The organism is Enterococcus sp. DIV0008 (assembly GCF_050542615.1).
GTDB lineage: Bacteria > Bacillota > Bacilli > Lactobacillales > Enterococcaceae > Enterococcus_D > Enterococcus_D innesii.
In genome coordinates this window covers 2229195-2286865 of sequence record NZ_CP172937.1, presented here as the reverse complement: position 1 = coordinate 2286865, position 57671 = coordinate 2229195, and the positions used below count along the sequence as shown (strand labels likewise).

Below are 57671 nucleotides of genomic sequence, written 5' to 3'. Positions count from 1 at the left end.
GGTAAAAAGAGGGCGATCTGTTCCACAGAGGGAAATAATGCTAGCTCGTTCGTTACACATTCTTGAAAGCGATGGGGGGCAACATCAGGAAACGGCTGGTCGTGTTTTGCCAAAACCTTCCCCTTGCGGTCGATCAGCATGGACCAAAGAGCCAAGGAACCATCGTGATCGATAAAGCTAAGCAAAAGAGAATGACCTCGGTCTTGGTTTAGCTGATAGGTCACAGCAGGCCGCCCTAGCTCTTTTTGCTCCAGTGGACCTTTCGTGATTTCCCCCTCTGTTAACAATTCTTTTAATAATGAGTTAGTGGTGACCATGCTGATGCCGGTTTTCTTCACTAAATCGGAGGCGAATAATGCCCCGTTTTGAAACAAAGTTTTTAAAACCAGCTGTTTGTTTTGCTGGCGAATGGTATGGGTGGTAGAAGCCATAAGTGTTCTCCTTAATGAAGTGATTTAATTAAGTATACCGACGGGATGAAACGATGTAAAGTTTTTAAAAGACTGACTTGACGGAAAATTTGAAAATAAGTATACTTAATTAATAACATTAATTAAGTGATTTGGAATAAAGAGGACACGAGGTAGAGGGGAAGAGAAACGTATGATCAAATTAGTCATCACAGATTTAGACGGCACATTTTTGAACAGCCAAGGCAGTTTTGATCGGCCTTATTATCAACAAGTCAGCCAACAAATGAAAGAAGCGGGGGTTGCTTTTGCGGCGTGTACCGGCAAACAGTGTGAACGAGTGGAAGAACTGTTTGGTGAAGCAGCAGCGGATGTTTGGATTCTTGGGGATAGCGCGACCCGCATCAAACATCAAGGCGAATACATCTTTGAATCACTGCTGCCAAACGAATTAGGACGGCGGATCATTGCGAAGCTCGCTGCGATTGCGCAAGATCATGTGATCATCGCCTGTACACCGACTGCGGCGTACATTGCGGAAACGACCAATGAAGCAGATGCCCAGAAAGTGCGTGGCTCTTATCGGGTGGTCAAAACGGTGGCGGATTATCAAACCATCACAGAAGATTTTGTGAAGCTCACTATTTTTGATCCAAAACTACGTTGCTTTGAGCATGTCCAACAGTTAAGCGAATTTACAAACGACGCCTACATCGTGGCTTCGGAAGCCGCTTGGATCGATATCACCAATCAAGGCGTCCACAAAGGAACGACTGTGGCACACTTGCAAGAATTGCTGCACGTCACACCAGAGGAGACAATGGTTTTCGGTGATGGCTTGAACGATTTGGAGTTGATGGCAGCTGGCACGTTTAGTTTCGCCATGAGCAATGCCTTTGAGGAAGTCAAGGCAGCGGCAGCGTTTGTGACCAAGTCAAACGATGAAAATGGCGTGCTGAAAACCATCGAACGTCTGTTACCGCTACAAATGAACCAATAAAAAAACCGCTCCCTAGCAGGGACAGCGCGTCCTTTCATTTGACTGAAAGTAGACTGCTGCCTGTTGCTAAGGAGCGGTTTTTTCGTTATGCATGTGGTTGACTGACGCTATAAGGATAAGCATCGGCTGACCACTCTTTGCTGCGAGGGACGATACCTAGCTGGAAGTTCAATGTACCACCGGCAGTCAATTCTTGGTGGGTGAAAAACAATCGCTCGAAGGGTTCTTCGTTCAATTTAATTTTATCCACGAAGAGCTGTTGCGGCGCATTGGGCGTGCTCTTGATCACTAAGTCTTTGCCTGAAGCAAGATGCAGGGTTGCTTGATCAAATAATGGCATGCCGATGACATATTCCCCCGTCCCTGGTGTGACTGGATAAAAGCCCAAGGAGTTGAAGATGTACCAACCAGCCATGCTACCGTTGTCTTCATCGCCAGGAAAGCCTTTGGGCGAGTCATTGAAGCATTGTGTCAATAGCTGCTTGATCAAGGGCTGTGCCATTTCTGGTTTGCCCAAATAGCTGAATAGATACGGATAGTGGAAGCTTGGCTGATTGGAGATCGCCAGCTGACCAAAATCGAGTGCGGCCATCTCACTCATTTCATGGATCTCAAAGCCGTAGCCTTCTGTCGTATAGCGAGGTTCTTGATTGCACAAGTCGATCAGTTTTGCTTCAAAGGCCGCTTTGCCGCCATGTTCGGCGATCAAACCAGCGAAATCATGGTAAACAGCAAAACTGCTTTGCCACGCACTGCCTTCTGCATAATCCAAGCCCCAGCGTGTGTCACTGAATTCTGGACGAAAGGCACCATCGGGATCTTTTGCCCGCATAAAGCCAGTTTCCTGATCGAAAATGTTGCGGTAGTTTTGCGATTGCTGCTGATAATAGTCTGCTTGCTCGTCACCCAGCTGTTGCGCGACTTGTGAAATACAAAAATCACTGTAACAATAATCAAGGGTGTGATTGACCGATTCATGATGCGTCAATGGCACATACCCGTAAGTCAAATAGTCCGTTGTGCCACGCCGACCATAATTGGGATTTTCACTTTGGACGGTGGCGCCTTTTTTCATCGCTGCTAAAAATTCGGGCATCAAATCGGGACGAATGCCTTTTACTGCGGCATCAGCGATCACGGCATCGATCAGCGTCCCTGGCATCAATCCACGCTCATCGGGTGATAGCCATTTCGGTAAAAAGCCGCTTTCGCGATAACTGTTCAAAAAGCCTTCCAGCATGTCTTCCAATTGTTCGACGGCCAAGAGTGAAAAGAGCGGGTAGACAGTTTTATACGTATCCCAAAAGCCGTTGTTTGTATACAGTGGTCCTGGTTTGATCGCTTTTGCCAAGGTATCCCAATGCATTTTGCGGCCCTCTTGATCGATTTCGAAGAAGGTTTGAGGAAACAAGAATAAGCGATAAAAATTATGATAAAAAGTAGAAACTTGTGTTTGATCGTGATGCTCGATCTCGATTTTTTGCAAAAAATGATTCCATTGCTGTTGGACAGAAGCCAGATAATCGGCAGGAGCCCATTGCTGTTCCCGCTGCAAGTTCAAGCAAGCTTGTTCGCGACTGAGAAACGAGGTCGCAAAACGGATCGTCTGTGTTTGGCAATCATCAAAGCGGAGAACAACGAAGGCTTCTTTGCCTGTCAAGGCACCTTCGATCGCCGTGATGGGTGTTTCAAAACGGTAGACGAAATGGAAGTTGAAGCGTTCATCTTCGCACCCGGAAAATACGATCAGTTGACCAGCCACGGTCTGTTCGTCCAACTGTTCTAAGACATAGTCACCCGGCAGTGACAAGCCAAGACCCGGCTGATCCCCACAGTTTTCAATAGTCAGCACACCGCCATACATACTGGGGATCAAAGTCGTTGTTGTTAAATACCGCTGTGTCTTGATTTTAAGAAAGGCTGGATTAAAGGTGCTTTCTTCGGGACGATACGAGCTTTGCGCATGGAAAAGGGTATTTTCAGAAAGCGTGCCGTTTATCGGCAGCATCGTCAGATGGCTGAAATCCCCCATCCAAGGGCTAGGCTGATGGGTGATGCGAAAGCCCTGAAAGGTTCGATCTTCTGGATGAAACCACCAACTGCCGCGTTGATCACTGGTTTGCGGGGCAAAGTAGTTCATGCCAAAAGGAACCCCTGTATAAGGCAGGCAGTTGCCATGGGAAAAACTATATTGGTTGTCTGTTCCGTGTCGTGTGTCGATCATTGATACGTTCACTTGGTTCACTCCTTTAATTGGGTTGATTCTCTTTTGATCAAAGAAACAGCCACTAAATGGGTGGTCGTCTCCGTTGGTACTGGGGTTGCTGCCTTCGCAGCGTTGATTTTCTCAATCACTTGCTTTCCTGCCAAGCGCCCCATCTCCGCAAAATTCTGCCCGATGGTCGTTAGGGCTGGATCAACGAGGGCAGCGGCTTGGATATTATCGAAACCAACCAGGGAAATGTTGGTAGGGACATGCAGATCTGTTTGGCGCAATGCCCGCATCAATTCGATGGCGATCAAATCATTTTCACAGACGGCTGCCGTGACCTGATGTTCTTCCAGGTAGTCAAGCGCATTTGCGATGCTGGCAGTCGCGTCGTCTAACTTGGTGCGAAAGGTTCTTTGGGCTTTTTTCAGTGCATCGATGTAGCCTAGATAACGCTGACGGACGGATTGTGGATGATGGGTATCACCAAAAATATAAGCGATCCGTTGATGCCCCAACGCAAGTAAATGCTCCGTAGCTAGCTGTCCACCTTGAAAGTTATCTGGCATGACCGCTGGAAATTCAAACTCATGCAACTTTTTATCTAAGGTCACGATAGGAAAGTGTTTTTCAGCACATTCGAACAGCAAGTCATAGTAAGAAAACGTATTGCTGGCGTAATAGATCAGGCCGTCGAATTCTTGCATCAGCTCAGCTGCCGTCGTTTTTTCCAAATAATCCACTGGTGTCATCAAAAGTTCAAAGCCGTGTTCTTGCATCACTGGATAAATGCCTTCGGTAAAGTTTCCTAAAGAAAGATCATTGGCAAAGGGCAAGACAAACAAAATTCGTCCAGTCGCTTTTTTTTCCTTCAATTCCCGGACAAAGCTGCCGCTGCCTTGCACGCGATAGATCAGCTGATTTTGTTCCAGTTCCGTCAAGGCTCTTTTAGAGGTGATCCGACTGACTTGGTATTGTTCAGATAGTTCTTTTTCAGTAGGAACACGACTGCCCGGAGCCAAACGGCCTTCAATGATGGCTTCGTGAAGTTCCGCGTAAATTTTTTTATATAATGGTTGTTTCATAAGAAAACCCCTTTTGATATATCATATTTGTTAGCATACCATAAACCAACAAAAATGAAAACCCTTTAATTATTTTGAAAAAGCGCTAGACATTCACATGATTCATGATATACTAGGTTCGTAAATTGATATATCAAATCAGGGAAGGTGATGGAATGGTTTATAAAGAAATACCAACTTCAGTAGCAACATTTATGGAAACGATTACGGATCTATGCGGAGAAACGCATGCCGATTGGGCGAAAAATTTTAACGCAGCTTTTGCCAATACACTATTAACGACGGTCAAGCGTCATGAGGATGGCACGACCTTTTTACTGACGGGGGATATTCCAGCGATGTGGCTGCGAGATTCCACTGCGCAAGTTCGTCCCTATTTAGTGATCGCCAAAGAAGACAAAGACTTAGCAAGCATGATCAGCGGGTTAGTCAAGAAGCAATTCTACTATATTACGATCGATCCTTATGCAAATGCCTTTAACGAATCAGCCAATGGTGCTGGCCACCAAACAGACGATACAAAAATGAACGATTGGATCTGGGAACGCAAATATGAGATCGACTCTTTGTGTTATCCGATCCAACTGGCCTATCTGCTATATAAAAACACAGGCAGAACCGATCAGTTCAATGATGATTTTGTAACAGGCATCAAAAAAGCCTTGGAGGTGTTTGTGACAGAACAAAACCATGCGGAATCCCCGTATCGCTTTGAACGGGATACCTGGCGAAAAGAAGATACCTTGACTCATGACGGCAAAGGAGCACCGGTGAAACCCGTTGGCTTGACTTGGTCAGGCTTTCGACCAAGTGATGATGCCTGCAAATACGGCTATTTGATTCCCTCCAATATGTTTGCGGTGGTGGTCTTAGGCTATATCCAAGAAATCTTTACGACGGTTTTAGAAGATGCAGCGATCGTGGCACAAGCAAAAAAATTACAAGCAGACATCGAAGCGGGCATCAAAGAGCATGGGTTGACCAAAAACCAAGCTGGCGAAGAAGTTTACGCCTATGAAGTGGATGGATTCGGCAATAGCACCCTGATGGATGACAGCAATGTGCCGAATTTGATCGCCGCTCCTTACTTGGGGTATGGCAGTATGGAAGATCCCCTTTATCTTCAGACCCGTAAAACGTTGTTAAGCAGTGAAAATCCGTATTTCTATGAAGGCAAATACGCCAAAGGCATTGGCAGCTCTCATACGCCAGAAAATTATGTGTGGCCGATCGCCATGGCAATGGAAGGTATGACCACCACTGACAAAGAAGAAAAGAAACGAATTTTGGATCAGTTAGTGGCGACAGATGCGGGTACCAATTTGATGCATGAAGGGTTCGATGTCGATGATCCTTCGCAATACACGAGAGAATGGTTCTCGTGGGCGAACATGATGTTTTGTGAATTGGTCATGGATTATTTCGATATCCGAGTGGAAAAATAAGCAGCACTACTCACCACCATTCGAGTGACACAAAAGCAGTCCAACGACGCAAACAGCGAGGAGTAAAAATCAATGAAGAAACAAGTTTATATCATCTCACACAGCCACTGGGATCGGGAGTGGTACATGCCTTACGAACAGCATCACATGCGGCTAGTTGAATTGATGGATGATCTTTTAGAATTAATTGAAAATGACCCTGAGTTCCACAGCTTCCATCTAGATGGACAGACGATCATCTTGGATGACTATTTAGAAGTGCGACCTGAAAAACGCGAAGCGGTCAAAGCGGCCATCCAACAAGGAAAATTACAGATCGGTCCGTTTTATATTTTGCAAGATGACTTTTTGATCAGTGCTGAATCAAACACCCGTAACATGCTGATTGGAATGGCAGAAAGCAAAAAGTGGGGCACCCCCGTTATGTTGGGGTATTTCCCAGATACTTTTGGTAATATGGGGCAAACCCCGCAAATGATGCTGCAAGCCAATCTTGAAAGTGCTGCATTTGGTCGTGGCGTCAAACCGATCGGCTTTGACAACGAAGTTTTACCCGATGATCAATTTACTTCCCAATATTCTGAAATGCATTGGGAAGGTCCAGATGGCAGTCAAATCTTTGGTCTACTCTTTGCCAACTGGTACTCCAATGGCAATGAGATTCCAGTGGATAAAGCAGAAGCCAAAGCCTTTTGGACGCAAAAACTGCAAGATGTAGAAAAATTTGGTGCCACCAATCATTATTTAATGATGAATGGGGTCGATCATCAACCCGTCCAAAAAGACATTTCGGCAGCGATTCGTACAGCCAACGAGCTTTTCCCAGAGTATGAATTCAAGCACGCCAGCTTTACCGAATACCTTGAAGCAGTGCAAGCAGATCTGCCAGATGACCTAGGAACTGTTACAGGTGAATTGACCAGTCAAGAAACCGATGGTTGGTATACTTTAGCCAATACCGCCTCTTCCCGAGTCTATTTAAAACAATGGAATACAAAGGTTTCCCGCCAATTAGAAAATGTTGCGGAGCCATTAGCAACTATGGCTTATGAAGCAAGCGGCAGCTATCCTCACGATATGTTGGATCATGCGTGGAAAACTCTGATGCAAAATCATCCTCACGACAGCATCTGCGGCTGCTCAGTGGACGAGGTACACCGAGAAATGATGCCGCGATTTGAAAAAGCCAATGAAATCGGCAAGTTTGTGGCAGATGAAGCGTTACGCAATTTAGTAGCCGCCATCGACACGAGCCAGTTTCCTGAGGAGAGTCGCCCCTTCGTGGTCTTCAACACCACTGGCAGCACTCGTTCTGGTTTAGTGGAAGTGGTGATCGAACTTGAGCGTAAAACATTCCGTGAAGGATTGCCAAGCAAGCTTTACCACGAATTGTTGGCGAAGCCAAAAGGTTCTTATTCGGTGATTGATGAACAGGGGAACCCTGTTGCTGCGATCATCAGTGAAGAAGAGGTCCTTTTTGACTATGAATTGCCTAAAGATGCCTTTCGGATTCCTTTCATGAAACGCTTTGTCACGGTCCAAGTAGAAGCAAACCAGTTGCCGGAATTTTCATGGCAGACCTTTGCCCTAGTGGAAAAAGCCGCTACGCCAGTAGAGAGCGCACCGATCGTTTCAGAAGGAGGGCGTAAACTTGCCAACGCACATTTGGAAGCCGTCATTACTGAAAACGGCAGCTTGACGATTACAGACAAAGCAACCCAAAAAACCTATCGCAATTTACTGGTTTTCGAGGATGTGGGGGATATCGCCAATGAGTACATCTTCAAACAACCAGAAGGGGATCAAGCAATCTTATCGACGCAATTTCCGCATCACGTGACGATCGAACAAAACGATCCGCTGGTGGGAGTCGTGCGACTGACGCAAGAATTACAGATTCCTGTTTCAGCAGATGACCGTTTGTTAGAAGAACAAAAAGCTGTCGTCGATTTCCGTTTCCGTAAGGCACAGCGGAGTCAAGAATTGGTTGCTTTCAAGATCGAGACGGAGATTCGCTTAGAACGAACCAGCAACCGCCTGGCATTTAAAACCACCGTCAACAACCAAAGCAAAGATCACCGACTGCGGGTGTTATTCCCAACAGGGATCACCACGGATTTCCATGAAGCTGACAGCATTTATGAAGTCGTAAAACGGCCAAATCAGGTTTCCAGTCATTGGGAAAACCCAACAAATCCGCAGCATCAGCACGCCTTTGTCAACTTGCATGATGAAACTAGCGGCATGACGGTTTCTAATTTTGGTTTGAACGAATATGAAATCGTGAAGGATCAGATCTGCTTGACCATGTTGCGCTGTACGGGAGAACTAGGTGATTGGGGCTACTTCCCAACACCAGAAGCGCAATGCTTAGGCAACCACACCTTTGAATACGGCGTAGCCTGTCATGGGGCTCCTGAAGAACGTTATGAAACGTATCGCCAAGCACAAGCTGCCCAAGTTCCTTGGACGGCAAGCCAGACCGACAAGCACCAAGGCAAGCTAGCCAGCAGCAACCAATACATGGAAGCTCATGGATCGACGGTAGCTATCACCGCCTTAAAACGCAATCGTCAAGACCAGCAGATCGTTTTGCGGGGCTATAATTTGGCGGATCAAGCCACTGCTTTTCACGTGCAAAAAGAGCAGGCAACGCTCTGTCTGTTGAACCTTTTAGAGGAAGAACAAGCATCGAGCGTCAATCAGCAATTACACCCATATGAAATTCGAACCATTGGAGTAAAGGAGTGAGAAATGATGGTTTACGGAGGAATTGAAGCCGGCGGCACAAAAATGATTTGTGCCGTTGCCGATGAACAGCTGACGATCATCGCCCAAGAGTCGATCCCAACGACAACACCAGAGGAAACGTTAGCGGCGATCTTTGCCTTTTTCGATCCCTACGATCTCGTGTCATTAGGGGTCGGTTCCTTTGGTCCGATCGGGATCGATCCAACCCAAGCGACCTATGGCCACATACTAGCCACGCCGAAAAAGGGCTGGCAGCAGTTCGATTTTCTCGGTGCGTTAAAGAAGCGCTATCCAGAGACAGCATTTGCTTGGACAACAGATGTCAATGCTGCCGCTTATGGAGAATTACGCCAAGGGGCGGCGCAAGGCAAAGACAGCTGTGTCTATTTGACGGTAGGAACCGGCATTGGCGCCGGGGTCGTTCGTGAAGGAAAGATTTTCGAAGGGATCGGTCATCCAGAAATCGGTCATACCTATGTCAAACGCCACAGTGAAGATACGTATGCGGGTACTTGCCCCTATCACGGCGACTGTCTGGAAGGATTAGCCGCAGGGCCTTCTTTGGAAGGACGCACGGGGATCAAAGGACAAGACTTGCCACAAGACCACGAGATTTGGGAGTTGCAGGCCTTTTATCTAGGGCAAGCGCTGGTCAATATCACGTTGACTTTAGCACCTGAGATAATCATTTTAGGCGGTGGGGTCATGAATCAGCCGCATTTACTCGCTCAAATCCAACAAGCCTTCCTGAAACAAATGGCAGGCTATATGGAGACACCACCAGTGGAAGACTACATCGTCACTTGGGGCTTGCCGAACAAAAGCGGCATCATCGGCTGTCTCTTGTTAGGCAAAGAGCAGGTGACTGCCCATGACTAACCTGTATTTTCCTAAAGATTTTTGGTGGGGGGCCGCCGCCAGCGGTCCACAAACTGAAGGACGAACGGCCGATGATGGCAAAGGCGATTCGATTTGGGACTATTGGTACGCAACGGAGCCAGAACGTTTTTATCAAAAACGGGGACCAAAAGATACTGTCCAACTGCTGCAGCGTTACCCAGAAGATGTGGCGTTGATGAAAGAGATCGGCTTTAATTCTTTTCGAACCTCGATCCAGTGGAGTCGCTTGCTGCCAGAAGGAAGAGGGGCGGTCAATCAACAAGCAGTGGCATTTTATCGCGAGTACTTCGCCACTTTGATCGAAAATGGCATCGAGCCCTTCATCAATTTGTATCATTTTGATATGCCGATGGCACTGCAAAAAGAAGGCGGCTGGCTCAATCGCGAGACTGTCACAGCATTTGCAGATTATGCTGCTTTGTGTTTTGAGTTGTTCGGTGATCAAGTCCGTCATTGGTTCACGCAAAATGAACCGATCGTGCCAGTGGAGATGGGGTATTTGTATCAACAGCATTACCCAGCAGAAATCAACTTGGCACATGCGGTGCAAGTCGGCTACCATGAAGCACTCGCCAGCGCCTTAGCCATCCAACGCTTCCGTCAATCTCAGCAATCAGGCGAAATCGGCATCATCTTGAATTTGACACCGACTTATCCGAAAGATCCGAACGATGAAAAAGATGGCCAAGCGGCGCAACTGGCAGATGCCTTTTTCAACCGTTCCTTCTTAGATCCTGCCGTCAAGGGCACCTTTCCGGAAGAATTGATCGCTGTCTTAAACGAGTTGGCGATCATGCCAGAAACCAGAGCAGAAGATTTGCAGATCATTAAAGAAAACACGGTCGATCTCTTGGGGGTCAACTATTATCAGCCACGGCGGGTGCAGCAAAAGCGTTCTGCCAAAACAGCGGACACACCAATGCCAGAAGATTACTTCGATGTTTATGATTGGCCAGAAAAGAAAATCAATCCCCATCGAGGCTGGGAGATCTATGAACGAGGCATCTATGATACCTTGATCAACCTACGAGACAACTACGGCAATATCCCTTGTTATATTTCAGAAAACGGCATGGGGGTCGAAGATGAAACACGCTTTATCGATGCCAGTGGTCAGATCCAAGATGACTACCGCATCACCTTTATCAAAGATCATTTGCGGTATGTACACCAAGCGATCCAAGAAGGCAGCCAGTGCCGCGGGTATCACATGTGGACCTGCATGGACAATTGGTCTTGGCTGAATGAATTCAAAAATCGTTACGGGTTTATTGCCGTCGATTTGGCTACCCAAAAACGCACCATCAAAAAGTCCGGTGAGTGGTTCCACGAAGTGATTCAGCAAAACGGCTTTGTCGACTGATCATTCATAAAAAACAAATCAATGAAGCGTCCTATCTTGCAAAAGGTAGGACGTTTTTCAGGTTTTTAGAGAATAAAAACAAAATATAAACAAAGACCTTTAATTTGTTTCATTTTATCTTTAGTTTGTTCCTTATTTTTTAGGGATGAAAGCGTTATTCTAGTAGCATGAAGGAGATGATGAGATGTGAAGAAAAAGGGGTTTTGGAGGAATGTCTGGCAATACAAAGCATTGATATTGATGGCTTTGCCAGGTGTTGTCTGGTTTATCTTTTTTTTCTATATACCTGTATTCGCAAATGTGGTGGCGTTCAAAGATTTCCACATTTCACCAGACGGCTTTTTTGCCAGTTTGAAACAAAGCCCATGGGTCGGCTTTGATAACTTTAAATTTTTATTTGCATCCAATGATGCTTGGCTGATCACTAGAAATACCCTACTCTACAATATCGTATTTTTAGCATTCAACCTATTCTTTGCGATTGCCTTTGCCATTATAATGAGTGAGCTACGCAATAAGCGTTTGGTAAAAGTTTATCACACGATGTCACTGTTGCCGTACTTCCTTTCTTGGGTGGTTATTTCGTACTTTGTCTATGCCTTTTTGAGTCCAGACAAAGGGATCATCAACCAATGGATCACGGGTATGGGCGGTGAAGGAATCAACTGGTATGCTGACCCGAAATGGTGGCCGTTTATTTTCGTCTTTATGAATGTCTGGAAGAGCTTAGGCTACAACAGCATCATCTATTATGCGTCAGTGGTCGGGATCGATCAAACGTATTACGAAGCCGCGATGGTCGATGGCGCCAGCAAATGGCAGCAGATCAAGAATGTGACGTTGCCACAACTGATTCCAATGATTTCCGTCTTGTTGATTTTGAACATCGGTGGGATCTTCCGTGCCGACTTCGGACTTTTCTATCAAGTCCCACGAAACTCTGGGGCATTGTACCAAGTCACCTCCGTTTTAGATACGTACATTTATAATGGACTGACTGCCACAGGCGACTTCGGGATGACCGCAGCTGCCGGCCTTTATCAATCAGTGGTTGGGGCATTATTATTACTAACAGCGAATTTGGTTGTTCGTAAACTAGAACCAGATTCAGCATTATTCTAAGGAGGATGGATAAATGAAGAAAAAAGTAACGAAAGTCGAGATCCGCTCCTTTAACCCAACGGTCAACCTGATTTTTAATATCGTGATTGGTTTGTTCGCGATTTCCTGTGTCTTGCCGTTTCTCTTTGTGATCGCGATCTCATTGACCAGTGAAACCTCTTTGGCAGAAAACGGCTATCGCTTTTGGCCACAAGAATTTTCCTTCGCAGCGTATACCTATTTGTTTAGCGGACAAATGAGCAGCAAAATTTTCCAAGCATTTGGCGTATCTATTTTTATCACTGTTTTTGGTACCTTCGTCAATGCAACGATGACTTCGCTCTATGCCTATGTCATCTCTCGCTCAAATTTTCCATTCCGTCGGTTCTTTACGATCTTCGCTTTGATCACCATGTTGTTTGCGCCAGGGATGGTTGCCAATTACTTAGTGATGGTCAACTTGATCCAATTGAAAGATACGATTTGGGCATTGATTTTACCCCTTGCCTTAGGGCCTTTTAATATCCTTGTTATGCGGACCTTCTTTAAAAAGACGGTACCAGATAGTATTATAGAATCTGCGCGCATCGACGGTGCCAGCGAAATGAAGATTTTTCTATCCATCGTGTTGCCCTTAGCGGTTCCAGGGATCGCAACGATCAGTCTATTTGCCGCTCTTGGCTATTGGAACGACTGGTTCAATGCATTGTTGTATATTCAAAAAGACTCTTTAGTGCCGTTACAAGCACTTTTGATGCGGATTCAAAGCAACTTGGACTATCTAGCCAAAAGCTCCGGCATGGCTGCCCAGATCCAAGGCGGTTTGGCCGCTTTGCCAAGCGAAACTGCTCGCATGGCAATCGTTGTTGTTGCAACCTTACCGATTGCGATCACCTATCCATTCTTCCAACGGTATTTTGTCGGTGGTCTGACAATTGGTGGCGTCAAAGAATAATCAAATAAGTATAGGGAGGAAACAAAAATGAATTTGTGGAAAAAAACAGCTTTTGCTGGGATGGCCGCAGCGGCAACTTTGGGAATGGCTGCCTGTGGGTCGAACGGCGCAACATCCGATTCAGAAAACAATGCAGATGGCGTAACGACTTTATTGATGTATCAAGTCGGGGACAAGCCAGAAAACTTTGATCAATTGATGGAGATCGCCAATAAACGCATTGAAGAAAAAACCAACGCTCGCATCGATCTGCAGTACATCGGCTGGGGAGACTGGGATCAAAAAATGAGCACCATCATTTCATCGGGTGAAAACTACGATATTTCCTTTGCCTCAAATTACGTTGCGAATGCGCAAAAAGGCGCGTATGCAGATTTGACGGAGTTAGCACCAAAATATGCCAAAGAAGCGTATGATCAATTAGACGAATCTTATATCAAAGGCAATACGATCGACGGAAAATTATATGCCTTTCCAGTCAATGGCAATATTTATGCCCAACAAGTCTTGACCTTCAATAAACAATATTTAGACAAATATGATTTGGATATCAGCGGGATCGAATCTTATGCAGATGCCGAAGACGTGTTGAAGAAGTTTAAAGAAGAAGAACCAAACATCGCACCGTTTGCGATCGGACAAACCTTTAATGTTTCTGGAAACTATGATTATGTGATTGGGAAAGATTACCCATTTGCTGTCAAATTGGATGGTGATACAACGAAGATCATCAATCAATACGAAGATGATGAACAAATGGAAAACTTGAAATTGATGCACAAATGGTACAACGAAGGCTTGATCCCAACCGATGCAGCCACCAATACAACTGGTTACCCATTAGAAGGCAACACATGGTTCATGCGTGAAGAAACCCAAGGACCAATGGATTACGGCGATACGATCTTAAGCAATGCCGCAGGTCATGAATTGGTTTCACGTCCAATCACGAAACAATTAAAATCAACCGGACAAGCGCAAATGGCAAACTTTGTCGTAGCGAATGTTTCGAAAAACAAAGAAAAAGCAGTGGAAGTGTTGGGCTTGTTGAACAGCGATCCTGAATTGTTGAATGGATTGGTTTGGGGTGTCGAAGGTGAAGCCTGGGAAAAAATCGAAGGCCAAGACAACAAAATCCGTCTCCTTGATGGCTACTTGCCAAATACCCGGATGGCTGCTTGGAACACTGGGAACAACATGATCCTTTACACACAAGAATCCATCACTGACGATATGATCAAAGAGCGTGATGAAAACATTGCTAACGCGGAAGCATCACCAATCTTAGGGTTCAACTTCAAGACTGATAATGTGAAAACAGAAATCACGAATATCGCCAATGTCATGAACCGTTACAAAGCAAGTTTAGCAACCGGAACGATCGATCCAGAAGAAAATGTTCCGAAACTAAACGAAGAATTAAAAACCGCTGGCTGGGAGAAGGTCCGCGATGAAATGCAAAAACAATTTGATGAGTACCGCGCAAGCCAAGAATAAGCAACAGGTGGTTCTCACAAATCAATAGATCAAGCAAGCCGGAGGCTAAACGCATCAGGACCAATGGTTCCCACGTCTAGCTTCTGGCTGCTTTTTCTTTTAAGTGAATAGAGGAATTTTATTCAAAAAACGCAACTTTTATTTTTTCGCTTGTAAATCTCAAGCATGTTGCATCTAAAACGTACATAGCATTAAAAGATTCTCAGGTAGCTTGAGTAGGAAGCTGGAATCATGCTACATTTTCGGTAGGGAACAAATAAGGGAGGAATTTTAAATGGAAGAAACAGCAAATAGCGGGTTGGTCAAGGGCTTTCGCTTGATTTGGGCGATCGTGAAGTTGAATTTGTTTTTTGTCGTATTGACGCTTGCCGGTGGTGGAATCTTAGGGATCGGTCCAGCGTTTCATACCATCAGTGCTTTGATCCACGAAGATGGACTAAATTATGAGAATCAAAGCTTTCGCAGCGCATGGCGCATTTGGCGCAGCGTCTTTGTCAAAGCCAATAAGCAGTTTTATCTGTTTTTCCTACTGACAGGGTTCTTAGTGTATAACTTGTATTTAGCTACCCAGATCCAAGGCTTGATTTGGCTGATGATCTCTTTTGTTTTAGTTGTGGTTAGTGGATTGAGTGTTTTACTGTACCTGTTAAGTGTGGTTTTTGACACGTCCTATGAGATTTCCTTGTGGAATAACCTGAAATTATCCTTTGTGTGTCTGTTTCTTCATATGGCGACCTTTCTAAAATTGCTGGTTGGGATCGCTAGTATTCTAGTTTTTACTTGGATGATGAAAGGGCTCTTGCTCTTTGGAACATTCAGCTTACTGATTTTATGGTGCCATGTGGCGATCAGCCAGGAAAAAAACGTCATTGATCGGGATTTGGCACATGACTAAGTGGCGTTTTCGTTTGTTCAAACATGATTTTTTGATCAATCAGTTGATGCAGCTGTACAGCGTGCTTTTGGTGATCATCTCCATCATTATTATGCTGGTCCTGACCGCTTATACCGGAGCGGATCGTTTTACTACGAGTGAACGTTTAGTGGAGAGCACAAGCATGCAGCTGGATGCTTATGTGCAAGATCAAAATACCGTTGTTTCAACGGTACTTGGCGAATTTACTAGTTCAGATACCGCCTTTGAATCATTACGCAACTATTTGCAGCTTTCATTGCCAGATTATTTTTCCTATAGTAATGATATTTTTCGCCAGACGGGACAAAGTGTTTACTTACCAAATATTCTCTATCGTTTGATTCGTAATCATCCTAGTATCGAAGAGATCATCATTCAGTTGGATGAAAGCAATGAGACACTAGTGGCAACGCCGGATACACCTTACGGAGAAAAACACAGCGGCAAACAGATTGATTTAAAAAATCGTCTGTTTTTTGTTCGTTCGATCGCCCAACCAAGTAATTATGCCCAGCCCTTAGGCCAAGTCTACGTGATCTTTCGTTCAGACGATGTTTTAGCCAATCGACAAGAAGACAACCAAGTTCATGGAATCAACAGTTTTTTGTATACCTCAAATGGTCAGCGCCTTTACAAGGATGCCACGAACCTCAGCAAGGAAACTTTAGCTAAAATTGATCAGGCGGTTGCTCACGGAACTATTCACGACACTCTTTCGAAAGACTTTTATATCAAAAAACAAACCACTGTCAGCGGAGAAGTGTCCCTGGTTTTGTTGTCAAAAAGGGTGATTTGGCAGGATATTTTTTCCAGCGCCATTTGGATCTTTAGTTTTGGGATCGGGATTCTCTTGTTGGTCCTATGGGTGCTTCATCGCACCTTTAAGCGCTATACATCGCAAGTAGAGCAGATCGTCTATGCGACGAAAGAAGTCAGCCAAGGGAATTTTGACAAACGGATCGATACCGCCAATGTCCAACAAGAACTGAAAGAAATCGCAGAAGCCATCAATCAAATGACTTACAGTATCAACGAGTACATCAAAGATATTTACACACTGGAGATCAAACAAAGAGATGCCGACATGCGGGCATTGCAAGCCCAGATCAATCCGCATTTTCTCTATAACACCTTAGAATACATTCGAATGTATGCCTTGAGCCGCAACCAAGAAGAGCTGGCAGATGTCGTCTATGCCTTTTCGGCACTGCTGCGGAACAATACGACGCAAGAAAAGACGAAGACCTTAAAAGAAGAAATCGATTTTTGTGAAAAATATGTCTACTTGTTTCAGATGCGCTACCCAGATAAGATCGCCTATCATGTAACTATCGATCCGGCATTCGAACAGTTGGAATTGCCGAAGTTCACGCTGCAGCCGCTTGTCGAAAACTATTTTGTTCACGGTATCGATTATCAGCGCAATGATAACGCCATCAGTATCAAAGCTTATAAAGAAGCCGATCAGATCGTGATTGAAGTCAAAGACAATGGCAAAGGCGCAGATCCGCAGCAGTTAGCGATGATTCATGAAGAACTGCAAAATCAGGAGATCGGAGCCCAAACCTCGATCGGGATCAAAAATGTTCACGAACGGTTGCGGGGGATGTTCAACGGCGCCTATCAAATGGATGTTACGTCTCAAGCAGCTGCTGGTTTTACGGTCAAGATCCGCTTAGATGAGAAAAGTTTGCAAAGGGGGCATGAGGCAGATGTATAAAGCAATGTTCGTTGACGATGAATACATGATCTTGCAAGGGCTGCAGATGATCTTGCCTTGGCAAGAGCTGGGCTTTGAGGTGGTGCATACAGCGAAAAGTGCTAGTGAGGCTCTCGAGTATCTACAAGAACATTCTGTTGATTTGCTGATCACAGATATTCGGATGCCAGAAATGAACGGCATCGATATGATCCGCCAAGCACAAGCGTTTGGGAATCGATTTTTCTCGATCATTCTCTCAGGTTATCAGGAGTTTGCCTTTGTCAAACAAGGTATGGCGTTAGGTGTGCGTAATTATCTGGTCAAACCTGTTAACAAAGAAGAACTACGTAGCAGTGTTCAAGCGATTGCAGCTGAATTAGAGGAGCAGCAAAAACTGTTGGCAGAAAAAGAACTGTACCAAGAATCAAGCCTCCTACTTTGGTTGAATGATGAATTGAACGAAAGCGAGTACCTCCATTTGCTGGCGCAACAGCGGGTACCGCTTGCAGCACCCTTTACCGTTTTGCAGTTCAATGGGACTGCCGAGATCTTACAAAAAATCACGGCGTTTTTTCAGCAACACGATCAGCCTTTGATCTTACCAGGGCGATTAGATGAAAACCAAGTGATCATTACCGCAGCCGGACCAAGACAACAAATCAACGCTGACCTAAAAGCACTGGCCCAGCAGCTTGATAGTAAAGACTGGCAGTTGATCATGAGCGAAACCATCAACGAGTGGGAGAATTTGTATAAAGCCTATGAAAAAATCAAACAGGTTCAATCGCTGCAAGCCTTCTATCCAGATCTATTTTTACAAGAACAGACGATCCACGTGGATATATTAGAGCGAAACGAAGAACTCCCGTTTCTATCTTTTAACAAAGCACTGACCATCGGGGATGTTAAAACGATCCAACATGAGTTGGATAAAATGTTCGCTATTTTGGAACAAACCCAAGCAGACCCTGAGCATGTTCGTTATGTTTCTTTTTTATTGTTCAATGATATTTATCGGCAACTGCCGGTGCTTTCCCAAGAAAACCATGAGCAGATTTTAGCACGAATCCGCGAGTCCAATACATTGGCAGATTTGCGGCAACTCTTTGATGATGTGCTGGAATTGGCGAAATCACAGCCGCCGCAAAAACGTTATTCAGAGATCGTTCAAAAGACGATTCAGCTGATCGAAGAAGGTTATACCCATGATTTGACGGTCAAATCAGCGGCAGAAGAACTGCACGTCAGCGTCGTTTATTTAGGACAGCTCTTCAAGAAAGAAACGGAAATGAGTTTTAATCAGTACGTCAATCTGGTGCGAATCAAGCAAGCCCAGCAGCTGCTGCTTCATTCGAAAGCCACGATCAGTGAGATCGGGGATCGCATTGGTTACAACAATACCAACTATTTTTCCAAAATGTTTAAGAAATTGAATGGTCTGACCCCCAAAGAGTTTCGCGATACCTATGAACAGCATTATGAATCCCTTGATTGAATTTAGATTTCTTCAAAAAAAATCCGGTTTTTGTGATTAAATGATAGTAATTGTGACGCTTTCACGGTAAACTAAGAGAGGAAAAATAAAGAAGAGAGCGTGATGTTGTGAAAGAAACCAAAAAATTTGCACAAGTTTTGATAGGTACCGGGCTGATTGCGTTAGCCATATCCTTATTGATCACCGCCCATCAAGGATATGATACGATCAGTACGTTTTTACTAGGAATTTTGAATTTTGTCGATGTCCCCTTTTGGATTGCCAGTTTGTGTTTTAATATTGTTGTTTTGTTGATCGTTGCAGTCTTTGATCGTGCTGAATTAGGCATTGGCAGTTTTATCAATGGGATCGGCTTAGGCCTGCTGATTGGGGTCTTTGAACCAGTGATGGACAAAGTATCGATTCATTTGCCTTTCTACCCGTGGATCGCTATTTTCGCGGCACCGATCTTATTCGGGATCGGCGCCGGTATCTACGTTTCTTCCAACAAAGGTTCAGCCGCACTTGAAGCCTTGACGGCCTTGATCTACAAACGAAGCAAATTGACGCAAAAAACGATCCGTATCGGCTTGGATGCAGCCATGGTCTTGATTGGTTTTGCGTTAGGCGCCAGTGTGGGGTTAGGTACTCTCTTGTGTATCGTCTTTATTGGCCCAATCTTTGAAGCCACCATGAAAACCATCGCTGCTCGGAAGAAAAACGCCTAGCCTTGAGAATAAGTCGGAAAAAGCTGTCTGTGAGGGCAGCTTTTTTGCTGCTTCCATTTAAAGGAATTATCTGAAGGGAGAGGAATCCTGATTTCTTTAAGATTCTCTGGGTAAAAAAAGTGTTTTCTCCATGGTTACTGTCTTATTGGACTTGGTATACTGATAAGACGAGTAAAGGAGAAATGAAAATGAAAAGTTATCGTTCGACGATTGCAGCTTGCTTTGTAGGGTACATCGTTCAAGCCGTGATTAATAATTTTGCCCCCTTATTATTTTTGACCTTTCAAAGCCAATACCAGCTGCCGATCAGTCAGATCACCTTGTTGGTCAGTTTTAACTTTTTGACCCAGTTAGCCGTCGATTTTGCAGCGATCTTTTTTGTAGACCGCATCGGCTATCGTATTTCGATCGTAGCGGCGCATTTTTTTGCAGCGATCGGCTTGATTGGTTTAGCTGTTTTTCCCTTATGGTTTCCGACTCCGTTTAGCGGGCTGTTAGCAGCGGTTTTGTTGTATGCCATTGGCGGTGGCTTGTTGGAAGTCTTAGTCAGTCCCATCGTCGAAGCCTGTCCGACGGAACATAAAGAAAAAACCATGAGCTTGTTGCACTCGTTTTATTGCTGGGGGTATGTTGGAGTCGTTTTGCTCTCGACGGCGTTCTTCATGGTGTTCGGTATTCAACAGTGGCCGATTTTGGCGATCATCTGGGCGCTGATCCCGTTGGTCAATTTGTTTTTCTTTACCAAAGTCCCGTTGGCGCCAATCGTTGCCGAAGGAGAACGAGGGTTGACCACTCGGCAGCTCTTTTCCTTGAAAAGCTTTTGGCTGTTTCTGGTGATGATGGTCTGTGCTGGAGCCAGCGAACAAGCAGTCAGCCAATGGGCATCGACCTTTGCCGAACAGGGCTTAGGCGTTAGTAAGACGCTAGGCGATTTAGCAGGGCCAATGGTTTTTGCCTTGATGATGGGGATCTCGCGCTTGCTTTACGGCAAGTTCGGGGAACGGATCGATTTGAAACGCTTTATGTTTTTGAGTGTTTTGCTTTGTCTACTGGCGTATATGATGATCGGCTTTGCTTCATTGCCGTTGATCGGGTTCATCGGCTGCGGCTTAAGCGGTTTTGCCGTAGGGATCATGTGGCCAGGGGTCTTTAGTCTTTCTGCGCAATACATTCGCAACGGCGGGACGGCGCTATTTGCATATTTGGCATTAGCGGGAGACCTAGGGTGTTCAATCGGCCCTGCTGTCGTTGGTAGCATCGTTGAATGGACGGGACAGCAGCTACAGGTCGGGATTCTAGGGGCGATCGTTTTCCCAATCATCTTGCTGGTAGGAATTTTTTTAGTTCAACAAATGCACAAAAAGCGGCAGCTTCCGTTGTTCGTTTTTCAGGAATCCACAAAAGAATAAAAAAATTTTAGAGCAAATGCCGTCTTTTCATGGTATTTGCTTTTTGTTTTCTGAAATTCCCCTAGTCAAGACAGTTTCAATCCGCTATACTTTGACTTATTCATTTAAAAGGAAGTGATGTTGTGAAAAGTCAATTGAAAAAAGAAATCAGTTTTTTTGGGGCATTATCGACAGTAATGGGAACGGTGATCGGCGCCGGCGTGTTTTTCAAAGCAGCGGCTGTGGTTCAGCAGACGCAATCGACTGGATTGACCTTGTTGGTCTGGCTGCTTGCCGGCTTTCTAACGATTTGCGGCGGTTTGACCGTGGCAGAATTAGCGACGGCGATTCCTGAAACTGGCGGACCCATTCGATATATTGAAAGAATTTATGGAAAATTACCCTCCTTTTTATTAGGCTGGGCACAAAGTATCATTTACTTTCCAGCGAATGTTGCGGCTCTAAGTATTATTTTTGCGACCCAGTGCTTGAACTTATTTCATCTACCTAGCAATTATTTGATTCCTCTGTCGATTTTGACCGGAACGAGTGTGACTTTGATTAATCTTTTGGGAACAAAAGCCGCTGCTCAAGTCCAGTCGGTCACATTAGCAGTCAAGCTGATCCCGATTGCGGTGATTATCGTGGCTGGCCTATTGACACCCGGGCAAGTCTCGGTGTCATTGGTGGATTTTTCTTCCAATACTCAAGGTTCGCTTGCGGCTGGTATCAGTAGTGCTCTCTTAGCAACCCTTTTTGCTTATGATGGTTGGATGGGCGTCGGCAATGTCGCTGGAGAAATGAAGCGACCCGAAAAAGATCTACCTAAAGCCATCATCTTTGGATTGAGTTTTGTCACCTTGGTGTACGTGTTGATCAATGTTGCCTTTTTAAAAACATTGCCGATCGATCAAATCGCTGGTAATTTGAACAGTGCCTCAGAAACTGCGATGGCCTTGTTTGGCAGCTTTGGCGGAAAACTGGTCACGATCGGTATCCTGATCTCTGTGTATGGCGCATTGAACGGCTATACAATGACTGGCTTGCGAGTCCCTTATGCCATGGCGTTGGAAGATGAGATTCCTTTCAGCAAGACCTTTGCCACTTTAAGTAAAACCACCAATGCACCTTATGCGGCGGCCTTTTTACAATTAGGAATCGCTTGTATCATGATGCTTTTAGGCACCTTTGATCTTTTGACCGATATGCTGGTTTTTGTTATGTGGTTCTTTAGTGTATTATTGTTTGTAGGAGTTTTTCGTTTGCGAAAAACAGAACCGCAGATGAAGCGTCCGTATAAAGTTCCCTGCTATCCAATCATTCCCTTGATTGCGATCTTAGGCGGCTGTTTTATCTTGATCATGACCTTGATCACTGACACGTGGTTAGCAGTCGTGGGAATCGGCGTGACGTTACTAGGAATTCCCGTTTTTTATGGAAAAGCAAAAGGAAAAGCGAGAGGAGCGAAAGAATGAAGATCGTTGTACTTGATGGCTATGCGTTGAATCCAGGAGATTTGTCTTGGCAAGGGTTTGAAGAATTAGGAGAGGTGACGGTGTATGATCGTACCTCGTATACAGATAAACAAGAAATTATTGAGCGAATCGGCGATGCCGAAGCAATTTTGACAAATAAAACGCCGATCACCGCAGATGTGCTCAAAGCATGTCCGCAATTGACCTACATTGGGGTCTTGGCAACTGGATACAATGTCGTTGATTTGGCAGCAGCGAAGGAACAGGGAATCACCGTGACCAATATTCCTAGCTACAGTACCAATGCAGTGGCACAAGCGACCTTTGCTTTGCTGCTGGAAGTGACGAATCAAGTGGGACACCATAATCGTTCCGTGCATCAGGGCGACTGGCAAACCAGCAAAGATTTTTCTTATTGGCAGACACCATTGATGGAATTGGCAGGCAAAACGATTGGGCTGATTGGATATGGTGCGATCGCTCAAGCAGTTGCCACGATCGCACATGCGTTTCAATTGAAAGTAATCTACTTTAATCATCGACCAAAACCAGCACAAGCTGCTTGGGCAAAACAAGTTTCGCTGGCGGAACTGTATCAAGAAGCAGATATCATTAGCCTTCATGTTCCACAGTTTCCTAAGACAGAAAAAATGATCGATCGCACAGCATTGGCACAAATGAAACCTTCTGCGATCCTGATCAATACCGCCCGTGGCGGCTTGATCGATGAAGCGGCAGTTGCTGAAGCGCTGCAAACTGGGCAGATCGCAGCCTTGGCGGCAGATGTCGTCTCGAAAGAACCGATTGCAGCGGACAATCCCTTGTTGCAAGCACCAAATTGCTATTTGACGCCGCATATCGCTTGGGCGCCCGTCGAAACCCGACGTCGTTTGATGGGGATCGCTGTGGCGAACTTAAGCGGCTTTAAAGCAGGGACGCCACAAAACGTCGTGTAAGCAAAACGAGCAAAAGGACTTTGACAAAGCAGGCGACTAGCAAAGCAGTTAGTCTCGCCAACACAGTAACCATTTCGACCAGTCAGCCAGCTTCACAAGGTGATTGGTCGTAGGACTGGTGGTTTGTCTAAGTTCTTTTTTTGCTGAAAAAGAAAGGAGACGGTCTTGAAAAAGTATTATTATCTAGCGGCCTTTGTTAGCTTGGTTGTCTTGAGCTGGCTGATCCAAACCCAAAGCAGCCGCTTTTATGTACAGCCGATCATAGAAGTACAAACGGTTCAAGTCACCGCCGACCAGCAGCAGATTCAAGGGATCCTTCGTAACGGAGAAGAAGCTGGGGTACTGCGGACAGTCATTACAGAATACACGCCCAACGGTGCGATTCATCCGTTGTATCAGACCGGACAACAGCTGCTTTTGCAAAAAGAAGGGGATGGCTGGCAGGTACAAGCACAAAAACAGGATGGGTATCTCTTTTTCTTCCTTGCCTTATTCCTGATGGCAGTAGTCGCAATTGGTGGCAAAAAGGGCTTACGGGCTTTGCTTAGTATCTTTGTGAATACTGGCTTGCTGCTCCTTTTTCTTTGGTTTCACAAAGGCAACAGCTCCTTTTCATTGGTCTTTTTGATGATCGTTTTTACGATCGTCTCGTTGGTTTTGACGATGGGGATTTCCTATGGCTTTCGTACGATCGACAGCCGCAAAATCATTGCCTCGTTAGCCAGCGTCCTCTTGGCGTTTTTTCTCTGTCGGTTCGCCATGGATCTTTTGCAAGATCATGGGTTGCGCTATGAGGAAATGTCGTTTCTGACCCGTCCGTATCGCAGTGTCTATCTAGGGAGTCTGCTGATTGGCGCGATTGGTGCCAGCATGGACAATATCGTCATGCTGATTGCCAGTTTAGATGAGATCCAACGCATCAATCCCCAGACGAGCCGCAAGGAACGATTAGCGATCGGTCGGTCCATCGCGCAAGATACGACTTCTTCGATGATCAATGTCTTGTTGTTTGCCTATTTAAGTGGGAGTATGCCAGCGCTATTGTTTTACCTAGCCAATGGCTGGCTGCTTTCGCAAGCATTGCCGATGCATCTTTCTTTAGAAATAGTGCGTACAGTATGCGGCGGCTTTGCGTTGGTTTTATCGGTACCGTTGACGCTCCTTTGTTTTGAAGTGCATAGGAGGAAAGCAAAATGACTGTTTTGTTTGTGTTGATCTTGCTTTTTCTCTTGTTGACTTTCGCTGTTTTTCGGATCGAAGGGCTGTTTCAAGTCACAGGTCTGTTTATGAATGTGGCCGTCTTTCTAGCGCTACTGGTTCTGATTGACCGAGGGGCACCGATTTTACCAGCGGCTTGTGTTGCCTTTTTAGCCGTGGCGGCGATCACCTTGTTTTTCGTGAACGGTGTCAATCAGAAAACCAAAATTGCCTTTGTCTGTGTGTTGGTCTTTCTAGGGCTTTTTCTACTACTATTTCCGCTTGTGCTCGCTGCAATGAATCTTCATGGGTTTTCGGCAGAGGAACTGGATGAGTTGGCGATGTATTCCTTTGATGTAGCCATCGATTTTAAGACATTGATGACCGCAATCATTTTGATGAGTTTTTCGGGGGCGGTGGCAGATGGGAGTATGGCGATCAGCACGGCGACCTTTGAACTTTTTCAAGCAAACCCGCAAGTCTCAATCAAGGCATTAAGTAAAAGTAGTATGACAGTGGTATCAGACGTATTGTCTTCGACGATCAATACCTTATTGTTTGCCTTTATGGGAAGTAATCTGGCGTTGATTGCGTGGTTTCAAGATTTATCGATCTCCTTTGGTGAAATGATCAATTCGAAGGCGTTCGTCTCAGAATTGATCGTTTGTTTGATCACGGGTCTGGCAGCGGTGATTATTTTACCCATCACCGCATGGGCAGCGAGTTGGTATTTTTTGAAAAGAAACCGAATGGAGTAGAAGGGAGCTAAACCACCATGGAACCACTAATTGAAACCAAGCGATTATTGCTGCGAGAAATGAGTCATGACGATCGTCCAGCGATTGAAAAGATTTTGCAAGATCCAGAAGTCATGATTGCTTATGAAGGACCCTTCAGTGAGCAGGAAGTCACTGGTTGGATCGACAAACAGCTGCAACGCTATCAAAACGATCACATTGGCTTGTGGCTAGTGATTGAGAAAGCATCCGGGCAAGCGATCGGTCAATGCGGTTTGACATGGCAAGACGTCAAGGGAGAAGCCGTTTTAGAAATTGGGTACTTGTTTCAAAAGAACTTCTGGCATCATGGGTTTGCCACAGAAGCCGCCCAGGCTTGTAAAGACTATGCGTTTGCAACGCTAAATGCCGCCATTGTTTATTCGATCATTCGTGAGAACAATCAAGCCTCCATAAATGTGGCATTGCGCAATGGAATGAAGCTGGTGGATCGCTTTGTTAAACACTATCGGCAAGTGGACATGCCGCATCTTGTGTATGCTGTGGCGAAAGAGAGGTGAAAAACGAAAGAATGCTTTTTTCGATTTAGACAATGAAACGCCCTTAGAAAGTTCTTTTACTAACTTTCTAAGGGCGTTTTTTATGCTTGCGTAAAGCTTTTTCGCTCGATGAGTTCAGCCCCTAAAAGGACTGTTTTGGTGATCGCTCGAGGATGCACGATCTGATCCACCAATAAATCGATCGCGGTTTTGGCGATTTCCTCCACATCGATGTTAAACGTTGTTAGAGGGGGAGCCACAAATTTTGCGATCTCATTGTCGTTGATACTGATTAGTTCCAAACGATCAGGAATGATGATGGATCGTTCATTTAACGCTTGGAGCACACCAACTGCGATGGTGTCAGAAGCCACAAAGAGCGCCTCTGGCAAATCGTCACCAAGGGATTCCACCATTTTTTTCGCCAAACGATAGCCGGTTTCAACGGAAAAGTTGCCACCAGTAAACAAGAATGCCTCATCGAGGGCGTCTCGCTGAGCCAGCGTTTGACGGAAGATGACCTCGCGACTATCCATTTCTGCACGTTGGGTATCAGGATTTAGATAAGCACCACCAATAAAGCCGATTTTTCGGTATCCTTTTGTTAAAAATAGATCGATCGCCAGTTGCGTCATTCGATCAGTATCGGGTTTGACCGTATCGAACAGCTCTGGACAGGGGTTGATTTCCAAAAGGACGCCATAGGGACAAATGGATTTGAACTGCTGCGTTTCTTTCTCAGTGAAAGAGCCAATCCCAATAAACCCGGCGACTTCTTGCAGTGTTTCTAAAACATCATCTTCATGGGTGATCAGTTGAATTTCCAAATTGTTAATTTTCGCATATTTTTCTAAAGAGATTCGCAATTGTCGAAAATAGACATCTTGCAGCTCTTCTTGTTCTGTCAGCCAGAAAAGGACGGCGATTTTTTCTAGTGTTGTTTTTATTTTTGAGCGATCATAACCTAGTGATAAAGCGGTATGAATAATTTTTTGACGCGTATCGGCTGCGATCGACAACGATTCGTCGCCTTTCAATAATCGGGACACAGTCGCTTGTGAAAAGCCTGATTGCTCGGCAATTTTTTTTATTGTAACCAATCTTCTTCACCTCTTTCTTCTAGTATACGCTAACAACTTTACCAAGTAAATGAATTTACTAAATATATTTACTGAATAGTGAAAGTTAATAACATAGAGGTATTTCGAAAAAAATATTTGTGTGATAAACCTTGATTTTATCCGTTTATTTACTTCATTGAAGAAATTAATTTAGTAAAACTATTTACATATTAAGTAAAATAATTTATTATAAACGAGAAGATAGCGTTTGCAAAATAAAGAAAAGGTGGAGAAATGATGATGAAAAAAATGTCTCGAGTTCTTTTTTTAAGTGTAGCAGCTTTAGGATTAGGTGCTTGCGGTCCACAAAGTGAAGGGACAGATAGCACTGCAGCAAATAGTGGCAGCGGTAAGGACTATGATCTATTGGTCTGGGAAGACCAAGCAAAATCAGCTGGGATTGAAGAGGCAGTCAAACAATTTGAAGAAGAACACGATGTGAAGATCAAAGTGGTCGAAAAAGCCTATGGTGGACAGATCGAAGATTTACGATTGGATGGCCCCGCTGGTACAGGTGCGGATGTCATCACGATTCCTGGCGATCAAATCGGTACAGCCGTTACCGAAGGTTTGTTGAAAGAATTAACAGTCGATCAAACGCTACAAGACCTGTATACAGAATCAGCAATGCAATCGCAAATCGTTGACGGCAAAGTCTACGGCTTACCAAAAGCGGTTGAAACACAAATTTTGTATTATAACAAAGAACTAATTTCCGAAGAAGACTTGCCACAGACAACGGATGAGTGGCTGGAGTATTCCAAGTCTGTCTTAGGTGCTGACAGTTATGGGTTACTGGCATTATGGGATCAAATTTATTACGCACAAGGTGTATTGAGCGGTTATGGCGGGTATGTTTTTGGCGAGAATGCCGATGGATCCTATGACCCTGAAGATATTGGATTAGCCAATGAAGGCGCGATCGAAGGAGCAGACTATATCCAACAATTTTATGATGCCGGTGTTTTTCCATCCGGATTGGTCGGTGAACAAGGAATCAATGTGTTGGACTCTTTATTTACGGAAGGAAAAGCTGCAGCTGTCGTCTCGGGACCATGGAACTTGTCTCCTTATAAAGAAGCGGGCATCGACTATGGTGTGAAAGAATTGCCATTATTAGGCAATGGTGAACATATGGGCTCGTTTATCGGTGTCAAAAGCTACAACGTAAGTAGCTATTCCCAAAACCCTGAATTAGCTGAAGCGTTCGTCAAATTTATCAGCAATGAAGAAAACTCAAAAGTTCGTTATGAAAAAACACAGGAAGTACCAGCGGTTGCTTCTTTGGCAGATGATCCAGCAGTTCAAGAAAGTGAAAGTGCTGCAGCCATCGCCGCTCAGTCCCAACACGCAGAACTAACGCCTGGGATCACTGAAATGAATTCAGTATGGGAACCAATGGATGCCGCATTGCAAACCATTGCTACTGGAAAGGCTGAACCGAAAACAGCTCTACCACAAGCAGTCGATCAGATCAAATCAGCCATTGCGGCAATTCAAAACTAAAAAGTCGTTACGAGGACAAACGTTTCGGATGGTGATTCAGCACTAGGAATCAAGTAATGCCGAACGAAACGTTTGTCAGTGGCTTTTTCTTACAGGGGGCGAAAATGTGAAAAACACGCAGTCTTATGCAAAACGAGCAATGCTATTCTCGATAATACCAGGATTCGGTCAATTTTATAATCGGCAAAAAATCAAAGGCGCTTTATTTTTCTTCTTTTTTGCTATGTATCTTGTCGTCTTTAAAGATTTATTTAATATGGGACTTTGGGGCATCGTGACATTAGGCGTGGAAGTGCCGAGAGACAATTCCATCTTTTTATTAGCAGAAGGATTAGTTGCCTTGATCGTCATTGGTTTTGGTCTGTTGTTCTATTATTTAAACATCCGTGATGCCTATAAAAACGGCGAATTAAGAGACAATGAGCTACCAGTCAACTCTATCCGTGAAAGCTACCAGGCACTATTAAGAGAAGGCTATCCTTATTTAATGAGTAGCCCAGCATTTTTCTTACTCGTGTTTTCTGTTATTTTTCCGATTCTCTTTAGTATCGCGTTAGCTTTTACGAACTATGATCTGTATCATTCTGCACCTGCCAATTTAGCAGATTGGGTGGGATTAGAGACCTTTAAGAAGATTTTTACTGTCGATATTTGGCGTAGTACCTTCTTCAATGTTCTAGGCTGGACAGTTATCTGGACCTTGATCGCCTCAACGTTACAAGTTTCTATCGGAATATTTTTAGCGGTGCTGGTGCATCAAAAAGAACTACGATTCAAAAAGTTCTTTCGAACGATTTTGATCCTCCCATGGGCAGTTCCGGGATTTGTTACGATCTTGGTATTTTCAGGAATGTTCAATGATTCCTTTGGTGCGATCAATAATACGATTTTGAATTTCTTCCAGATTTCACCGATTCCTTGGCTAACGAATGCGAATTGGACCCGTTTAGCTTTGCTACTGATTCAAGGCTGGCTAGGCTTTCCGTATATTTTTATCGTGACTACAGGGACGCTGCAATCCATTCCGGATGATTTGTATGAGGCGGCGACCATCGATGGTGCTTCAGCTATGCAAAAATTCCGACGAATCACATTGCCATTACTGCTTTATGCGATGGCACCGATTTTGATTACGCAATATACGTTTAACTTCAACAATTTCAATATCATTTATCTGTTTAATTCTGGTGGACCGGCAGTTCCTGGTTCGACCGCTGGTGGTACCGATATTTTGGTTTCATGGATCTATAAGCTCACGATGCAAAATAGTCAATATGCACTAGCAGCAGCATTGACGATTCTCTTATCGATCGTCGTGATCGCGATTGCTTTATGGCAATTCCGCCGAACAAATTCATTCAAGGAGGTTGGATAACATGAAGGCAGCAAGTATGAAAAAACAAAAATTTTTCCGCCTATCCTTGACGTATCTCGTACTGATTTTTACGGTAGTGGTGATCGTCTACCCTTTACTATGGACGATCGGTGCTAGTTTTAATCCTGGGAACAGTTTAGTAAGTACGAGTCTGATTCCGACGAGTCCGACATTAAGTCACTACACGAAATTGTTTGCTGGCGACAACTCGCTTTATTATAGTCAATGGTATCTGAATTCATTGAAAATCAGTGTATGCACCATGTTTCTGTCACTGATCTTTGTCTCCATGACGGCTTATTCCTTTTCGCGGTTTCGTTTTACAGGCCGTAAAAATGGATTGATGCTGTTCTTACTCCTACAAATGATCCCGCAGTTCTCTGCCTTGATCGCAATTTTTGTATTGGCGCAAATGCTAGGCTTGATCAATAGCCATTGGTTGCTGATCTTGATTTACGTTGGGGGTCAGATTCCCATGAACACGTACTTATTGAAAGGGTATTTTGACTCGATCCCGTTAGATTTAGACGAGAGTGCCAAGATAGATGGCGCAAGCAATACGCGAATATTCTGGCAAATATTGATTCCTTTATCACGACCAATGCTGGCAGTCGTTGCCATGAATGGCTTTACTGGACCACTCGGGGACTTTGCCCTGTCTTCTGTGATTTTACGTAATCCCGAGTACTATACATTACCCATCGGGTTATACAAATTAGTCACGGATAAAATGGGAGCCAGCTATACGACTTTTGCGGCAGGGGCTATTTTGATCAGTATTCCGATCGCGCTCGTCTTTATTGCATTACAAAAACATTTTGTCTCCGGTTTGACCGCTGGTGGCACAAAAGGATAGGAAGAGAAGATGACAAGATATAACTTAGAAGAACGCTTTTTACATGGTGGGGATTATAATCCTGACCAGTGGCTAAATTATCCCGAGATCTTAGCCAAAGATTTAGAACTAATGGAAAAAGCTCATGCTAATACATTTTCCCTTGGTATTTTTGCTTGGAGTGCCTTAGAGCCAGCAGAAGGGGAGTTTCAATTTGAATGGTTAGACAAAATCATGGATGAGCTTGCCGAACGAAACAGTAACGTCATTTTAGCGACGCCAAGCGGCGCGCGTCCTGCATGGTTGTCTAAAACATACCCTGAAGTTTTACGAACCAATGAAAAACGGGAAAAAATGTTACACGGCGGGCGACACAATCATTGCTTTTCTTCACCGATCTATCGTGAGAAAGTGGCGATCATCAATCGGAAATTAGCTGAACGCTACCACGACCACCCAGCACTATTGATGTGGCATATATCCAATGAGTATTCTGGAGATTGTCATTGTTCCATTTGCCAAGAAAACTTTCGTCAATGGGTCAAGCAGAAGTACCAAACATTAGCAGCCTTGAATGAGGCCTGGTGGGGACCTTTTTGGAGTCATACCATCACCGATTGGTCGCAAATCGAATCTCCTTCGCCGATCGGCGAAATGCAAGTTCATGGACTAAATTTAGACTGGCATCGTTTTGTGACCGATCAGACCATTGATTTCTATGAACATGAGATCAAAGACATTCGCCGTTTGTCTCCAGATGTGCCAATCACAACGAATTTTATGGCAGATACCCGAGATTTGATTCCCTTTTATAGCCTTGATTATGGAAAATTTGCCCAGCATGTGGATGTCATTAGTTGGGACTGTTATCCTGCTTGGCACAATGATTGGGGAACGACCGCTGATTTGGCAAGTAAGGTTGGGTTTATCAATGATCAGTACCGTAGCTTGAAAAAGCAACCCTTTTTGATTATGGAATCAACCCCTAGTGGTGTGAATTGGCATCCAGTCAATCGCACGAAACGTCCCGGGATGCATCTGTTGTCTTCTATACAATTTATTGCTCACGGTTCAGACAGTAATCTTTATTTCCAATGGCGAAAATCTCGAGGCTCATCTGAGAAGTTCCATGGGGCCGTCGTGGACCATGACAACGACGAACAAAATCGTGTTTTTCAAGATGTAGCAGAAGTGGGGAAAGCCTTAGAAGAAATCAAAGAAATCAAGAGATTGCACAAAAAAGCCAAAGTGGCGATCATCTATGATTGGGATAATAATTGGGCGCTCAATGATGCGCAAGGTTTTGGTTTAGAGAGCAAACGCTACCCACAAACGTTGCAAGAACATTACCGCTATTTTTGGGATCATGACATCGCGGTTGATGTCATCACGAAAGACCATGATTTTGATGCTTACCAATTGATCATCGCTCCGATGCTTTACCTCTTACCAAAAGAAACTATGAAAAAATTTCAACAGTATACGAAAAATGGCGGGACACTGGTTTCCACTTATTTGACAGGGATCGTGAATGAAACGGACTTGACCTATTTAGGGGGCTGGCCCCAAGAGTTACAAGAACTGTTTGGTGTGTCTGTGAAAGAAATCGATACGTTATATCCGAAACAAAAAAATCTGCTTTTAATGAAGGAACAGCAGTACCAAATTCATGATTATTGTAGTGTTGTCCAAACAAACACCGCCCAAACGTTAGGGGTTTACGGTGCAGATTTTTATCAAGGTCAAGCTGCAGTGACCGTAAATGATTATGGTGAAGGAAGTGCCTACTATCTTGGGGGACGGACGGATCAAGCCTTTTTGGAAGACTTCTATCAAGAAGTAACACAACAGCTTCGCTTACAAAATGAGTGGGTCCGTCAAGGTTCAACGAACGTGTCGATCCAAAGTAGAGAAAGTCAGCAAGAGCAGCTTGCTCCGACTACCTATTATTTTGTGATGAATTTTTCCGAAGAAAATCAAGAAGTAGAGGTAGCAACTTCTGGAATCGATTTGCTTACTGGAAAAACGACAAACCAAAAGCTTCAGTTGGCGCCTTATGAGGTGCAGATCATCAAAGTGACAGCACCAGAACAATAAAAACTATTGTGTCAATTATATAAAAAAAGAAGTACTTACGTTGATGAAAAACGTAAGTACTTCTTTTTTATAGAGAGTGTTTTAATTTTCTTGCGCAAATTCGGCAGCTTTTGTTCCTGCTTGGCGTCCGAAGATGATGATATCGGCAACGGCATTTCCGCCAATTCGGTTTTCACCATGCAACCCACCAGTTACTTCACCGGCTGCAAAGAGACCTGGAATGATCTCGTTATCCGTAGCGATCACTTCTGTGTTGGTGTTGATCTTCACGCCGCCCATCGTGTGGTGGATACCAGGAGCGATGGCGATGGCATAGTAAGGTCCTGTTGACAAATCGTTGTCCATTGCGGTGCTGCGTCCAAAGGCTTCGTCTTCACCAGCAGCCACACTGCTGTTCCAGGTAGCGATCGTTTCAGCAAGCGCTGCTTCTGGCATGTCCAATTCTTTTGCCAATTCCTCGATCGTGTCAGCGGATTTGACTAATCCTTGTTGCTCGTAAAAATCAATGGCTGTTACGCGTTCTTTGACACCTGCATCAAAAACTAACGTTGCTGATTTTTCAGGTAGGGCAATGATCGCTTCAGAGACTTTGTCTCGTGTTTCCATTTCATTGAAGAACCGTTCGCCTTCTTGATTGACCAAGATCGCGCCTTCTCCACGGACAGCTTCAGTGATCAACAGTGATTTCGACTGATCCACTGTTGGGTGAATTTGGATTTGTTCTAAATCAACCGTTTGTCCGCCTAATGCTTCGATCATTTTGATTCCATCGCCAGTCGAACCTTCTTGGTTCGTTGTCACGTAGTCTGCCAATTCTGGTTTGTATTCGGTGATCATGTCGAAATTGGCACCGAAACCGCCTGTTGTAACGACAACTGCTTTGGCATCAATGGTTTGTTCGGTTCCTTCCACTTCAACGGTCACCCCGTTGACTTGACCATCTTCTTCATTGATTTCTTTAACATCGGCATTCACAAAAATTGGGATTTCCAATTCATGGATGTTGCGCATCAAGCCATCAACTAAGTATTCCCCAACAGCGGAACCATCAGATGGACGGTGCGTTCTTTTTTCACTCATCCCGCCAGTCGTTGTTAAGTTGTCTAAAGTGATACCCATGGAATCTAACCAATCGATTGCTTCCGCTGAATGATCCACAAAGTAGCGCAACAATTCTTCATCATTGGTGTTATGACCGCCAGCTAATGTTTCTTCATAGAATAGATCGTTTGAATCTTCGATGCCTTCTGCTTCTTGGAATTTGGTTTCTGAAGCGTTCATTCCTGCAGAAGATTTCAATGTATTCCCACCAGAAATTGGCATTTTTTCTAAAATAACTGGGTTTGCGCCAGCTTCCTTTGCTTGGATCGCAGCGGCCATTCCAGCGCCACCCGCACCGACGATCACGACATCGTAGCTGTCTGCAAGTTCGCTAGGGTCTGTGTATTCTTGACCAGATGCAGCGGAAGTTGCATCTGTTTCTTCATTAGCAGATGAACCAGTACTTGTGCTACTGCTTGTTTGTGAATCAGCGCCACAAGCACTCAAAGTTGCTAACGAGGTTAGGACTAATAGTGTTTGGAAAATTTTCTTCATTGTTTTTATTCCTCCTAAAACTTTTTCCAAATCAAAGACTAACATAGTTGTCATGTTATTTTTAGGTTTTGTTCGAAAAATCACATAATAATTAGAAAAGTTTAATTTATAAAGCGTTTTAGTCGTGATGAAAGGGTTTCTTGGTCATCATAAAAAAGAGTGAATTCGTGAATTTCTAGAAAAAGAACAATTATTGATCCTTTGATTTGTTTGATTCTAATCATGAAGGGAGGAAACGAAGAGGATTCGATTTTCCTCTCTTCTGTTATTGAAAAAAGTACGTCACTGAGGTGCCGAGGAACGATCTCTTTTATTGAAAATAAATCAAACGCTTTGCGATCAAAAGATAGAAAAAAATTAGTGGACTCAGTATTTGTGGGCACCAATTTTTATTCAATAAATAGAGATAGAATCTTGGTTTTCAAGAACCATTGCCAAGAAATTGTGGTGTTTCTTAAAAAAATCAAGAGAACTGTCTTGCAAAACCAATCCTTTCTTGTATAATAAAAATAAGTTAGGTCTACCTAAAAAATAAATAAACTATCCTTAATTATGGAAATGGAGTGAAAATAATGATTACTTTTTCAAAGATATCCGCAGCTTATGATGGCGATCATCAAGTAATCTCGGATTTGTCGTTTCAAGTAAAAAAACCGGCGATCGTAGGGATCATCGGTCCAAATGGGGCAGGGAAGTCGACGCTGATCAAAGCGGCGTTGAAGTTGATCCCTTCCAGCGGGGACATGAGTGTCGACAAAAAAGCGTTAAAAGACTTCCAAAAGGAAATTGCCTATGTCGAACAAAAGACCGCGGTTGATTACACGTTTCCGATCACAGTTAAAGAAGTCGTATCTTTAGGCTTGTATCCTAAAATGCGCATGTTCCAAAGGATGTCGGCCAACGATTGGCAGAAAGTGACAGCCGCTCTGGCAGCGGTAGAAATGGAATCCTTTGCGGAACGTCAGATTGGGGAATTGTCCGGTGGGCAGTTTCAGCGGGTCTTGATTGCTCGAACGTTGGTGCAAGATGCCAATTATATTTTCCTCGATGAGCCCTTTGTAGGGATCGATGCCACCAGTGAAGCGATCATCGTCGGGCTGTTACGTAACTTGCGAGATGCTGGCAAGACGATTTTTATCGTTCACCATGATCTGGGGAAAATCACCGAATACTTTGATTACTTGGTTCTGCTCAATCAAACCCTGATCGCTGCGGGCCCAGTCAGTGAAGTCTTTACCGAAAGCAATTTGAAGCAAACATTTGGCGATGCGATCATCGTGAAAGGAGGCGTTTAACATGTTGACAAGCTTTTTTACCAGTTTAAGTAACTATCATTTCTTGCAAAATGCCTTGATCACGGCAGTCGCGATCGGAATCGTCGCAGGGGTGATCGGTTGTTTTATTATCTTACGAGGGATGTCCTTGATGGGGGATGCAATCTCTCATGCGGTCTTACCAGGGGTAGCCTTGTCTTATATCTTCGGCGTTCATTTTTTTGTTGGGGCGATCTTCTTTGGGATCTTGGCTTCCATGATTATTACCTATATCGCCAATAACAGCCTGATCAAAAGTGATACGGCGATCGGTATCACCTTTAGTTCGTTTCTAGCTTTAGGGGTTATCTTGATTGGGGTAGCAAACAGTTCGACTGATTTGTTTCACATTTTGTTTGGGAATGTGCTAGCGGTACAAGATAGCGACAAATGGCTGACGATCGCTATCGCTATCCTTGTGCTGGCAGTGATCATCCTTTTCTTCCGTCCACTGTTGATCACGTCTTTTGATCCGATGATGGCAAAGGCTTTTGGGATGAAAGTGCAAGCCTATCACTACTTATTGATGTTCTTGTTAACTTTGGTTTCAGTGACAGCGATGCAAAGCGTCGGAACGATCTTGATCGTGGCTTTATTAGTCACTCCAGCAGCAACGGCTTATTTATATACAAAACAATTGAAGCATATGATGGTCATCGCAGGGATTTTAGGTGGTTTCGCCTCATTTATCGGCTTGTTTATCGGGTACAGCTTTAATATTGCCGCAGGGTCAAGTATCGTTTTGACCGCAGGAGCCTTTTTCGTGATCGGTTTCTTGTTCTCACCAAAACAAAAGACCAGTCCAGTTAAGCGCTGGTCAGCGACAGCGGTTTTAGCAACAGCAGCGGTAGCCGGCGGCTTCTTTTTGGCACAGCAAAACGGACAGATGGCCCAAACAGAAGGGAAGCTTTCAGTAGTAGCGACCAATTCGATCATTGCTGATATTACGGAAAACATTGCCGGTGATCGAATCGATCTTCACAGTATCGTACCGGTGGGGCGTGATCCTCATGAGTATGAACCTTTAGTGGAAGATGTTCGAAAAGCGACCGATGCTGATCTTATCCTTTACAACGGCTTGAATCTAGAAACCGGTGGCAATGGCTGGTTTACCAAATTGATGAACAATGCCAATAAGGTAGAAAATGAAGATTACTTTGCCGTCAGTGATGGCGTGGATGTGCTTTATCTTTCTGATGACGAAGACCACAGCAAAGCCGATCCTCATGCCTGGTTGAATCTAGAAAACGGCATGATCTATGCCCGCAACATCGCTCAACGCCTGAGCGAAAAGGACCCTGACAATCGCTCTTTCTATGAAGAAAACCTTGAACGCTACTTGGCTTCATTAGAAGAACTGGATCAGCAAGCGAAGGAAAACTTCCAATCGATTCCCGAAGAGAAGAAATTGATCGTCACCAGTGAGGGAGCCTTCAAATACTTCTCCAAAGCCTACGGTGTACCGTCTGCCTATATTTGGGAAATCAATACCGAAGAAGAAGGTACCCCTGCGCAAATCAAAAACTTAGTGGATCAGCTGCAAAACTCAGCCGTCGCTTCCTTATTTGTCGAAAGTAGCGTCAATACTCGTCCAATGCAAAGTGTTTCTCGTGATGCAGGCATTCCGATTTTCGGAACCGTCTTTACCGATTCGATTGCAGAACCGGGAGAAGAAGGCGACAGCTACTATAACATGATGAAGTGGAATCTCAATACGATTTATCAAGGCTTGAATCAATAATGCAAAAAACATCCTTCGCTCGTTCTGGCTAAGGATGTTTTTTCGTCGTATTTTTGTGCTGGAGAAAAGCAAAGAGATAAAATCCGCAGCCCATCAAGGCAGCAAGAAATGCGATGACAGGAAAGTACAACCCCTGAAGGTATACATAGGCTGTATAAGCGAAGAAGGCGATCAAAAACCAGAGCGTTCCTGAGATGAGCATTTTTTGGTTCCTCCTAATTGTTGAAAAGTGTTTATTTGGTATATTTTAACATGATGGAAACAAAAAGAAAATCAGTGAATCGAACGTTTGCGGAAACGATTCGCTGATTTTTTCCCAATCACACCATTGAATAGTTAAGAAACGTTCGATTGCTGTTGCGGTTCTAGATGGTAATAAAGGATCTCTGGCGGGACGCCGAGTCGGGCGGGAATCTTGGTCATACCGACCCCACTGGAAACACTCAATAAGGTCTCCTTGCCTAAAAGGTAGAGCCCATCGGTATATTTCAACGCACCCTTCGTTTTCGCATAATAAAAAGGCAAGCGAATCTGCCCGCCATGGCTATGGCCAGACAGAATCAAGTCGTAGTTTGGCAGATTGGTGATCCGAGAAACATAATCGGGTTCATGGAGCAAAAGTAGCTGCCATTCTGCTAAAGTTGCTTCATAGGTAAAACTGACTTTCGGACTTTCTATATCGATACCGACAATATTCATCGACGTCTTGTCATCAGAACCAAAAACCGACTCATTATCAAGTAAGGTAAACCCTGCATGCTGGTATATTTCCTTAACAAAGTAATGACCGTCATTCAAATGGTCATGGTTCCCCATAACTGCGATCTTACCCAGAGGCGCTTGCAATTTTTTCAGCTTTTCGATCAGTCGCTTGGTTGAACGATGCGGCCATTTTTTATAATTATCGATCAGATCCCCCGTGATGATGATCAGATCCGGCTTGTTTTGGATCGTTGATCGAATGATGCGATTCATTCGTCTTGGTTTAAACCAACGAGAAAAATGAAGGTCGCTGATATGGGCGATCACGATATTGCTCTCTGCTTGGTAAAGGTCATAAGCTTTTGAAATATCTAAGACGGTGCGCTTGTCTTTTTTTATGAGATAATGCCGTTGTTTGAGAAGATGCGGTTCAATAATAAAGGAGTAAACTAGCAAGCCCGTAAGGAGGAATGCAATAAGAATGAGGGTGTACATGGCGTGGCTCCTTTTTTGATTTGCTAGTTTCTAGCATAGTAGATTCTTACAAAAAAAGCAATCATACGAAAGCAAAAATAACAAAAAATATCCATCGTATTTCGCTTGATTTTTCCATTAAAAAAGATACAAAAGAAGCTACAATAGCCTATCTTTTGTATCCTAGATCGCAATTATTTGATTTTCACCAATCGTTTGAAGCGTGCCTTGTGTTTGACGGGGATCAAAGCCATGACACAATCATAAGGGACGGAGATGATCGCCCATGCGAGACTTTTACTTGAAGCAAAGGGATAGTTTTGCTTTAAGACAAAATGGCCACTGATCAAGGCAAAACCGATACTACCGACCCACAGCCATTGCGGGTCCCAATTCGTAAAGTGCTGGAGGGCTGTGATCACAAAGGGATAGCCGTAAAAGTACAATGCAGTCAAAACGAAAGTGACGTTTTTGGTTAATTGACGCAGGGTCAGTAAGAAAAATAAGCCAGAAAGAACGATACCCAATGGCGGGAACAAACTAACTAAGAAGGAATAAACGATGCCCCATATGATCATGCCAGGTCCTTTGACGAGAGCGGCTAAGACAAAGACAAAAAGTAGGAATAAGAGCTGTTGCGAAAAACTTGCTGCTGTCAAAAGTCCGAAGAAACCAACCAATAACCAGTGAGAAAAAGTCGCTGTTTGATTCTTTTGTGGTGTCTGCTGCTGCAATTTTAGCCATGTAGCAAAATTCGGGAAATCTTGCTGGAAATTTCGCTGAAAGTCGCTGTTGAATGCTTGATGGGCATTTTGCTGCCGATAGTAATGATATTGATGTTTTAACGTGCCTTTAGCTGCTGCTTTTTGGCCAGAAAAAAAGCGGCCGGGATCAATTTTTGATCGTTCCATATTTCCACCTCCATACGATTTCGTTACCCTCAGTATAGAGAAAATCAGCTTCGGCGTCCTCCAACTTTGGGCGGATTTTTTTTACTTGCTGAAAGTTTTCTTAAACTGCTGAAAAAAGCGGAGAGGATTCGTTTCTTAAACCGTCAAAATATGCTAGAGTATAGAAGGACTAAGGAGGAGATTTCATGATTTTTGATTCTCATACACATTTGAATGCCGAACAGTTTAACGAAGACATTCCCGAAACGGTCGCCCGTGCGCAAGAACTAGGAGTAACGGAGATGGCGGTCGTCGGTTTCGATCAGCCAACGATTGAAAAATCGTTAGCATTAAGTAAAGAATATCCAGGTATTTACAGCATTATCGGTTGGCATCCCACCGAAGCTGGTTCTTATACCCCAAATGTAGAAACCTATTTGCAAGAGCGCTTGGAACGACCAAAAGTCGTTGCCCTAGGTGAAATCGGTTTAGACTACCACTGGATGGAAGATCCGAAAGAAGTTCAAGAAAAGGTCTTTCGTCGGCAAATGGCGATCGCTCGTGAACATCAGCTGCCCGTCAGTATTCATACCCGTGAAGCCTTAGAAGATACCTATGCGATCTTAAAGGATGAAAAAGTCCAAACGATCGGCGGCATCATGCACAGCTTTAGCGGGGATAGCGAATGGGCGAAAAAGTTCTTGGATCTAGGAATGTACATTTCCTTTAGTGGTGTCGTGACCTTCAAAAAGGCTACGGAGGTACAAGAAGCTGCGCAAGTCGTGCCACAAGATCGGCTACTCGTTGAGACTGATGCACCGTATTTAGCCCCTGTTCCTTATCGTGGCAAGCGCAATGAACCCGGCTATACCCATTATGTAGTGGATAAAATCGCGGAGCTGCGGCAAGAAGCGGTCGCTGACGTTGCGACCTACACAACAAAAAATGCCCACCGCTTGTTTAGGATCAATGACTGATAAACCGAAAATCGAAGAAATCATTGTCGTCGAAGGCAAAGACGACACCCGCCGATTGCAAGAAGTGTTCGAAGTAGATACCATCGAAACGATCGGTTCGGCAATCGATGACACGATCCTTGATCAAATCGAGCATGCCCAAGAGACACGAGGGGTCATCGTGTTTACCGATCCCGATTTTTCAGGAGAAAAGATCCGCAAGATCATTATGGAAGTCGTTCCGGATGCCAAGCATGCCTTTTTACCACGCAGTCAGGCAGCACCGAAAAACAAAGGCAGTTTAGGCGTGGAACACGCCAGCCATGAAGCGTTGAAAGAAGCCTTGCGAAAAGTCGTAACCCCGATTGCTTCAAATGAAGCTAGCGAAGGGACCATTGATCGTCAACAGTTGTTAGCGTATGGCTTGATCGCAGGGGCTGGAGCGAAAGAGAAACGAGAGCGGTTGGGGGATCTTTTACGCATCGGGTATACGAATGGCAAACAATTAGAGAAGCGGCTGGCAATGTTTCGTATTACTGATGCAGAGCTGGCAGAAGCAATGAAAACAGTGGAGGAAGAATTGTGAAGGAAGAACGGGATATAGCAACCCCCTCAAGAACCAAAGAGATTTTAGCGAAACATGGCTTTACCTTTAAAAAAAGTTTAGGTCAAAACTTCTTAACAGAACCAAATATTTTACGGAAAATCGTAGAAACTGCAGGCATCGACGAGACGACAAACGTCATCGAGGTTGGTCCTGGAATCGGTGCGCTGACCGAACAGTTGGCAAAACATGCCAAGCAAGTGTTGGCGTTTGAAATTGATGATCGGTTGATTCCAGTGTTAGCCGACACAATGCAGCCATATCAAAATGTGCAAATCATTCATCAAGATGTCTTGCAAGCAGATCTGGCAACGACCATTCAGTCAGCATTCAGCGATACGGCTGCTTCATTAAAAGTTGTCGCAAACTTGCCCTACTACATCACTACGCCAATTATGATGCACTTTTTAGAGTCTCAGGTACCAGTAGATGAAATGGTCGTGATGATGCAAAAAGAAGTGGCTGATCGAATCTCAGCAGTTCCTGGGACTAAAGCCTATGGCTCGTTGTCTATCGCTGTGCAATACTACATGGAAGCAAAACTGGCATTCATCGTCCCGAAAACTGTTTTTGTGCCCCAACCGAATGTTGATTCGGCTATTCTGAAATTGACGCGTCGTTCACAACCAGCAGTCGCAGTCACCGATGAAAAAGAGTTCTTCAAATTAACGAAAGCAGCCTTTCAGTTGCGTCGTAAAACCCTTTGGAACAATTTGCAAAATAGCTATGGAAAAGATGAAACAACCAAACAGTGGTTGGCAGACAGCTTAGAAGCAAGTGGGATCGATCCGAAACGACGTGGAGAAACGCTGTCGTTAGCGGAATTTGCCAAATTAAGCAATGAAATGCAAGCACGTAAAGGATAACTTCTATAAAAACGGATGTTGAATAAACATTCGTTTTTTTGTGTCTTGACACCTCGTGGAAATACCAGTAGAATAAGCAAGACATAACTGTCATGACACATTGAAGGAGAGAGTATAAATGAAAAATCATTCCATCCGCCATTTAACGATCGCTGCATTGTTAATCGGCATGGGGATCGTCATTCCCATGGTAATGCCCAAAATCGTCATTGGACCAGCATCCTTTACTTTAGCTAGCCACGTTCCCGTATTTGTGGCGATGTTCTTTTCACCAGCGATGGCGATCGCGGTAGCTTTAGGAACAACCTTTGGCTTCTTCTTAACACTGCCACCAATCATTGCTTTACGGGCATTGTCCCATGTTGTTTTTGCAGTCATCGGTGCCTTCTATTTACAGAAGCACCCAGATATTTTACTGAAAAATGGCAAACCCTCTTTATTGAATATCAAATTTCAGAGCTTTAACTTGATTATTGGACTGATTCATTCTGCCGTTGAAATGGCAGTCGTTGCCGCCTTTTACTTCACAGGAAATGTCCCGGGAACCGCATTTGATGGCAATTTCTACTATTTCTTGTTCGTTTTGATGGGGATCGGTGGCTTGATCCATAGCTTGATCGATTTCAATTTGGCTTATTTTGTTGCAGGTGCCTTAAGCAAACAATTTGATATTCGTTCGTTTTCGAAAGCAAAAGGACGCTTTATTCAGAAACAGAAGAAAGCGGCATAAGCGCCAGTTTGAATAGACCCGCTGCCTAAACGGGTCTATTTTTTTGTGTTTAGATTAAGAAAATACTCCTTCCTAATAAGTTTATTATAGTGAAATAATAAACAGAAATAAGTTATAATATACAAGAGGAGGAAGTAGATGAAGAAGATAAAGTTAAAACGGTTACTTTTAAGTATGTTCGTCTTGATGCTCTTCTTTCTGCTGATTTTTTATGACAGTAAGAACGGGCAATCCCCCTTTGAAGTGATAGAGGATGAATTGACATTAGCACTTTCGGATGAGGAACAAACACCAGAGCCGGAATACAGTGAGGTTATTCAATTAGATGTTCCGTTAGAAAATCAATTCGATGAAGTTGCCTTAGGAAACGGTTGTGAAGTAACAGCTTTATCGATGCTCTTGAATTTTTACGGATTTGATACCAATAAAAATCAATTGGCGGAAGAATTAGCCTATGTCCCGCTTTATGAGGATTACGATCACCATGGCGATCCGCGAGAAGGCTTTGTTGGAAACATCTATGGCGGCGACAGCGCAATGGGGGTTGACGTTGAGCCGATCACCGATGTTGCCGAAAGGATTGTGAAAGAGCAATATGAAGTTGTTAGTGGACGAGACAAAAGCTTTGATGAGATCGTCAAAGTACTGCAATCTGGAAAACCCGTTTGGATGATCGCGACCTTAGAATTACAAGTACCTACCGATGCTGATTTCTTTCAATGGAATACGAAAAATGGCGAAATCCTTGTGACTGCATTGATCCACTCGGTAGTGATCACGGGAATCGACGGAGAGACGATGTATGTCAATGACCCTTATGGGCATAAAGATCGCGAAGTCAGCAAAGAAGACTTAGCAACGATTTATGAAAAAATGGGGCAACAATATTTATATTTAGAAGAACTATAAGAAAAAAATAAACTTGACGTTGACAGTAAATGAAAAAACAATTATAATTTTTTAAAATTAAACAAAGATTTCGATAACGTTGAAGAGAAGAGTAGCAGATCAACAAAGGTACAGAGACTCCGGTTGGTGAAAAAGGAGACATGCGGTGATCAGTGAAGATGAGCTCTGAGTTTTTTTGTTGGTTCACGCCAGCAAAACGGCATGCGCCCGTTACAGCGCCAAGTATCATAGTGTACTGTTGAGGTGTTATTTGTGAGAATAGCACGAATTAGGGTGGTAACGCGCATCAAGTCGTCCCTTTTATCCGCAAGGATAAAAGGGCGGCTTTTTTTGTTTTTCACAGCCGAAACTGTTCGCTTTCTCTTCAACAAGAAATTTATCTGTAAGGGGTTGAAGCAATGCCAATCATTATTCCCAAAGAATTACCCGCTGCAGCGGTCCTGCAAAAAGAAAATGTCTTTGCCTTACTGCAGCATAAAGCGGCGAAGCAAGAGATCCGTCCCTTGAAAATCGCCATCGTCAATTTGATGCCGAAAAAGATCGCTACAGAAAATCAGTTGTTGCGTCTGCTTTCTCAAAGCCCTCTGCAAATTGAGGTGACTTTACTGAAAATGAAGTACCACGAAAGCAAAAACACGTCTGTCGATCACATGGAAAAGTTCTACCAAGAATTTTCAGTGATCCAGTCCCAACGCTTCGACGGCTTGATCATTACTGGTGCCCCTGTTGAAAAAATGACATTTGAAGCCATTGATTATTGGCAAGAACTGCAAGAGATCATGAATTGGAGCCAGACGAATTGCACTTCAGTCTTGCATATTTGTTGGGGAGCGCAAGCAGGTCTTTATTACCATTACGGTATCGAAAAAGTGTTGTACCCAAGCAAATTGTTCGGTGTCTTCGAACAAACAGTCACGCATTTCCATCCACTCGTTCGGGGCTTTGACGACGTCTTTTATACGCCCCATTCGCGCTATACTGGCATCGATGAAGTCCAGCTCGCCCAAGCCCCCTTAGAAATATTGGCAGCGGGTGTTGAAACGGGACCCTCCATCTTCGTATCAGAGGATCATAAAAATGTCTTTTTACTAGGACATTTTGAATACCACACAACGACCCTGAATGAAGAGTACTTGCGAGACATGGAACGGGGCTTAGCTACCGCATTGCCCAAAAATTACTTTGCTTATGACCGCTTAGGTGGGAAAATCACCAACCGTTGGCGGGGACATGCCTCCTTGTTTTTCAGCAATTGGATCAATGAAACCTATTTGCGAACGCCGTATGACCTGTCCGTCAAGCCCACGAAAGAAGGTTATCGAATCGGTAGCGAGCCAGAAGGTCGGGTGAGTATCAATGACGATTGAGTCCTTTCTCTCCCATTATGCCAGAGAGCGAAAAGGCACTGATTCTTTAAAATGGGATCTTGTCGATCAACGGTTCCAAGGAGAAAAGCTTTTGCCTTTATGGGTAGCCGATATGGATTTTGCGGCTCCAAAAGCAGTAGAAAAAGCTTTGCAGCAACTGGTTGCTCAAGGAACCTTCGGCTATGGCATTCCCCCCTCAGGCTATTTTTCAGCCTATCAGGGCTGGCAAGATCGCCACTGGGGGACGAAATTTGAAGAAAAATGGCTCTCGTTTTCCACAGGGGTCGTCCAATCTTTGGTTGATTTGCTTCATTGTTTCACAGAACCTGACGATGGCATTTTGATCCAGCCGCCCGTCTACTATCCCTTTTTTGACAGCATCAAAGAGACGAAAAGACGCTTGATAGAAGCACCTTTACAAAAAGTGGGGAATTCCTATCGAATCGATTTTGCTGCTTTTGAAGCCAAAATCATTGAAGAAAAAGTGAAACTATTTATTCTCTGCTCCCCCCACAATCCAGTAGGGCGGGTCTGGCAAGAGGAAGAGCTACATCAGTTATTGGCAATCTGCCAAAAACATAAGGTTGTCGTGATCGCCGACGAGATCCATCGTGAGCTGATACTCGGTGACCAGCAATTTGTTTCGGCAATAACAGTGGCGCAGCGTTTAGGCATTGAAAAACTGATTGTCCTGGATTCGCCCTCAAAAACCTTTAACTTAGCAGGGTTATTGCTGTCTCACGTTTGGATTCCAGATTTAGAGATGCGCAGAGCCTATCAGGCGTGGTGCCGACAATACAAGCAGACGGAAGTCAATCGTTTGGGATTGGTGGCTGCGAAAGCCGCGTATGAATCGGGGGATCAATGGCTAGCTGATCTGCTCTCAGTGGTTGCTACCAATGAACAAATGGTCCGCCAGCAACTGCAAGAAGCATTTCCCAAGATTGAGCTCCTGCCCTTAGAAGGAACCTACCTTCTCTGGGTGGATCTGCGGCAAGTCATTGCCAAAGAACGAACCAAGCACGTGATCCAAGATACTGCCGGTTTGGCAGTCGATTATGGGGAATGGTTCGCCAAAGACGGTCAAGGCTTGATTCGTCTGAATCTTGCGACAACACCGACTATCATTCAACAAGCCCTTGATCGCATGATCGAGGCAATCAAAAAGGAGGAACGACATGACGATTGATACAGCAACTTTTCTGGCACAATTAGGCAATCATTCGGATCAGCAAACTGGGGCGATCAGCCCACCGATCTATCTTTCCACGACCTTTGCGCATCCTGAATTGGGGCAAAGTACCGGCTATGATTATACCCGTACCAAAAACCCAACCCGTGATATTTTAGAAGCGGGTCTTGCTGAATTAGAAAAAGGGGCTCGGGCAGTAGTGACCAGCTCTGGCATGAGTGCGATCGCTTTGATTTTTGATTTGTTTGCCAGCGGCAGCCGCTTTTTGGTTTCTCGTGACTTGTACGGCGGCAGCTTTCGCTATTTTGCGGAATTGGAAAAAAGCCAGCGGGCATTCTTCGATACCTTCAGTACTGTAACAGAATTAAGTGAGAAATTAACTGACGAGGTAACGGCTGTCTTTTTAGAGACCCCAACGAATCCTTTGATGACCGTGACGGATATTGCTGAAACCGCCAAGCTTGCTCACGAACAGGGGGCGCTATTGATCGTAGATAACACCTTTTTGACGCCCTTGCGACAGTTGCCCTTAGAGGAAGGTGCCGATCTGGTGATCCACTCAGGTACCAAATTCTTATCTGGCCACAATGATATTTTGGCAGGCGTCGTGATCGCCAAAGATGCGCCGCTGGGGGAGCGCTTGAACTATTTAGCCAATACTTCTGGCCCTACCTTGAGCAGCTTTGATACGTGGTTATTTATTCGAAGTTTAAAGACGCTGCCGTTGCGCTTTGAACGGCAAGAAGCCAACGCCAAGGAAGTCGGCCGCTTTTTACGAGCCCATCCGGCGATCAAAGAGGTGCTGTATCCGAATGCCGGCGCGATGATCAGCATTCGGGTGCTTGATGAAACCAAAATCAGCGGCTTTTTAGCGGCATTAAAGGTCTTTACCTTTGCGGAAAGCCTAGGGGGTGTGGAAAGTCTCATCACGTATCCAACGACACAGACCCACGCGGATATTCCTCAAGAGGTACGAGAATCTTATGGATTGACGCCGGATCTTTTACGGATCTCCATTGGGATCGAAAGTAGTAAAGATTTGATCGATGACTTAGAAAATGCACTGAAGATATTCAAATAACCCGACCGCAGATCAGCTAGTTAAAAACTTACTTTTGTAGAGTAATTTTATTGACAGTTTTAGTTGTATAGGATAAAGTTACACTACATATGAATAGTGAGTCCGATGTTTTCGGTTGGCGGCAACAGGCATTCTCCCTTTTTTCTCACGAGAAAGCAGTTCTTTCTAAAAGAAAAGGTGAAATTGGTCTAGTTGAGCAACGCCACAAGAAAACGGGACGATTGATCTGAGGAGGGAACAAAAGGGGATAAAAGGATGAAAAGAAACGTAATAAAGGGATTGGCAACAGGAGCTCTTGGATTGCTGGCATTGTTCAGCTTCGCCGCTTGCGGCAGCAGTCAAGCAGATGAGGAAGCCACCGTTATCAAATTGGGTGTCGTTGGTGAACAAAACGAAGCCTGGGAACATGTGCAGGAAGAATTGAAGGAAAATGAAAACATCGACCTGCAATTGGTGAAGTTTACCGATTATCGTCAGCCAATCGTCGCACTAGAGGATGGGTCGATCGATCTACACGCAGCATTGACGGAGATTTTTATGGACAATGTCAACGAAGAAAGTGGCTATTCCAACACAACGATTGCGTATACGACATTAAACCCACTTGGTATTTATTCCGATAAAATCACAGATGTCAGTGAATTGGCTGATGGAGCTACAGTGGCTTTACCGAATGATGTCTCAAATGAGAGTCGCGCACTGCTACTTTTACAAACGGCTGGTTTGATCACTTTGGATGAATCCAAGGGTCTACTGCCGACAACTAGTGATGTGACTGACAATCCCAAAGCTTTGAAATTTGAGCTGCTTGATTCCAATCAAACTGCTCGAGCTATGACTGACGTCGACATTTCTTTGATCAATAATGGCATGGCCGTCGATGCTGGTTTGGTACCTACAGAAGATGCGATTTTCTTAGAACCCGTGGCTGATTCCTCCAAGCCTTATTATAATGTGATCGCTGCGCGAGCAGACGAAGCAGACAATGACGTTTACCAAACGGTCGTTCGATATTATCAGACCGATGAAGTAAAAGCAATCATCGAGGAAGTAACAAAGAAATCTAGTATACCTGTATGGGAATAGAAAGGTAAAAACGACTATTACTATATAGGGACAGGAAGTAGGATGGAAAAATGATAAATTGGAAAAAAGGTTTAGCAAGTGTTGCCGTCGTTGGACTAGGATTTGTTCTAGCAGCCTGCGGTGGATCAAATACAGAAGAAACGTCAACCAGTAGTGCAGCTGGAGCTGGGGATGATTCAACATTCACTTATGCGATCAGCGGGGACCCATCGTCCACTAACCCGATTAACACCAGTGATCGTTGGGGATTGACAGTGACAAACATGATCTATTCTCCATTAGTTACAGTGGAAGCAGATGGAACGACACAAAATGCGTTGGCAGAATCAGTGGAACCAGCTGAAGACGGCCTTTCCTTGACAGTACATTTGAAACAAGATGTGAAATGGTCAGATGGCGAAGACTTTACCGCCGATGACGTTGTTTTCACATATGAACAAAAAGTCAAAAAAGAAAATGGCAATGCCGATTCCCTTTGGGTCGACGACCAACCAATCGCGATCGAAAAAGTGGATGAATACACCGTCAAATTCGTGTTGCCGACACCAAGTGCCGCAGCGATCAGCAACATCGCAACCGAAACATACATCATTCCCGAGCATATCTTTAAAGATGTTACCGACTTCTCTGTCAGTGAACTGCCTGAAAAACCAGTCGGCACCGGTCCGTATCAACTGAAAGAATACAAACGTGGTGAGTACTTTACTTTTGAAGCCAATGAAAACTATTATGGCGGCAAGCCTTCGATTCAAAATGTGACGTTGCGTATCATCGAAAGTACCGATACGGCGAAAGTCGCTTTGCAAAAAGGGGAAGTGGATGCAGCCGTTGTCTTGCCTTCAGATATTGAAGACTTAGATGATGAGCAGATCTCTGTTTATCCTTATACTGAAAACCGTGTCGGTTATCTAGGCTTGAACACTCACTCAGATGCTTTGCAAGATGTGAAAGTTCGACAAGCAGTTCTTTATGCGTTGAACAAAGATGAATTAAATCAAGCGGCGTATTTAGATGAAGAGTATTATGCAACACCATATTCATTCTTGCCACCGAACAACCCATACGTCACTGATGATGTTGAAAAATACGAGACAAATGTCGAGAAGGCTCAAGAACTTTTACAAGAAGCTGGTGTGACTGATTTGTCATTGAATTTGGCTTTCAACTCAACCGATCCAGCCCAAACGATCCAAGCTACGTTGATCCAACAACAATTGCAACAAGCAGGCATAACGGTTACCCTTGAAGGTGGCGATGGTACAGCGATCTTTACCGAGTTGAAGAAACCAGATTCAACGAAGTACAACTTATTCCTTGGCGGATATATCATGGGAAATGACCCTGACTTATACGGCAGTCTATTTGAAACTGGCGGTAGTGCCAACTACTTCCAAAGCAATAGCGAAACCATTGACAATTTGTTCGCCCAAGCAGCAGTTGAATTAGACACGGACAAACGTGAAGCATTGTATGATGATTTGCAAAAAGCCATTGCTGACGAAGCGATCATTTACCCAATCGTTGACAACAAGAAAATCCTAGCGGTCAATAACCGAATTGGTAATGTAGAAGATGCAGGTTTGATCCCAATCTATACATTCGAAGATATGTCTAAATTGACAATCAAGTAAATCCATTGGCTGTGATAAAGAGGAATCTTTTTTATCACAGCTTTTTTCTATGAAAAAGAAAGTAGGTCAGTTATGTTTCGATACATTGCAAAACGAGTATTGCAAGCAATCCCTTTGCTGTTTGTGATCTCTTTTATCGTTTTTTCGCTTATACATATCGCACCGTATGATGTGATCGACTCCATCACGACACCCAATATGTCGCAAGAGCAAATCGATCTTTTGCGGCAGCGCTATGGCTTGGATCAACCCTTTTTGGTTCAATATTTTCTTTGGATCAGAAATGTTCTTACCGGTAATCTTGGCTTTTCTTTGGTTTCTCAAAGTAGCATTTCACAAGAACTTGCGACTCGGATCCCGAATACGATGCGCCTAGTGATCCCTGCATATTTGACCGCTTTATTGCTGGCGATCATTTTGGGCCTGTTGGCTGCTGCCAACAAAGGAAAGATTTGGGATCGGATCATTGACGCTGTGGCATCTCTAGGGATCGCTGTGCCGACCTTCTGGTTTGCGATGATCTTGATTTATGTGTTTGGTTACTTATTAAATATGTTTCCAATCATTGGCATGTATACGGTCGGTAAAGAAGGGGATTTTGGCGATTTTCTGCAGCATTTTATTTTGCCTTATACCACATTGACAGTCGCCTTCTTTCCAGATTTGACGCGGTATATCCGCGCATCAGCGACACAACAAGTTTCAGAAGACTACGTGATGGTGCAACGGGCATTTCATGCCAGCAAATGGCAGATTTTCAGCCGGCACATCAGTCGCAATATTTTGATTCCCGTTGTCACCCAAATCGGCTTGGCGTTGCCGATGTTAGTTACCGGTGCGATCATTACAGAAACGATCTACGGCTGGCCGGGCGTCGGACCTTACTTGATGAGTGCGACGAAAAGCCTCGATTATCCTGTGATCATGGCCATCATGCTGTTGTCAGCAACACTGGTCATCTTAGGGAATTTGTTAGCGGATGTATTATACTCCGTGGTTGATCCACGTATCCGTAAAGGAGGGGGTAAGTAATGAAACGTTTCAAAAAAATCAGTGAAGTCATGCTTGCTTCGCCCATCTATACCTTTTCTGTCGTTTTCCTGACGTTATTGATTATTTTGTCGCTTGTTGCACCTTTGATCCCAATCGATCCCAATGCAACGGATGTCAGCAACATGTCACAGCCGCCGAGTTGGGCTCATTTATTTGGAACCGATGAAGTGGGGCGGGATTACTTTATTCGGGTCGTCTACGGCGGTCGGGTGTCCTTGTTTGTAGGTGTGTTGGCAATGATCACTGCGACGTTTATTGGGACTCTTGTCGGTCTTGTTTCTGGCTACTTTGGTGGTTGGATCGACAACTTGCTGATGCGGCTCGTCGATGTATTGTCATCGATTCCTTGGTTGGTGTTAGTGATCGTTTTGAGCGTCTTTTTACGTCCCGGACTAACCACGATTATTATTGTGATCGGCGGCTTCTCCTGGATGAACATCGCTCGTTTGATTCGTGGTGAAACGTTAGCGGCGAAAGAACGGGAATATGTCGCTTACGGGAAATTTATCGGACGTTCTTCATTTAGTATTATCATTAAGCATGTTTTCCCCGCAGTACTACCAACCTTGATCGTTGCGGCATCCGCAAGTATTTCTGGGGCGATCATGACCGAATCAGCATTGAGCTTCCTTGGATTAGGCATTCAGCAACCGATGGCATCGTGGGGCAGTCTTTTGCAAAACGCGCAAAACAGCTTGCAGCGGGCACCATACATGGCGATCCTTCCCGGGCTTTTTGTTATTTTCACCATCTATTCCTTTAACAATATCGGCGACATGATCAAACATGTCTTGCAAAGAGAGGTGTGACCGATGGAGACAGAATTATTAGCGATCGAAGCGTTGAATGTGACGTTTCAAAGCAAAACCGGGCCGAAACCGTTAGTCAAAAATCTTGATCTGGTGATTCCTAAAGGCAAAGTGGTTGGGATCGTCGGCGAATCAGGCAGCGGCAAAAGTATGACCATGAAAAGTGTCATGGATCTTTTGCCCGATAAAGTGACCGATCACTATGCCAGTTATACATTTGAAGGAGCAGCAGTTAGCGATCGTCGAACATTACCGATTGCTATGATTTTTCAAGACCCGATGACTTCGTTAAATCCTTTGCGCACGATCGGCTATCATTTGATCGAAGTGATTCGCCGCTCACAAAAAGTATCGAAAAAAGTAGCACAAGAAATCGCCGTCAAAGAGTTAGAAAAAGTCGGCATACCTTTTCCAGCACAACGTATGAAACAATATCCTCATGAGCTATCTGGGGGGATGCGTCAACGGGTGATGATCGCCATGGCTTTGTTGGCGCAACCGAAATTGCTGATCGCCGATGAACCGACGACGGCTTTAGATGTGACGATCCAGGCACAGATTTTGGCATTGATCAAAAACCTGCAAAGAGAGAACCAGCTTTCCGTCGTCCTTGTGACCCATGACTTTGGGGTCGTTGCAGGAATGTGCGACTTTATTAAAGTGATGTATCAAGGCCAAGTCGTGGAAGAAGGCACCACGGAAGAAATCTTTTATCAACCGGCACATCCTTATACGAAACAGTTATTGCAAGCGGCCCATTTAGGCGACAAGCATGCTGAATTAAAAGTCTTTGATTATCACGAGACATTGGCAGATGAGTTGCAAGAAACGCAGTTATCTAAGACCCATCGCGTTTGGCGAAATCAGGAGGTGACAGAATAATGGAAGAACTGATTCGCGTAGAACATGCGACGAAAACCTTTCGCAGCAAAAACTGGCGCGGCACTGTCAGTGAAGTCCGAGCGGTCGAAGATGTCAGTCTAACGATCCATCGGGGCGAGACATTGGGGCTAGTAGGGGAATCTGGGAGTGGGAAAACCACTTTAGGGCGCAGTATTTTAAATTTAGAGACCTTAACAAGCGGGGAGATTTTCTTTGAAGGCAAAGAGTTAACAGCATTGACGGCAGAAGATCGCAAAGCAGCGTATCAGCAAATGCAGATCATTTTCCAAGATCCGTATTCATCATTGAATCCCCGTATGACGGCACTTGAACTGGTGATGGAGCCGTTGTATCATGAAACGAAAGATGCTGCTCGAGCGAAAGCCAAAGAAATCTTAGCGATCGTCGGGATCACCGGTGATGATGTCCATAAATTGCCGCGCAGTTTCAGCGGCGGACAACGGCAACGGATTGGCATCGCTCGTGCGGTGGTCAATCGCCCGGCGTTCGTCTTGTGTGATGAACCGACTTCGGCATTAGATGTCTCCATTCAGGCTCAGATCATCCAATTGCTGCTGCGTCTACAAAAAGAGTTTTCATTGTCTTATTTATTCATTTCCCATGACTTGTCCGTGATTCGTCATATCAGTGATCGAACAGCCGTCATGTATCAAGGGAAATTAGTTGAATTGGCACCTACCGACCGTTTGTTTGAAAATCCGCTGCATCCTTACACGAAGAAATTATTAGCAGCAGCGCCGATCGCTGATCCTGTGTTAGCAAGAGGTGCGATGGAACAAACGGAAATTCAAAGCACGATTACTTTGACACCATTGTATGAATGGGTCGAAGTTGAACCAGATCATTTTGTGAGGAGAGAAAAACGATGACAGTAGAAACATTGACGATCCATCAAGGAAGCGACAAATTTGAAATGACGACCCCAAATGGTAATTGGGTGTTAGCACGGGAAAAAGGCTATTCTCCAGTCCAAATGCTGGTGAGTGCAGTCGCTGCTTGCGGTGGCTATGTATACGCATCCGTCTTAGAGAATTCAAAAATCACAGCAGAAATCGAAAAGATCGAAGTCAGCTATGACCGGGACGACAACAAAAAAGCCCAACCAGTCAGTGCCATCCACATTCAGTTTTATGCGAAAATCGCTGAAGCCGACCATGACAAAGCGACCCGTTGCCTAAAACTCGTTTCACCAAATTGCCCCGTGATCCAATCATTAGATCCAACGATCGAAGTGACGGAAACGGTGACGTTTATTTAATCGAAAAAAGACTTTGTGTGCCTAAAACCAATAGGCATACAAAGTCTTTTTTTTGATCAATAAATAATATTCTCCCGAATAAAGTCGATATCTGTCACTAATAGTTTGCGATCGACACTCTTTAGGGCGCCAGATTCTCGTAATTTTTGCATCATTCGATTGACACTGCTGGCAGAGGTAATGCCGCAAAAGCGAGCGATCTCTTCATTGGTGACTTCAAAATCGATCAAGACACCGTCAGTTGTTTGAACCCCAAAAGTTTCATACAACTCATTGATTTGGGTACAGACAGCACCAAATTTGCCGTTCATCAGCATTTGCTGCATCTTTTTCATCGTATCCATCAAATTTCGTCGATAATACTCTTTGACATAATCCTGCAGCAGACGGTCACGATTGACATCTGCCCAAAATTGATCCCGCACGATTTTGTATAATTCGGCTTCTTCTGATTCAACCCGCACATTAAAAGGGGCTTCGACTTCTTGAGAGGATTCGTCTTTAAACAAAGAGACGATTTCGAAATCCGTCAAATAGCGCAAGTTGAATTCGCGCCCTTCATGGGTCACTACGCTAGTTTTGATGATGCCTTTTTTTAAAATGTAGACGTACCGATCCGGGATCCCTTCATACGTCAAGTAACTCTTTTTCTTACGGATAACGACCGGTATTGCTTGTTTTTCTAAATAATCACGTAATATCTGTTTCTCCACCCACGTTACTCCTTCACTTGATGCCAACCCAACATTTTCTGAAAAAAATCTGAAATTTCCTCTATTCATGCTTCATTAAAAGACATTTCTGGTGAAAAAGCAATAACAAATGTTAATGTTTCTTGTTAATGCTCTTTTTTAACAGCAAAAGCGCATTTCAAGCAGAGTAAGTTTCGGTATAGTAAAACGCATCACAGCACAAACAGGAGGAATGGAAGAAACATGTCAGATAGGGAAACCAATCAAGAAGGAGTCGTCAGCTCGTTGCCATCAACCAAAAATGAAAAACTATGGAACAAAGGGTTTATCACGATTACCTTGATCAATTTTATCGTCTTTCTCGTGTATTATTGTTTTGTCGTCATTACCGCGAAATTTGCCACTCAGGAGTTAGGGGCATCCACCGCACAAGCTGGCTTGGCAGCGGGGATCTACATCATAGGGACCTTGATCGCTCGCTTGTATGTCGGAAAAATTTTAGAATTAGTCGGTCGCAAAGCCGTTTTGCGCTGGGGGATTTTGTTTTATGTCATTACCACCGCTGCCTATTTAGTCTCAGTCAATATTTATATTTTAGATACCGTACGCTTTTTCAATGGGTTTGCTTATGGTGCTGTCTCAACTGCGGCTAATGCGATCGTCACCGCATATATCCCAGCTTCCAAACATGGGGAAGGGATCAATTACTATGGATTAAGTACCAGTTTAGCAGCGGCAGTCGGACCTTTTATTGGCATGCTTTTACTACCGACGGTCGGCTTTGATTTCATTATTTGGTTAGCAACTATTTTATCAATCGCAACAGCCATCGCTTGTTTCTGGTTCCCAGTCAAAAACATCCCATTAACAGAAGAACACAGAGCACAACTAAAAAAATGGTCCATCAAAAGTTTTGTCGAACCAAAAGTCTTTTTCATTTCCGGGATTGCCTTTTTAATCGGGTTGGCTTATTCCAGTGTTCTTGGCTTCTTGTCGATCTACGCCAGTGACCTTGGGTTAGAAACGGCCGGTGCTTTTTTCTTCATCGTCTATGCACTTTCCGTGACCTTCACTCGACCAATGACTGGGAAATTATTTGACCGTCATGGCGCCGATGCAGTCATGTATCCTAGCTTTCTTTTCTTGACCCTTGGTCTTTTCTTATTAAGTATTACCGGCAACAGCTGGATGTTGTTGCTTGCGGGTTGCTTTGTCGGCTTGGGCTATGGCACCTTCATGTCCAATGGCCAAGCTGTCTGTCTGAAAGAGGTCGATCCTCACCGTGTCGGCGTAGCGCTCTCCACTTATTTCATCGGGCTGGATCTCGGCTTAGGCGTAGGTCCCTATGCACTAGGAAGCTTACACGGTCTGTTTGATTATTCGCAAATCTACATCTTATGCGGACTGATCCCAGTCGTCGTTCTTGTTTTATACAAATTGTTTTATAAAACGAAACGCGCAGTTGCCGCCGTTGGTACGATGAAGCAGCCAATCAACGAAGAAGACTAACCGCAACCATTACAAAAAGGAGTGTTTCACCATGGATAACAACCAATTGATTATTGAAGCATTGAACAAATTAGTGACGAACCTCAACGAATTGAATGAAGAAATGCACGCTATGAAAGAGGTCACCGCAACGATGACCCATGAACAACTTGCTATCGATCATCAATTACGCGACATCAAATCGGTATTGATCAATGACAATCTGATTGGGTAGTAAGGCACGAAATGAAACAAGAAACAGGAATGAACGCTTTTTTTGAGAATGTTTGCTGCTCACTTACTGGTGGCAGAAAGATTCACATAAGAAAAGCGTTTTTTTGATGCGCAAAAAAGAAAAGCGAACATTGGCAGAGTTTGTACAAGAAAATAAGCAAGAAAAATTGTAGCAGTCCCCGCTTGTATGCTATAGTGTGTCTGGGTAGCAATACCTAATAAAAATCAGAGTAGGAAATAAAGCGTTAAGTGCTGAAAGGATGGGATGTTGCCTTTCGGACGAAGAACGATCATTCGTTCGCGGTTTTATTTTCGCATTCGCTGCATGAATTTGTAGCAACTCTAAAAGGAGATGCTCGCTATGAAAAGAAAAGTCGATGCACACATGATTGCGGTCATGGGACTTTTGATTGCCTTAATGGTGGTCTTGTCGCAAATCTTGGGGTTTGAAACCTCCTATATCAAAATCACATTTTCTTTTGTACCTCAGCTGATCATGGGTATGCTGTTTGGTCCGTTTTGGACGGCAGTTGGCTCCTCATTAGCTGATATCGCAGGAATGGTGATTTTTCCAAAATCAGCCTACTTTTTCGGCTTTACCATCAATGCCTTCGTTGGTGGACTGATTTATGGCTACTTCTTTTATCGGAAAGAAGTCACACTAAAACGAGCGGCGATGGTCGTCTTGTTAAATACACTTTTAATAACCTTGATCTTAACGCCGATCTGGTTAGCTATGATGCTGAATATTCCTTTGACAAGCTGGGCCATCTGGTCGGTCCGCTTGCTAAAAGCAGTCATCATGTTCCCGATACAAACTGCGTTGATTTACATCGTAGGGCGTGCGGTACCATACAAACGGCTGATCCGACGGTTCGTTTAACGAGTAAAAAAGAACGATAACATCCATTGAAGTGAATCATCTGCGAATATTTCGTCAGTGGTTCACTTTTTTCTTTCTAAGGATTGGCTTAATCATTCTCAATAACTTGTTTAGAGGGGAAGGTGAACCTATGAATAAAAAAGGACTCGCTATGGGATTGTTTCTTTTCTTGATCGTAGTAGCAATGGGAGGGATGAAGTGGATGATAGAACAGCAAAAACAGCAAACGGAGGAGTCAGCCGTGATCCAGCAAAGCAGCTCGAGAGACGAAACAAAGGAAGAAGTCAGTGAAGGCCAAAAAAACACGTCAACTTCTGCGCAAGAACAGCCAGAAGAGGCAATAGCAGAAAAAATCACCACGATGAGTTTGGAGGAGAAGGTCGGGCAATTGTTTTTTGTCCGTGTACCAGAAAGCAATCAAATCGAAGAACTTCAAAACTATCACTTTGGC

51 protein-coding genes and 1 riboswitch (2 of these 52 cut by a window edge) are annotated in these 57671 nt (G+C 44.2%); of the genes, 43 read left to right on the top strand and 8 right to left on the bottom strand.

Annotated elements, in window-relative coordinates:
• Window positions 1-431 carry the start of an ROK family protein gene (locus tag IGI84_RS10810; protein WP_430600361.1) on the bottom strand. 565 nt of this gene lie to the left of the window's left edge, so 431 of the gene's 996 nt are visible here — the first part of the coding sequence; its start codon is at window positions 429-431; its stop codon lies beyond the left edge, outside the window.
• A gap of 172 nt (window positions 432-603) precedes the next feature.
• On the opposite strand from IGI84_RS10810, the gene IGI84_RS10805 reads away from it, so the two are divergent.
• Window positions 604-1410 (top strand): Cof-type HAD-IIB family hydrolase, encoded by an 807-nt coding sequence (locus IGI84_RS10805; protein WP_140965833.1) that lies wholly within the window; start codon window positions 604-606, stop codon window positions 1408-1410.
• A gap of 85 nt (window positions 1411-1495) precedes the next feature.
• Here IGI84_RS10805 and IGI84_RS10800 read toward each other — a convergent pair whose 3' ends face one another.
• Window positions 1496-3646 (bottom strand): GH92 family glycosyl hydrolase, encoded by a 2151-nt coding sequence (locus tag IGI84_RS10800; protein WP_430600359.1) that lies wholly within the window; start codon window positions 3644-3646, stop codon window positions 1496-1498.
• 5 nt (window positions 3647-3651) lie between these two features.
• A complete protein-coding gene (locus tag IGI84_RS10795) occupies window positions 3652-4704 on the bottom strand; it encodes a GntR family transcriptional regulator (RefSeq protein ID WP_140965835.1) in 1053 nt (350 codons plus the stop codon).
• Window positions 4705-4859: 155 nt separating this feature from the next.
• On the opposite strand from IGI84_RS10795, the gene IGI84_RS10790 reads away from it, so the two are divergent.
• The 17 genes from IGI84_RS10790 (at window position 4860) to IGI84_RS10710 (ending at window position 25849) form a co-directional block, all read left to right on the top strand.
• Complete coding sequence (locus IGI84_RS10790) at window positions 4860-6149, top strand: glycoside hydrolase family 125 protein (protein ID WP_430600357.1); 1290 nt, start codon at window positions 4860-4862, stop codon at window positions 6147-6149.
• Window positions 6150-6221: 72 nt separating this feature from the next.
• The gene (locus IGI84_RS10785; protein WP_430600355.1) at window positions 6222-8900 is read left to right on the top strand and encodes an alpha-mannosidase; all 2679 of its coding nucleotides are present in this window, start codon (window positions 6222-6224) and stop codon (window positions 8898-8900) included.
• 3 nt (window positions 8901-8903) lie between these two features.
• The gene (locus tag IGI84_RS10780) at window positions 8904-9779 is read left to right on the top strand and encodes an ROK family protein (RefSeq protein ID WP_430600353.1); all 876 of its coding nucleotides are present in this window, start codon (window positions 8904-8906) and stop codon (window positions 9777-9779) included.
• Window positions 9772-11163: a glycoside hydrolase family 1 protein gene (locus tag IGI84_RS10775; RefSeq protein ID WP_430600351.1), complete on the top strand. Its 1392-nt coding sequence runs from the start codon at window positions 9772-9774 to the stop codon at window positions 11161-11163. The genes IGI84_RS10780 and IGI84_RS10775 overlap by 8 nt, the downstream gene beginning before the upstream one ends.
• Before the next feature lie 240 nt (window positions 11164-11403).
• Window positions 11404-12285, top strand: a complete 882-nt coding sequence (locus tag IGI84_RS10770; protein ID WP_086294872.1) for an ABC transporter permease — start codon at window positions 11404-11406, stop codon at window positions 12283-12285.
• Between the two features lie 13 nt (window positions 12286-12298).
• Complete coding sequence (locus IGI84_RS10765) at window positions 12299-13219, top strand: carbohydrate ABC transporter permease (RefSeq protein WP_005225516.1); 921 nt, start codon at window positions 12299-12301, stop codon at window positions 13217-13219.
• A 27-nt stretch (window positions 13220-13246) separates the two neighbouring features.
• Complete coding sequence (locus tag IGI84_RS10760; protein WP_016613578.1) at window positions 13247-14716, top strand: ABC transporter substrate-binding protein; 1470 nt, start codon at window positions 13247-13249, stop codon at window positions 14714-14716.
• 274 nt (window positions 14717-14990) lie between these two features.
• On the top strand, window positions 14991-15611 hold the full coding sequence (locus IGI84_RS10755; protein ID WP_086292033.1) for a DUF624 domain-containing protein: 621 nt from the start codon (window positions 14991-14993) through the stop codon (window positions 15609-15611).
• Window positions 15604-17352 (top strand): sensor histidine kinase, encoded by a 1749-nt coding sequence (locus IGI84_RS10750; protein ID WP_430600348.1) that lies wholly within the window; start codon window positions 15604-15606, stop codon window positions 17350-17352. The genes IGI84_RS10755 and IGI84_RS10750 overlap by 8 nt, the downstream gene beginning before the upstream one ends.
• Window positions 17345-18829: a response regulator transcription factor gene (locus tag IGI84_RS10745; protein WP_430600346.1), complete on the top strand. Its 1485-nt coding sequence runs from the start codon at window positions 17345-17347 to the stop codon at window positions 18827-18829. Before IGI84_RS10750 ends, IGI84_RS10745 begins: the two co-directional genes overlap by 8 nt.
• Before the next feature lie 107 nt (window positions 18830-18936).
• Entirely contained in the window at window positions 18937-19536 is a 600-nt protein-coding gene (locus IGI84_RS10740) for a YczE/YyaS/YitT family protein (RefSeq protein ID WP_077452751.1), read from the top strand.
• A gap of 188 nt (window positions 19537-19724) precedes the next feature.
• Entirely contained in the window at window positions 19725-20945 is a 1221-nt protein-coding gene (locus IGI84_RS10735) for an MFS transporter (protein WP_195264765.1), read from the top strand.
• 122 nt (window positions 20946-21067) lie between these two features.
• A complete protein-coding gene (locus tag IGI84_RS10730) occupies window positions 21068-22399 on the top strand; it encodes an APC family permease (protein WP_216681916.1) in 1332 nt (443 codons plus the stop codon).
• Window positions 22396-23355, top strand: coding sequence for a D-2-hydroxyacid dehydrogenase (locus IGI84_RS10725; RefSeq protein WP_430600343.1), 960 nt, complete (start codon window positions 22396-22398; stop codon window positions 23353-23355). The genes IGI84_RS10730 and IGI84_RS10725 overlap by 4 nt, the downstream gene beginning before the upstream one ends.
• A gap of 165 nt (window positions 23356-23520) precedes the next feature.
• Window positions 23521-24552 (top strand): YibE/F family protein, encoded by a 1032-nt coding sequence (locus IGI84_RS10720; protein ID WP_430600341.1) that lies wholly within the window; start codon window positions 23521-23523, stop codon window positions 24550-24552.
• Entirely contained in the window at window positions 24549-25310 is a 762-nt protein-coding gene (locus tag IGI84_RS10715) for a YibE/F family protein (RefSeq protein ID WP_077452746.1), read from the top strand. Before IGI84_RS10720 ends, IGI84_RS10715 begins: the two co-directional genes overlap by 4 nt.
• A gap of 17 nt (window positions 25311-25327) precedes the next feature.
• Window positions 25328-25849, top strand: coding sequence for a GNAT family N-acetyltransferase (locus tag IGI84_RS10710; protein ID WP_077452745.1), 522 nt, complete (start codon window positions 25328-25330; stop codon window positions 25847-25849).
• Between the two features lie 80 nt (window positions 25850-25929).
• Here IGI84_RS10710 and IGI84_RS10705 read toward each other — a convergent pair whose 3' ends face one another.
• Entirely contained in the window at window positions 25930-26928 is a 999-nt protein-coding gene (locus IGI84_RS10705) for a LacI family DNA-binding transcriptional regulator (RefSeq protein WP_077452744.1), read from the bottom strand.
• Between the two features lie 255 nt (window positions 26929-27183).
• Here IGI84_RS10705 and IGI84_RS10700 point away from each other — a divergent pair, with 255 nt between their 5' ends.
• From IGI84_RS10700 to IGI84_RS10685, 4 genes are all read left to right on the top strand, one after another.
• Entirely contained in the window at window positions 27184-28455 is a 1272-nt protein-coding gene (locus tag IGI84_RS10700; protein ID WP_430600338.1) for an extracellular solute-binding protein, read from the top strand.
• A gap of 139 nt (window positions 28456-28594) precedes the next feature.
• Window positions 28595-29830: a carbohydrate ABC transporter permease gene (locus IGI84_RS10695; RefSeq protein ID WP_430600963.1), complete on the top strand. Its 1236-nt coding sequence runs from the start codon at window positions 28595-28597 to the stop codon at window positions 29828-29830.
• 1 nt (window position 29831) lies between these two features.
• Window positions 29832-30686, top strand: a complete 855-nt coding sequence (locus IGI84_RS10690; protein WP_081118196.1) for a sugar ABC transporter permease — start codon at window positions 29832-29834, stop codon at window positions 30684-30686.
• Window positions 30687-30695: 9 nt separating this feature from the next.
• Complete coding sequence (locus tag IGI84_RS10685; protein ID WP_430600336.1) at window positions 30696-32762, top strand: beta-galactosidase; 2067 nt, start codon at window positions 30696-30698, stop codon at window positions 32760-32762.
• Between the two features lie 81 nt (window positions 32763-32843).
• Here the strand turns inward: IGI84_RS10685 and IGI84_RS10680 are convergent, their stop codons facing one another.
• Window positions 32844-34358 carry a flavocytochrome c gene (locus IGI84_RS10680; RefSeq protein ID WP_061054396.1) on the bottom strand — a complete coding sequence of 505 codons (1515 nt, stop codon included), beginning with the start codon at window positions 34356-34358 and terminating at the stop codon, window positions 32844-32846.
• 572 nt (window positions 34359-34930) lie between these two features.
• On the opposite strand from IGI84_RS10680, the gene IGI84_RS10675 reads away from it, so the two are divergent.
• Window positions 34931-35653: a metal ABC transporter ATP-binding protein gene (locus tag IGI84_RS10675; RefSeq protein WP_430600333.1), complete on the top strand. Its 723-nt coding sequence runs from the start codon at window positions 34931-34933 to the stop codon at window positions 35651-35653.
• Window position 35654: 1 nt separating this feature from the next.
• Window positions 35655-37412, top strand: coding sequence for a metal ABC transporter permease subunit (locus IGI84_RS10670; protein WP_430600331.1), 1758 nt, complete (start codon window positions 35655-35657; stop codon window positions 37410-37412).
• Window positions 37413-37748: 336 nt separating this feature from the next.
• On the opposite strand, the gene IGI84_RS10665 is transcribed toward IGI84_RS10670, so the two are convergent.
• Complete coding sequence (locus IGI84_RS10665) at window positions 37749-38609, bottom strand: metallophosphoesterase (protein ID WP_430600329.1); 861 nt, start codon at window positions 38607-38609, stop codon at window positions 37749-37751.
• A 173-nt stretch (window positions 38610-38782) separates the two neighbouring features.
• Entirely contained in the window at window positions 38783-39499 is a 717-nt protein-coding gene (locus IGI84_RS10660) for a hypothetical protein (protein WP_077452735.1), read from the bottom strand.
• Window positions 39500-39684: 185 nt separating this feature from the next.
• Here IGI84_RS10660 and IGI84_RS10655 point away from each other — a divergent pair, with 185 nt between their 5' ends.
• The 15 genes from IGI84_RS10655 to IGI84_RS10585 all read left to right on the top strand — a co-directional run bounded on the left by IGI84_RS10655 (window position 39685) and on the right by IGI84_RS10585 (window position 53923).
• A complete protein-coding gene (locus IGI84_RS10655; RefSeq protein WP_420698351.1) occupies window positions 39685-40455 on the top strand; it encodes a TatD family hydrolase in 771 nt (256 codons plus the stop codon).
• Window positions 40448-41020, top strand: a complete 573-nt coding sequence (rnmV, locus tag IGI84_RS10650) for a ribonuclease M5 (RefSeq protein WP_077452733.1) — start codon at window positions 40448-40450, stop codon at window positions 41018-41020. The genes IGI84_RS10655 and rnmV overlap by 8 nt, the downstream gene beginning before the upstream one ends.
• A complete protein-coding gene (rsmA, locus tag IGI84_RS10645; protein ID WP_077452732.1) occupies window positions 41017-41904 on the top strand; it encodes a 16S rRNA (adenine(1518)-N(6)/adenine(1519)-N(6))-dimethyltransferase RsmA in 888 nt (295 codons plus the stop codon). Before rnmV ends, rsmA begins: the two co-directional genes overlap by 4 nt.
• 118 nt (window positions 41905-42022) lie before the next feature.
• Entirely contained in the window at window positions 42023-42634 is a 612-nt protein-coding gene (locus IGI84_RS10640) for a hypothetical protein (protein WP_005225537.1), read from the top strand.
• 138 nt (window positions 42635-42772) lie between these two features.
• Window positions 42773-43543, top strand: coding sequence for a C39 family peptidase (locus IGI84_RS10635; RefSeq protein WP_077452731.1), 771 nt, complete (start codon window positions 42773-42775; stop codon window positions 43541-43543).
• Window positions 43544-43941: 398 nt separating this feature from the next.
• The gene (locus IGI84_RS10630; RefSeq protein ID WP_430600325.1) at window positions 43942-44910 is read left to right on the top strand and encodes a homoserine O-succinyltransferase; all 969 of its coding nucleotides are present in this window, start codon (window positions 43942-43944) and stop codon (window positions 44908-44910) included.
• Complete coding sequence (locus IGI84_RS10625; RefSeq protein ID WP_430600323.1) at window positions 44900-46099, top strand: MalY/PatB family protein; 1200 nt, start codon at window positions 44900-44902, stop codon at window positions 46097-46099. The genes IGI84_RS10630 and IGI84_RS10625 overlap by 11 nt, the downstream gene beginning before the upstream one ends.
• Window positions 46089-47183: an aminotransferase class I/II-fold pyridoxal phosphate-dependent enzyme gene (locus tag IGI84_RS10620; RefSeq protein WP_081118186.1), complete on the top strand. Its 1095-nt coding sequence runs from the start codon at window positions 46089-46091 to the stop codon at window positions 47181-47183. Before IGI84_RS10625 ends, IGI84_RS10620 begins: the two co-directional genes overlap by 11 nt.
• A 255-nt stretch (window positions 47184-47438) precedes the next feature.
• Window positions 47439-48269, top strand: a complete 831-nt coding sequence (locus IGI84_RS10615; RefSeq protein ID WP_081118185.1) for a MetQ/NlpA family ABC transporter substrate-binding protein — start codon at window positions 47439-47441, stop codon at window positions 48267-48269.
• Between the two features lie 50 nt (window positions 48270-48319).
• Entirely contained in the window at window positions 48320-49900 is a 1581-nt protein-coding gene (locus IGI84_RS10610) for an ABC transporter substrate-binding protein (protein WP_074535034.1), read from the top strand.
• 72 nt (window positions 49901-49972) lie between these two features.
• Entirely contained in the window at window positions 49973-50932 is a 960-nt protein-coding gene (locus IGI84_RS10605; RefSeq protein ID WP_077452725.1) for an ABC transporter permease, read from the top strand.
• Window positions 50932-51762, top strand: a complete 831-nt coding sequence (locus IGI84_RS10600; RefSeq protein ID WP_081118184.1) for an ABC transporter permease — start codon at window positions 50932-50934, stop codon at window positions 51760-51762. The genes IGI84_RS10605 and IGI84_RS10600 overlap by 1 nt, the downstream gene beginning before the upstream one ends.
• Window positions 51763-51765: 3 nt before the next feature.
• Complete coding sequence (locus IGI84_RS10595; RefSeq protein ID WP_081118183.1) at window positions 51766-52644, top strand: ABC transporter ATP-binding protein; 879 nt, start codon at window positions 51766-51768, stop codon at window positions 52642-52644.
• The gene (locus IGI84_RS10590; protein WP_016608213.1) at window positions 52644-53534 is read left to right on the top strand and encodes an ATP-binding cassette domain-containing protein; all 891 of its coding nucleotides are present in this window, start codon (window positions 52644-52646) and stop codon (window positions 53532-53534) included. The genes IGI84_RS10595 and IGI84_RS10590 overlap by 1 nt, the downstream gene beginning before the upstream one ends.
• A complete protein-coding gene (locus IGI84_RS10585) occupies window positions 53531-53923 on the top strand; it encodes an OsmC family protein (RefSeq protein WP_081118182.1) in 393 nt (130 codons plus the stop codon). The genes IGI84_RS10590 and IGI84_RS10585 overlap by 4 nt, the downstream gene beginning before the upstream one ends.
• A 56-nt stretch (window positions 53924-53979) precedes the next feature.
• Here IGI84_RS10585 and IGI84_RS10580 read toward each other — a convergent pair whose 3' ends face one another.
• The gene (locus tag IGI84_RS10580; protein ID WP_077452722.1) at window positions 53980-54636 is read right to left on the bottom strand and encodes a Crp/Fnr family transcriptional regulator; all 657 of its coding nucleotides are present in this window, start codon (window positions 54634-54636) and stop codon (window positions 53980-53982) included.
• Between the two features lie 222 nt (window positions 54637-54858).
• Here IGI84_RS10580 and IGI84_RS10575 point away from each other — a divergent pair, with 222 nt between their 5' ends.
• The 4 genes from IGI84_RS10575 to IGI84_RS10560 all read left to right on the top strand — a co-directional run.
• On the top strand, window positions 54859-56124 hold the full coding sequence (locus IGI84_RS10575) for an MFS transporter (protein WP_081118173.1): 1266 nt from the start codon (window positions 54859-54861) through the stop codon (window positions 56122-56124).
• A gap of 31 nt (window positions 56125-56155) precedes the next feature.
• Window positions 56156-56338 carry a hypothetical protein gene (locus tag IGI84_RS10570; RefSeq protein WP_077452720.1) on the top strand — a complete coding sequence of 61 codons (183 nt, stop codon included), beginning with the start codon at window positions 56156-56158 and terminating at the stop codon, window positions 56336-56338.
• A gap of 223 nt (window positions 56339-56561) precedes the next feature.
• Window positions 56562-56663, top strand: a riboswitch (THF riboswitch).
• A gap of 26 nt (window positions 56664-56689) precedes the next feature.
• A complete protein-coding gene (locus IGI84_RS10565; RefSeq protein WP_005225551.1) occupies window positions 56690-57220 on the top strand; it encodes a folate family ECF transporter S component in 531 nt (176 codons plus the stop codon).
• A gap of 130 nt (window positions 57221-57350) precedes the next feature.
• Window positions 57351-57671: the 5' end (the start) of a glycoside hydrolase family 3 protein gene (locus IGI84_RS10560; protein WP_430600317.1), read on the top strand. 882 nt of this gene lie beyond the right edge of the window; only the first 321 of its 1203 coding nucleotides appear in the window; the start codon lies at window positions 57351-57353; its stop codon lies off the right edge, out of view.

What these genes read in the sequence shown, in the direction of transcription:
- IGI84_RS10595 (WP_081118183.1), top strand. Translation starts at nt 51,766, where the DNA reads ATGGAGACAGAATTATTAGCGATCGAAGCGTTGAATGTGACGTTTCAA.
- IGI84_RS10600 (WP_081118184.1), top strand. Translation starts at nt 50,932, where the DNA reads ATGAAACGTTTCAAAAAAATCAGTGAAGTCATGCTTGCTTCGCCCATC.
- IGI84_RS10715 (WP_077452746.1), top strand. Translation starts at nt 24,549, where the DNA reads ATGACTGTTTTGTTTGTGTTGATCTTGCTTTTTCTCTTGTTGACTTTC.
- IGI84_RS10635 (WP_077452731.1), top strand. Translation starts at nt 42,773, where the DNA reads ATGAAGAAGATAAAGTTAAAACGGTTACTTTTAAGTATGTTCGTCTTG.
- IGI84_RS10695 (WP_430600963.1), top strand. Translation starts at nt 28,595, where the DNA reads ATGCTATTCTCGATAATACCAGGATTCGGTCAATTTTATAATCGGCAA.
- IGI84_RS10630 (WP_430600325.1), top strand. Translation starts at nt 43,942, where the DNA reads ATGCCAATCATTATTCCCAAAGAATTACCCGCTGCAGCGGTCCTGCAA.
- IGI84_RS10585 (WP_081118182.1), top strand. Translation starts at nt 53,531, where the DNA reads ATGACAGTAGAAACATTGACGATCCATCAAGGAAGCGACAAATTTGAA.
- IGI84_RS10655 (WP_420698351.1), top strand. Translation starts at nt 39,685, where the DNA reads ATGATTTTTGATTCTCATACACATTTGAATGCCGAACAGTTTAACGAA.
- IGI84_RS10735 (WP_195264765.1), top strand. Translation starts at nt 19,725, where the DNA reads ATGAAAAGTTATCGTTCGACGATTGCAGCTTGCTTTGTAGGGTACATC.
- IGI84_RS10685 (WP_430600336.1), top strand. Translation starts at nt 30,696, where the DNA reads ATGACAAGATATAACTTAGAAGAACGCTTTTTACATGGTGGGGATTAT.
- IGI84_RS10625 (WP_430600323.1), top strand. Translation starts at nt 44,900, where the DNA reads ATGACGATTGAGTCCTTTCTCTCCCATTATGCCAGAGAGCGAAAAGGC.
- IGI84_RS10605 (WP_077452725.1), top strand. Translation starts at nt 49,973, where the DNA reads ATGTTTCGATACATTGCAAAACGAGTATTGCAAGCAATCCCTTTGCTG.
- IGI84_RS10725 (WP_430600343.1), top strand. Translation starts at nt 22,396, where the DNA reads ATGAAGATCGTTGTACTTGATGGCTATGCGTTGAATCCAGGAGATTTG.
- IGI84_RS10710 (WP_077452745.1), top strand. Translation starts at nt 25,328, where the DNA reads ATGGAACCACTAATTGAAACCAAGCGATTATTGCTGCGAGAAATGAGT.
- IGI84_RS10805 (WP_140965833.1), top strand. Translation starts at nt 604, where the DNA reads ATGATCAAATTAGTCATCACAGATTTAGACGGCACATTTTTGAACAGC.
- IGI84_RS10690 (WP_081118196.1), top strand. Translation starts at nt 29,832, where the DNA reads ATGAAGGCAGCAAGTATGAAAAAACAAAAATTTTTCCGCCTATCCTTG.
- IGI84_RS10615 (WP_081118185.1), top strand. Translation starts at nt 47,439, where the DNA reads ATGAAAAGAAACGTAATAAAGGGATTGGCAACAGGAGCTCTTGGATTG.
- IGI84_RS10640 (WP_005225537.1), top strand. Translation starts at nt 42,023, where the DNA reads ATGAAAAATCATTCCATCCGCCATTTAACGATCGCTGCATTGTTAATC.
- IGI84_RS10670 (WP_430600331.1), top strand. Translation starts at nt 35,655, where the DNA reads ATGTTGACAAGCTTTTTTACCAGTTTAAGTAACTATCATTTCTTGCAA.
- IGI84_RS10680 (WP_061054396.1), bottom strand. Translation starts at nt 34,358, where the DNA reads ATGAAGAAAATTTTCCAAACACTATTAGTCCTAACCTCGTTAGCAACT.
- IGI84_RS10565 (WP_005225551.1), top strand. Translation starts at nt 56,690, where the DNA reads ATGCTCGCTATGAAAAGAAAAGTCGATGCACACATGATTGCGGTCATG.
- rnmV (WP_077452733.1), top strand. Translation starts at nt 40,448, where the DNA reads ATGACTGATAAACCGAAAATCGAAGAAATCATTGTCGTCGAAGGCAAA.
- IGI84_RS10760 (WP_016613578.1), top strand. Translation starts at nt 13,247, where the DNA reads ATGAATTTGTGGAAAAAAACAGCTTTTGCTGGGATGGCCGCAGCGGCA.
- IGI84_RS10795 (WP_140965835.1), bottom strand. Translation starts at nt 4,704, where the DNA reads ATGAAACAACCATTATATAAAAAAATTTACGCGGAACTTCACGAAGCC.
- IGI84_RS10610 (WP_074535034.1), top strand. Translation starts at nt 48,320, where the DNA reads ATGATAAATTGGAAAAAAGGTTTAGCAAGTGTTGCCGTCGTTGGACTA.
- IGI84_RS10570 (WP_077452720.1), top strand. Translation starts at nt 56,156, where the DNA reads ATGGATAACAACCAATTGATTATTGAAGCATTGAACAAATTAGTGACG.
- IGI84_RS10660 (WP_077452735.1), bottom strand. Translation starts at nt 39,499, where the DNA reads ATGGAACGATCAAAAATTGATCCCGGCCGCTTTTTTTCTGGCCAAAAA.
- IGI84_RS10620 (WP_081118186.1), top strand. Translation starts at nt 46,089, where the DNA reads ATGACGATTGATACAGCAACTTTTCTGGCACAATTAGGCAATCATTCG.
- IGI84_RS10590 (WP_016608213.1), top strand. Translation starts at nt 52,644, where the DNA reads ATGGAAGAACTGATTCGCGTAGAACATGCGACGAAAACCTTTCGCAGC.
- IGI84_RS10785 (WP_430600355.1), top strand. Translation starts at nt 6,222, where the DNA reads ATGAAGAAACAAGTTTATATCATCTCACACAGCCACTGGGATCGGGAG.
- IGI84_RS10765 (WP_005225516.1), top strand. Translation starts at nt 12,299, where the DNA reads ATGAAGAAAAAAGTAACGAAAGTCGAGATCCGCTCCTTTAACCCAACG.
- IGI84_RS10665 (WP_430600329.1), bottom strand. Translation starts at nt 38,609, where the DNA reads ATGTACACCCTCATTCTTATTGCATTCCTCCTTACGGGCTTGCTAGTT.
- IGI84_RS10790 (WP_430600357.1), top strand. Translation starts at nt 4,860, where the DNA reads ATGGTTTATAAAGAAATACCAACTTCAGTAGCAACATTTATGGAAACG.
- IGI84_RS10750 (WP_430600348.1), top strand. Translation starts at nt 15,604, where the DNA reads ATGACTAAGTGGCGTTTTCGTTTGTTCAAACATGATTTTTTGATCAAT.
- IGI84_RS10700 (WP_430600338.1), top strand. Translation starts at nt 27,184, where the DNA reads ATGATGATGAAAAAAATGTCTCGAGTTCTTTTTTTAAGTGTAGCAGCT.
- IGI84_RS10675 (WP_430600333.1), top strand. Translation starts at nt 34,931, where the DNA reads ATGATTACTTTTTCAAAGATATCCGCAGCTTATGATGGCGATCATCAA.
- IGI84_RS10775 (WP_430600351.1), top strand. Translation starts at nt 9,772, where the DNA reads ATGACTAACCTGTATTTTCCTAAAGATTTTTGGTGGGGGGCCGCCGCC.
- IGI84_RS10780 (WP_430600353.1), top strand. Translation starts at nt 8,904, where the DNA reads ATGATGGTTTACGGAGGAATTGAAGCCGGCGGCACAAAAATGATTTGT.
- IGI84_RS10575 (WP_081118173.1), top strand. Translation starts at nt 54,859, where the DNA reads ATGTCAGATAGGGAAACCAATCAAGAAGGAGTCGTCAGCTCGTTGCCA.
- IGI84_RS10755 (WP_086292033.1), top strand. Translation starts at nt 14,991, where the DNA reads ATGGAAGAAACAGCAAATAGCGGGTTGGTCAAGGGCTTTCGCTTGATT.
- IGI84_RS10745 (WP_430600346.1), top strand. Translation starts at nt 17,345, where the DNA reads ATGTATAAAGCAATGTTCGTTGACGATGAATACATGATCTTGCAAGGG.
- IGI84_RS10770 (WP_086294872.1), top strand. Translation starts at nt 11,404, where the DNA reads ATGGCTTTGCCAGGTGTTGTCTGGTTTATCTTTTTTTTCTATATACCT.